The following is a 56,151-nucleotide window of genomic DNA, read 5'->3' as shown; positions in this document are numbered from 1 at the left end:
GGCCAGCCTGGCAAGATGCTGGCGCTGGAAATGGGTGGCAACAATCCGCTCGTCGTGTGGGACGTACAAGACATCGACGCGGCCGTGCACCACACGGTGATGTCGGCCTTCATCTCGGCCGGCCAGCGCTGCACCTGCGCACGCCGCCTCGTGATCGAAAACGGCGCTGCCGGCGACGCGTTCCTGGCGCGCCTGGTGGCCGTGGCTGCACAGTTGCAGGTTGGCCCGTCGAACGCCGAACCGCAGCCGTTCATGGGCCCCGTCGTCTCGAGCGCCGTCGCTGCGCGCCTGGTGCAGGCGCAGGAAGACATGGTTGCCAAGGGTGGCAAGCTGCTGCTGGCAATGCGCCAGCTCGACCCGAACACCGGCTTCGTCACGGCCGGCATCGTCGACACGACCGACGCGCAAGGCATCCCGGACGAAGAATGGTTCGGCCCCTTGCTCCAAGTGATCCGCGTGGCGAGTTTCGACGAGGCGCTGCGCGTGGCCAACGCCACCGACTACGGCCTGGCCGCAAGCCTGCTGTCGCCATCCGAAGACCTGTGGCAGCGCTTTGCCGTGCGCGCCCGCGCCGGCATCGTCAACTGGAACCGGCCAACCACCGGCGCGGCCAGCTCGGCGCCGTTTGGCGGCGTGGGCAAGTCGGGCAACCACCGTCCGAGCGCGTATTACGCCGCCGATTATTGCGCCTATCCGGTCGCCTCGATCGAGAACCCCGTGCTGGACATGCCGGCCAAACTGTCGCCCGGCTTGCGCTTCCCGGCCGAAGGAGCCTGACCATGCGCGACGCACGCGAATTCAATTTCGACGGGCTGGTTGGCCCGTCGCACAACTATGCTGGTCTGTCGTTCGGTAACGTGGCCTCGTTCAGCAATGTGCGCAGCAGCTCCAATCCGCGCCAGGCCGCCTTGCAGGGCCTGGCCAAGATGCGCGAGCTGGCTGCGCGCGGCTTTGCGCAGGCAGTGATGCCGCCGCAGGGCCGCCCGAATTTCAGGTTGCTGCGCAGCCTGGGTTTTTCGGGCACCGATGCCGATGTGCTGGCCCGCGCTTATCGTGAGGCGCCCGTGATCCTGGCCTGCGCCTGGTCGGCCGCGCCGATGTGGACCGCCAACGCGGCCACTGTCAGCCCGTCGGCCGATTCGCTCGATGGCCGCGTGCACTTCACGGCCGCGAACCTGAACAACAAGCTGCACCGCTCCGAAGAACACGTGCAGGCCACGCGCACGCTGCGCGCGATCTTCGGCAACAGCGAACATTTCATGGTGCACGACCCGCTGCCATCGGTGCCGGCCTTTGCCGACGAAGGCGCGGCCAACCACACGCGCTTTGCCGCGAGCCACGGCGCGGCCGGCGTCGAGTTCTTCGTGTATGGCCGCGTCGAGTTCGATCCGTCCGCACCGGCACCCAAAAAATACCCGGCGCGCCAGACACTCGAAGCGTCGCAAGCCATCGCGCGCCTGCACGGCCTGGACCCGGCGCGCACCGTGTTCGCATCGCAGAACCCGGACGTGATCGACCAGGGCGTCTTCCACAACGACGTCATCGCGGTCGGCAATGGCAATGTGCTGTTCTATCACGAGCAGGCATTCGCCGATGAAGCGGGCACGCTAGACGCGCTGCGGCGCGCGCTGGCCGTGGCCGGCACCGAGCTGCACCCGGTGCGCGTGGCGAGCAGCCAGGTGGCGGTGGGCGACGCTGTCGCCAGCTACCTGTTCAACAGCCAGCTGCTGTCCAAGGCCGATGGCCGCATGGCGCTGGTGGTGCCGCACGAATGCCGCGAGAACGCCGCAGTTGCCGATTATCTGGCAGGCTTGCTGGCGGGCCGTGGGCCGATCGACGAATTGATCGAATTCGATCTGCGCCAGAGCATGCGCAATGGCGGCGGGCCGGCGTGCCTGCGCCTGCGCGTGGCGCTGACCGATGCCGAGGCGGCCGCAATGCACCAGGGCGTGATCATGACCGAGGCGCTGTACGCGCAACTGGTCGCGTGGGTCGAACGCCATTATCGCGACCGCATCGAAACGCAGGATCTGATGGACCCGCAGCTGGCGCTCGAATGCGCCGCCGCGCTGGAAGAACTCACACGCATCCTCGGCTTGCCGGGGCTGTACGACTTGTAACAGCAGGATTCGGACGGGTAATCCCTGTCCATATAAAGCAGGGCAGCGCCACGCCACGAGCCGGTTGCGCGCCAGGCACACAACTTTGGAGAAGCAAGATGAAAGATATGCCCAACGATTTGCGCGGCCAGACGCTGGCGCTGATCAACGAGAATGGTTCGGCCAATCAATCGGCCGGCAGCGCGCAGGTCAATGCCTTGATCGCCGCCTGGCTCGAGTCGCTCGACGACGAAGACCTGGCCGGCACCGCGCCGCAAAGCCTGGCGCCCGTGCTGGTCGACGGTTTCTCGCAACTGGCCCAGCGCACCGGCCCTGGCGCGCAGATCGCCACGATGGGTTACTCGGACGGCCGCGGCGGCAAGGCCACCGCACTCTTGATTCTCAACGATGACCGCCCGTACCTGGTCGACTCGTTCGTCATGGCACTGCGCAAGGAGCGCATCGTCGCCGCCGGTGTCATGAACGCCGTGCTGCCGGTACGCCGCGACGCCACGGGTGCATTGGCCGCCATCGGCGAAGCGGGCAGCCCGCTCGAATCCATCGTCCTGTGCCTGCTGAACGACGAACTGCAGGTCGAAGAACTCGACAAGCTGACCGCGCGCATCCGCATGGTCGCCAGCGACGCCGCCACCGTGCAGCGCGACGCCGTCGCCATGGGCGACCGCATGACCGCCGTGGCCGCAGCCGCCGCCGCCGCCGGCACGCCGGACGGCCAGGAAGCCGCCGCGTTCCTCGAATGGGCCAAGAACGAAGGCTTCGAGCCGTTCGGCTACGCCTACTACGTTGTCAAGGCGGGCGAGCGCGAACTCGAACGCGATCTGGGCAGCCGCATCGGCGTGCTGAAAGACACCGCGCATCCGGTGTATGGCGATTGCCTGGCCAGTATCCCGGGTGACCTCGATACGCTCTCGCGCCGCGCTGACACACTGTCGATCGTCAAGGCCGACGTGGGCGGCACGCTGCACCGCGACCAGCCGCTGGACTTCATCGGCGTGCGCGACACCGACGCGCAGGGCCGCATCCTGGGCGAGCATTGCTTCATTGGCCTGTTCACCCGCGCCGCCACCTCGACCCCGCTGGCGCGCCTGCCGTTCGCCCGTGGCCGCGTGGCCAAGGTGCTCGGCATCGCCGGCGTGCGCCAGGAAGGTTTCCGCGCCGAGAAATTCATCGAGATCCTCGAATCGCTGCCGCGCAACGAAGCGCTGGAAGCCGAGCCGGAATGGCTGGCCGAAGTCTGCAGCGCCGTGGTGTCGCTGTACAAGCAGCCGCGCGCCAAGGTGTTTGCCCGCCGCGACGTGTATCGCCGTCACCTGAACGTGCTGGTGTACCTGCCGCGCGAGCGCTTCAGCGCTGCCGTGGCCGCGAGCCTGGCAGCCGCCCTGAAGGAAAGCTCGGGCGCGCGCGACGTCGACGTCCAGACCCTGGTGGCCGATGGCCCGCTGGCACGCGTGTACCTGATCGCGCACGCGGCCCGCTATCCGCTCGACCTGGAAACCGATCTGCAGGCGCCGCTGCTGGGCGTGCTCGATGGCTGGCATGACCGCTTTGCCCAGCTGACCAACAGCGTCGATGAAAGCCGCCTGCGCAGCCTGATGCGCAAGGTGGTGCCGACGCTGCCGGTGAGTTTTGTCTCCGCCACTGCGCCCGAAACGGCGTTCCGCGACGTGCACGCGCTGCTGACGCGCTGCCGTCCGGATCGCGTCACCGCCCGCATCGAGCAGGATGACGCTGCCGGTACCTCGATCCGCCTGTATTCGAGCGAGACCGTGCCGTCGCTGTCGCGCATCCTGCCGGCGCTGCAGAACGCCGGCATCGCGGTCGACCGCGAGCAGACCTTCCGCCACACGGGCCTGGATGGCGTGCGCCGTTACGTGACCGCGCTGTCGGTCGACGCCGAAAGCGCCGCCAAACTCACCAAGCCGGGCATCGGCAAAGTGGCCGAAGAACTGTTCTCGGCCCTGTTCAACGACGAAGCCGAAGATGGCCGCATGAACGGCCTGACCATCGAAGGCGGCCTGTCGCTGCGCGAAGTGCAGCTGGTGCGCGCGTACATCAGCTACTGGCGTCAGCTCGGCTCGAAGTTTTCGGTGCGCTACATGGCTGAAACGCTGCGCGCCCAGCCTGGCCTGGTCAAGGAATTCGTCAACGGCTTCATGCAGCGCTTCGATCCGGCCCTGACCGACGAACAACGCAACGAAGGCAGCAGCGCGCTGTACCTGCTGAAAACCAGCCTGCCAGGCGTGAACCACGCCGACACCGAAGAAATCATGGCAGCGCTGATCGACCTGGCGCTGGCCACCGTGCGTACCAACTACTTCCAGAACAGCGGCGAAAAAATCATCTTCAAGGTCGACACGAGCGACCTGGCGCTGGCGCCGGAGCCGCGGCCATTCCGCGAAATCTACGTGTTCTCGCGCCGCTTCGAAGGCGTGCACCTGCGCGGCGGCCCGGTCGCCCGCGGCGGCCTGCGCTGGTCGGACCGCATGGAAGACTACCGCACCGAGGTGCTGGGCCTGGTGAAGGCGCAGATGGTCAAGAACGCCGTCATCGTGCCGGCCGGCTCGAAAGGCGGCTTTGTCTGCAAGCAGATGCCGAAGGATGCGGCGCGCGACGTGGTCGCCGCCGAGGGCGAAGCCGTCTACCGCCTGTTCATTGCCAGCCTGCTGGAAGTGACCGACAACCGCGTGCGCGGCGAGATCGTGCCGCCAGAAGCCACCGTGCGTCACGACCAGGACGATCCGTACCTGGTGGTGGCCGCCGACAAAGGCACCGCGACGTTCTCGGACATCGCCAACAGCATCGCCGTGCAGCGCGGCTTCTGGCTGGGCGACGCGTTTGCGTCGGGCGGCTCGAACGGCTACGACCACAAGAAGATGGGCATCACCGCCAAGGGCGCGTTCGAAGCGGTCAAGCGCCACTTCTATGAACTGGGCCACGACCTGGCCAACAACCCGATCACGATGACCGGCGTGGGCGACATGTCGGGCGACGTGTTCGGCAACGGCGTGCTGCTGTCGCGCCAGCTGAAACTGGTGGCGGCGTTCGACCACCGCCACATCTTCCTGGACCCGACCCCGGATGTTGAGGTCTCGTTCAAGGAACGCGAGCGCATGTTCGCGCTGCCACGCTCGTCGTGGGAAGACTATGACAAGAGCCTGATCTCGGCCGGTGGCGGCGTGTACCCGCGCAATGCCCGCTCGATCGAACTCTCGCCGCAGATCCGCGAGGCGCTGCAGATCGAAGAGACATCGCTGCCTCCACAGGAACTGATGCACCGCATCGTCAAGGCGCCGGTCGACCTGTTCTACAACGGCGGCATCGGTACCTATATCAAGGCCTCGACCGAGACGCATGCACAGGTGAAGGACCGCGCCAACGACCAGATCCGCGTCAACGGCAATGAGCTGCGCTGCAAGGTGGTGAGCGAAGGCGGCAACCTGGGCGCGACCCAGGCCGGCCGCATCGAGTTTGCGCTCGCCGGTGGCCGCATCTTCACCGATGCGATCGACAACTCGGCCGGCGTGGATTGCTCGGACCATGAAGTCAACGTCAAGATCTGGCTCGACACCGAAGTCAATGCCGGCCAGTTGTCGGAAACCGACCGTAACCGCACGCTGAACGAAATGACCGGCGAGATCGAGCGCCTGGTCCTGCGCGACAACACGCTGCAGACGCATTTGCTGACGCGCGAAGTGCAGGCGCAAGCCACGGGCGCGGTGGTCGATGGCTACATCGCCCTGATCGCCAATCTGGAAGCCGAAGGCGCCGTCTCGCGCGAGCTCGAACAGCTCCCGAGCGACGCCGAACTGCTGCGCCGCAAGGCGCTGGGCCTGGGCCTGACCGCGCCGGAACTGGCCGTGGTCATCGCCAACGTCAAGAACCGCTTCAAGCGCACGCTGGCTGCGCTGCCGCTGACCGACGAAGTCTGGGCCGATTCGCTGCTGCGGCCTTACTTCCCGGCGCAACTGGTCGCCACCCGCGATCCGCTGGACCATCCGCTGGCCAACGCCATCCTGGCCACCGTGCTGGCCAACGAAGCCGTGAATCGCTGCGGTCCGCTGATGCTGCGCGACCTGGCGCTGGAACACCGCATCGACGACACCGAAGTCGTCAAGGCGTGGGCCAAGGCCTGGGCTGCGCTGCACCTGGCGCCGGTGTTCGATGCGCTCGACGCGGATGCTCTGGTGGTGCCGCGCGACGTGTCGGTCTCGGTCGACAACCGCACACGCGCGCTGCAACGCGCCACGATCGAAGGCGTGCTGTCGCTGCCGCCAGGCTCGCAAGGCCTGGACGAGCTCTCGACGCTGTTCGCCGAAGCCGACGAAAGCGCGGCCGCCAAGTTCCGCTCCGAGGCCGATGGCCATACGGGCCTGCCGCCGCAGTTTGCAGCGGCCTGGAAGGCGGTCGAGATCATCGAGTCGCAAGCCTCGTTCCTGTTCGCGGCGGTCTCGGTGCCACGGCCAGAGGGCATGTCGCTGCTGCAGTTCCTGCAGGTCGGCACCTTGCTGCGCCAGCAGGTCGGCATCGACACGCTGGAACTGGGCCTGAAGCTGCCAGCGCAAAGCAAGTCGCAGGAACAGCTGCGCAACTACGCGCTGCAATCGCTGCGCCGCGCGCAACAGCGCCTGCTGCTGCAGGTGATCGAGCATGCGAGCCACAACGGCAACGACATGCAGGCAGCGGTGGACGAAGTGACCGCCGCGCGCGGCTTGACGGGCTTTGCGCCGCCGACGGAGCTGGAGCAGGCGATGCTGGACGTGTGGGCGCTGTCGGAAGGCCTCTCGCCAGAACGTCTGGCCGCGTGATATGGGCACTGAGATGAGCACCGCACCTGCAGCAGGCTTGCCTGAAGCGGTGCGCGCGCTGGCCGAAGCGGACTTCGGCGCGGTCGCGCAGCGTTTTCGTGATGCCGGCTTTGTTGTCGCGTTGCCAGCGTCGGGGATCCTGACGGTGCGCGCCGCAACGCCGGACGCCGATCGCCCCAGTGTCCTGGTGTCGGTTGGCGTGCATGGCGACGAGACGGGGCCGATCGAGATGGTGGCGTATCTGGTCGATGCGCTGTCGCGTTCCGCCAGTGTGCTGGCGGTGGACCTGATGCTGTGTGTCGGGCATATTGACGCCATCCGTGCCGGCAAGCGTTTCATCGACGCGGACCTGAACCGGATGTTCCGCGCCGAACGCGGCTCGCTTGCCGGGACGTTCGAGGCAGGGCGCGCCGATGTGCTGATCGAGGCGACCCGCGCGTTTTTCGAGGGCAGTGGCCCTGCGCGCTGGCACCTCGACCTGCACACGGCAATCAGGCCGTCGCACTATCCGATGTTCGCGATCGTGCCGGAACTGATTGCCGACGCAGCGCGCGAGGGATTGATGGGGTGGCTGGGCGAGGCAGGGATCGAAGCGATCATCATGAACCCCGAATCGGCCGGCACCTACAGTTACTTCACCGCCGAGCATCTCGGCGCGGCCAGCAGCACGGTTGAACTGGGTCGTGTTGGCACGCTGGGGCAGAATGACCTGTCGCAGTTTGCCGCCGCCTCAAGCGCGCTGGAGCGCCTGCTGCGCGGCCAACCGGCGCAGCCAGCAACGGCGCCACCGCGCGTGTTCGCAACAGCGCGGTCGATCATCAAGCTATCCGACGCGTTCAGCATGCGGGTAGGGCGCGAGACCTGGAACTTCACGCCGATGCACAAAGGTGACGTCATCGCGCAGGATGGTGCAACGACCTACACGGTGCAGCACAACGAAGAACTGGTCGTGTTCCCGAACCCGGATGTCCGGGTAGGTTTGCGCGCCGGGATCATGGTAGTGCGCATCGGGTAAGACCAAGCGGGCCGCGGCCCGCTTTTTTCGGTCGACGACACGTATTTTCATAACACAGCCGGGGTCAGGTCTGACATTCGGACACGGCCTCAGCCTTACAGCCGGGGTCAGGTCTGACATTCGGACACGGCCTCAGCCTTAGCCACTTCCAACAGTGTCTTTCCCGTATTAGCATGGCCTGGTGCCAGCTGGTTCGCACTACGCGATTGTCGAGATCGTGTCCGAATGTCAGACCTGACCCCCGCTTTTTTGGGTCGTTAGCCACTTCCAACAGTGTCTTTCCCGTATCAGCATGGCCTGGTGCCAGCTGGTTCGCACTATGCGATTGTCGAGATCGTGTCCGAATGTCAGACCTGACCCCCGCTTTTTTGGGTCGACGACACGAATTTTCATGGCGGGCTAGACTGGTGCTCTTGATATGCAGGAGCCACCATGACCATGCTGTTTTCACCGTACTCGCTCGGCCCCCTCGAGCTGTCCAACCGTATCACCATCGCCCCGATGTGCCAGTATTCGGCTGTCGATGGCCTGGCCACCGATTGGCACATGATCCATCTTGGCAGCCTGGCGCTGTCCGGCGCCGCGCTGATCACGTTAGAGGCCACGGCCGTCGTGCCGGAAGGCCGTATCTCGCCAGATGACCTGGGCCTGTGGTCCGATGCGCATGCCGACGCGCTGGCGCCGATTCTGGCGGCAATGCGTCGTCATTCGCCGATCAAGATCGGCATCCAGCTGAGTCATGCGGGCCGCAAGGCGTCGACGAATGTGCCGTGGGAAGGTGGCACGCAGATCGCCCCCGACGCCGCCAATGGCTGGCAGACCGAAGGCCCGTCCGCCGTGCCGCATACCGGGGGCGACGCCGCGCCGCTGGCGCTCGATGCCGCCGGCCTGGAACGGGTGCGTGACGGCTTCGTTGCCGCTGCACGCCGCGCGCACGCGCTGGGTTTTGATGCGATCGAGCTGCACGGCGCCCACGGCTACCTGCTGCACCAGTTCCTCTCGCCGCTGGCCAACCACCGCACCGACGCATACGGCGGCTCGCTCGAGAACCGCATGCGCTATCCGCTGGAAGTCTTTGCGGCCGTGCGCGCTGCCGTGCCGTCGATGACGCTCGGGATGCGCATCTCGGCCACCGACTGGGTCGACGGCGGCTGGGACCTCGAACAGAGCGTGCGCTTTGCGCAGGAACTGGAGCGCATCGGGTGCGACTTTATCCACGTCTCGAGCGGTGGCGTGTCGCCTGCCCAGAAGATTCCGGTGGAGCCGGGCTACCAGATCGGCTTCGCTGAACGGATCAAGCATGACACGGGCCTGCCAACGATCGGCGTGGGCCTGATTACCGAGGCGCGCCATGCTGAAGCCATTTTGCAGGCCGGCCAGGCGGACGTCATCGCCCTGGCGCGCGCGATGCTGTATGACCCGCGCTGGCCATGGCACGCGGCGGCTGAACTGGGGGCGCAGGTGAGCGCGCCGCCGCAGTACTGGCGCTCGCAGCCGCACGAATTCAAGACGCTGTTCGACACCACGCGGCCTGGCAAGGGCTGACACGGTTCGCGCCGGGGGCATGCAGTCCACGGCGCCGTTTTTGCAGTTCGTCGCATGCAGCACGTTGCAGGGCAGGGCGGTTGGTAGAGTGCCATCACCCGAACAACAACCTGTCAGGACTGCCATGCGTACCCTCATCGCCCTTGCCGCTCTTGCTGCCCTTGCCGGCTGCGCCATCATCGTCGCGCCGCAGGATGGCAGCGACATGCGCTTTCATACGTCGTGGAGCAGCGGAACGACAGAGGGGAACGGTGTCGCGGCGCGTGATGCCCGCGCCATCGCGGCGCTGCCGGCGCTGGACGTGAGCGGCGCGCTGCCGGTCGATGTGCGCGTGGGGCCGGTGGCGTCGCTGGTGGTGGAAGCCGACAGCAACCTGCTGCCGCTGATTCGCACCGAAACGCAGGGCGACACGCTGCGCATCTGGTCCGAGCAGAACCTGCGCAGCAAGACGCCGCTGCGCATCATCTACACGACGCCGCGCCTGACGGAAGTGCGCGCGTCGGGCGCAACCCGCGTCGACGTGAGCGGCCTGAATGGCGCCCCGCTCGATGTGCGCAAGAGCGGTTCGGCCAGCGTGACGCTGGCCGGCACCGCCGGCAACCTGCATGCGCGGGCGAGCGGCTCCGGTCTGCTGGATGCGGCCCGGCTCACCAGCAACAGCATCGATGTCACGCTGTCCGGGTCGAGCCGGATGCGCCTCGGACCGGTCAGCGGCGAGGTCGCGCGCATGGAGCTGAGTGGGTCGAGTTCGCTCGAGGCCAGTGGCGCGGTGCGCTCGCTCAACGCCCGCGTGAGCGGCTCGGCCAACGCCGACCTGGCAGGCCTGACGACGCAGGACGCCGACCTGGGCGCGAGCGGCGGCAGCAGCATCCGGGCCACGGTCAGGCAGTCACTGTTTGCCCGTACCTCGGGCTCGGGCGGCATCCGCGTGTATGGCCAGCCGGCCCAGCGCAGCATGACGGGCGAGCGCATCCACCTGCTCGATTGAGGTCTTGTCGGGCGTGCAAACAAAATGTCTTCAGCGACAGCAGAGTCCCCTATAATCGCAGCTTCGTTTTGAGACTGCGTTTGGGGACTGCTTACCGGCGGCATCGAACGCGATTGCAACCGCGTACTGAAGGACTCGCCGTGAATCAGACTCTGGGCCAAAAGCTGCTACGTACCAAACCGGCGGGACGCCATCACGACGAGGGCACATCCGTTGGCGTTGCCGGCGCCTTGCCCGGCCTGCACCGATCGCTCGGGCTGTTTCCGCTGACGATGATCGGCGTGGGCGCCACCATCGGTACCGGCATCTTTTTCACGATGGTCGAAGCGGTGCCGAAAGCCGGTCCGGCCGTGGTCCTCTCGTTTCTGCTTGCGGCGATCACCGCCGGCCTGACCGCGCTGTGCTACGCCGAACTGGCCGGGCGCGTGCCGGCATCGGGCTCCTCGTACTCGTTCGCGTATGCGACGCTGGGCGAATTCGCGGCGTTCATCGTCGCCGGCTGCCTGCTGCTCGAATACGGGCTGGCGGCCAGTGCGACATCGATCGGCTGGTCCGATTACCTGAACAACTTCCTGCTCAACGCGTTCCACTGGCAGATACCCATCGAGTTGCGCTCGCCGATGTTCGTGTCGGACCACCATAATGTCTCGTTCAATCCGGGCCACATCAACCTGCCGCCGATCCTGCTCGTGATCATGTGCGGCATCATGCTGGTGCGCGGGACGAAGGAATCGGCCACGACCAACGCCATCATGGTGATGATCAAGCTGGCGATCCTGGTGTTCTTTGCCGCGATCGCGTTCACCGGCTTCGACGCCAACAACTTCCAGCCATTCTTCAATATGGACGAAAGCAAGGGTTATGCGGGCATGGCCGGCGTGACCGCCGCTGCCGGCACCGTGTTCTTCTCGTTTATTGGCCTGGACACCATCGCCACCGCCGGCGAAGAGGTCAAGGACCCGCGCCGCAACGTGCCGATCGGGATCCTGTCTGCGCTGGTCATCGTCACCGTGTTCTACATGCTGGTGGCGGTTGCCGCGATGGGCGCGCAGCCGGCGCACCTGTTCGAAGGCCAGGAAGCCGGCCTGTCCGTGATCCTGCAAAACGTGACGGGCCAGGCCTGGCCGGCGCTGATCCTGTCGGCTGGCGCCGTGGTGTCGGTGTTCTCGGTGACGCTGGTGACGATCTACGGCCAGACCCGCATCCTGTACGCGATCAGCCGCGATGGCCTGATCCCGAAGGTGTTCCAGAAAGTCAGCCCGCGCACGCAGGCGCCGGTGGGCAATACCATCATCGTGTGCACCGTCGTGGGCCTGGTGGCCGGTACGGTCGACTCGACCTTCTTGTGGGACATGGTCAGCATGGGAACGTTGACGGCGTTCATGGTGGTGTCGATCGCGGTGCCGGTGATCCGCCACAAGCAGGGCCCTGACGCGCCACCGGGCTTCCGCGTGCCGTTTGGTCCGTATGTAGTGCCGGGCCTGTCGGTCCTGGCCTGCCTGTACATCATGAAGGATTTGTCGAGCACGACGTTCCGCGTGTTCTTCATCTGGATGGGTGTGGCGGTCGTGACCTACTTCGTCTACAGCATGCGCAACAGCCGCCTCAACAAACAGCAGGCGTAAGCGGCTGGGGGCACGATGGACAAGTTCGAACGACGGCGCGACCGCTTCGCGCTGTTCGACAGCATGGACAGCCCGGCGCTGAACCTGTGCTTCACGCTGACACTGCCGGACTTTCGTCCCTGGTGCCGCGCGCAGGGCCTGGCGCCATTCCACGTGCTGCTGTGCGCCACGCTGCGCGCGGTGCTGAAGATCGAGAATTTCTGCTACCGCATCGTGGACGGCGAGGTCATTCGCATCGAACGCCTGCGCCCGTCGTTCACGGTCACGAACGTCAACGACGACCTGAATTTCGCGATGTTCGCATGGTCCGACGACCTGCACACGTTCGTCGCCCGCAGCCGCGCCGCCGGCGCCGAAGCGGCAGGCATGACTGCGTTGAACACGCAGTACGCCGCCTTGTCACCGCGCCAGGCGAAAGAGCAAGTCTTCGTCACCTGCATCCCCTGGCTCGACTTCACCTCGATCCAGCATCCGACCGCAACGCTGGCGCAGCCCGACATCCCGTCACTGGCCTGGGGGCGCTTCCGCGATGCGCCGAACGGAGAATTGACACTGCCATTCTCGGTCCAAGCGCACCACGGCTTCGTCGACGGCCTGCACATCCACCGCCTCGCCACCCAAATTACCACCGAACTCACCACCATCCTCCAATTAGGGTCAGAGTAGAATTATTGGCCAATTGCCCGCGAGATAACTAGGGTCAGAGTCGCATTTACGGCTCATCCGCAAAAGTTGTCAAACAATTCGACTCTGACCCTCATTGTTTTTGAGGTGTTTTTCTGCTTGAGTTTGGTAGAAGTTACGGCACATTCAAATACTCTCGGCATTAATTTCCTGCAGCTATCCAAACTGGCCAAATTTACATAAAAATTAATTAGGGTCAGAGTCGAATTATTGGCCAATTGCCCCAGAGATAACTAGGGTCGGAGTCGCATTAACGGCTCATCCGCAAAAGTTGCCAAACAATTCGACTCTGACCCTAATTGTTGGGGGTTTCTTTGAGATATTAAAAAGGCCGCGCTCCTTGCGGTAGCGCGGCCTTCGGCAGGATTAACGACGCGGGATTTACAGCGCGTTCATTTCTTTCAGCAGGTTATCTGCCTTGTCGACGTACTGCATATTCCACAGCATGTAGCGGGTGTCGACCTGGATCGAGCGGGTCATGGCTTTGTTGAAGTCCCAATCCGAAATGATCGAGTCGAGCGTGCCGTCGAATGCAAGGCCGATCAGCTCGCCCTTGGCGTTCAGTGCGGCCGAACCCGAGTTGCCACCGGTGATGTCCAGCGTCGCCAGGAAGTTCACTGGCAGCGTTTTCAGTTTCGGATCAACATACTTGCCGAAGTTCTTTGCCTGGATGGCGGCCAGCTGGTTGTCCGGTGCGTCGAACTCGCCTTCGCCCGTATGCTTGGCGGTGACGCCGGCAATGGTGGTGAAGGCGGTCCAGCCGGTGGTGCCGTCGGCGCCTTGCGGGCGGCCGGCGATTTTGCCGAAGGTGACGCGCAGCGTGCTGTTGGCATCCGGGTAGACGGCCTGGCCGCGGCTGTTCATGTAGGCAATCTTGGCCTTCATGTAGTTGCCGTAGGCTTGCTGGATCTTGCCGGCCGACTCTTCCTGCTTTTCTTCATCCTTCATGTCGGCGTCATACATCGCGACCGCTGCCTTGATGAAGCTGTCGTTCGATGCTTTGAACTCGGCTGGCGTCTTTTTCAGCCACGCGGTGCGCGCTGCCTTGTCGGCCAGCTTCGAGCCTGCATAGATGCGGTCCAGCGCGGCCTTCAGTTCAGCTTCGCTCATGCCGGCGCGGATGCCCAGTGCGGCGTCGAAGGCGGCGTCGTGTTCGGCGGCCGGTTGCGCGTTGTACTTGGTCAGGAAGTTCAGCACCAGCGCCTTGTCGACTTTTTCGTCGTAGGTGCGGTCCTGGCCTTCGACGACGGACGTCAGGCGTGGCAGGTCGCGTTCCTGGTAGCCGGTCTTGCGCTCGGCGTCCGGCTTGGTACGCTCGTTGGCCAGGCGGTACAGCGTGCGTGCCGACGACAGGAACTTCGGTTGCGCATAGGTCTGGAAGAAGCTCTTCTTGGTGCCCGCATCGCGTTCGGCGATCAGCTTTTCGGCCATGTCGATGTCTGCTGCGTACTGCGCCTTGCGCGCGGCGTCGCCATTGACCCAGGCCTTGAGCGCATTGTGCTCGGCCGTTTTACGCTGCAGGAAGTCGCTGCCCTGGTACGAGACCAGCATGCCCTTGCGATTCTTGTAGTAGTTGTTTACGCCCGCGATCTGGCCCGCGTATTTCAGGCGGGCAGCCGGATCGGTCTTGGTTTCGCGGTCGATAATGGCCAGCGTCTCGCTCGAGGCCTGGATGAAGGCCGGGTAGTTCCAGTCGAACGTGAACGCCACTTCGGACGGCAGGCGGTGACGGTTGGTGCGGCCCGGGTAGCCCAGCACCATCACGAAGTCGCCTTCTTTCGGGTTGTCCTTGGCAATCTTGATGATGTGCTTCGGCTGGTACGGCACGTTGTCCTTCGAGAACTCGGCCGACTTGCCATCCTTGCTGACATACGCGCGGTAGAAACCGTAGTCGCCCGTATGGCGTGGCCACATCCAGTTGTCGGTGTCGCCGCCGAATTTGCCGACGCCCGATGCCGGCGCATGCACCAGGCGCACGTCGCGGATCTCGAGCTGCTTCAGGCGATAGAATTCCAGGCCGCCGTAGAAGCTGGCCACAGTGCAGCGGTAGCCGGCATCTTTTTCGCAGGCCGCCACCAGGGTTTTCTGGTTCTTTTCGATGGCGTCGATGCGGGCCTTGCCGGTCAGTTTGGCGACTTCAGGGGTGATGACCTGAGCACTGACATTGGCCACTTCGTCCGTGACATACACGCGGCTGCCGGGCGATGCCGGCAGCTCGTCGGCCATGGTCTTGGCCAGGAAACCGTTGGCCAGCAGGTCGCGCTCGGGCGTCGAGTTGACGGCGATGCTGTTGTAGACGCAGTGGTGGTTGGTCACGACCAGACCTTGCGGCGAGACGAACGACGCCGAGCAGCCGCCCAGGCTCACGATCGCGCCCATCGGGAATTCAGTCAGCTTGGTCAGATTTGCCGGATCCAGCTTGAGGCCGGCGGCTTTCAGTTGCTTGGCTACTTGTGGCAGCTGTTGCGGCATCCACATGCCTTCGTCCGCTTGGGCGGCGAAGCTGGTCAGGATGGCGAGCGAGAGAAGGGTCTTTTTCATGCGCTTTGGTCTGGTTGGGAAGGGATATTCATGGACTCCGGAGAGTGTCCGTGAGTATGGTTAATCCGCTATCGGATCGTCAACCTGTATTTCAGCCACACCAATGAAAAAGCCCGCGCCTGTCCCGGCGCGGGCTCCTTTGCAACGGTGCCTGCAACGGCGCTTACAACTGCGCCTCGAACAACGACGCGAACCAGGTGCTCACGTGTTCCCACCATGGCCGCTTGGCGAGTGCATGCGGTGTTACCGGCTTGGCCAGCTTCCAGTCGGCGTCAAAGACGTCCGTCATCTGCGTCGCAAACCCGGCATCGAGCACGTTCAGGTTGGCCTCGTCATTGATACTGAACGAGCGGTTGTCGAAGTTGGTCGAGCCCACCGATACCAGCAGCTTGTCGACGATCAGCGTTTTGACGTGGTACATCGTCGGCTGGTATTCCGAGATATGCACCCCGGCCGCCAGCAACTCCGGCCAGCGATCGCGCGAGGCGGCCCGCACGAGATCCGAATCGATGATGTGGCCCGGCGTGATCAGGCGTACCTTCACGCCGCGCTTGGCAGCGGCGATCAGTGTGCGCACCGTCAGTTCATCCGGCACGAAATACGAGGCCGACAAATCGATCGTCTCGCGCGCCGACGTGATCGCCATCAGGTACATCAGGTGCATGCTCTCGCTGCCGCCCGTGGGAGAGCTGGAGAACATCTGCGCCGGCATCGTGCCCTTCGCCTGCAGCGGCGGGAAGTATGCCGGGCCATCGAGCACGACGCCCGTGGCCTTGGTCCAGTTGTCATTGAACACGGCCTGCATCTGCCCGACGACCGGGCCTTCGACGCGGAAGTGGCTGTCGCGCCAGTGGTCTTCGTCCTGCGCGTTGCCGCGCCATTGGTCGGCAATGCCCACGCCGCCCGTGAAACCGACCAAACCGTCGACGATCAGCAGCTTGCGGTGGGTGCGGTTGTTCATGCGCGCCAGCTTCCACCAGACGGGCTTGTGATAGCGCTGTACCTGCACGCCGGCCGCCTTCATCTTGTCGACCTGGGCATTGTCCATCTTCATGCTGCCCATGAAGTCGAGCATCACGTGCACTTTCACGCCAGCGCGCGCGCGCTCGGCCAGGGCTTCGGAAAACTCGGTGCCGATCGATTCGGACCAGTAGATATAGGTTTCCAGCGTGATGGTCTTTTTCGCCCCGCGAATGGCCTCGAGCATCGCCGGGAAAATCTGGTCGCCATTGAGCAGCGCGTCGACCTGGTTGCCTTCGATGATCGGCGGACCCAGCAAGACGCCAAGCGAGCGGCGGAACTGCGGATCGGCCGTGTCGTACTGCCGGGTCAGTTGCCGTTCGATCTGTTTTTCGCCCGGCATGAAATTCAATGCGAGCACCCCCAGCACGAGGGTGGCGGCCACTGTCAGCAACAGCGTCCAGAACTTTTTTGAGCTCATCAGTAAAATCGCAGAGGAAAAAAAACCAACGCACAAGGCGTTGGTTTTTTATGGGTGGCGAACCACCATATTAGCGAACGCGACCGCGACGCAGCAGATTCACGATTGCCAGCAGGATGACTGCACCCAGGAACGACACCAGGAGCGAAGCAACACTGAAGTCGTCGGAATTGATGGTGCCGGTACCGAACAGTGGCGAGAGCAACCAGCCGCCCAGGAAGGCGCCGATGATACCGACCACAACGTTCAGGATGATGCCTTGCTCGGCATCGGTTTTCATGACCATGCTGGCCAGCCAACCCAGAATACCGCCAACGACGATCCAGATAATGAATAACATGGTGCTTCCTCCTCAAGTAAAAAGACAGATCCCCAGGGCCAACGAATGCCGTGACCATGTGAAAAATTTTAAAGACGCTACAAAGGCGGGTCGGTGCGGCAGCGTACCTTCGATGACGAATTTGCATCATCATGAAAATTCTTTGCGGCAAGATGCTGTCAGTCATCCGAGCGTGCGTCATCGAACAGAGCCGGAACTTGCCGGGGCCTATGGTGAAGGTCCTTGGCAGCAACAGCTCATCCGTAGCCGGCTGCCGAAACCAACCAGCAAAGGATTCATCATGAGCAGCTTCGATACCACCCGCACCACGGAAAACCAGCGCATGGTCACTGGCCTGTTCCCTGACCGCGCCAGCGCCGAGCGTGCGTATGGCACCGTGTCCGAGCGCGGCTATAACCGCGATGACGTCAACCTGATGATGTCCGATTCCACCCGTCAAACCCACTTCGCCGACACGGACACCGAACTGGGCACCAAGGCGGCTGAAGGTGCGGGCATTGGCGCCGGTATCGGCGGCACCATCGGCGCCGTGCTGGCCGGTATCGCAGCAGTGGGCACCACGCTGGTGCTGCCAGGCCTGGGCCTGGTCGTGGCCGGTCCTCTGGCAGCGGCGCTGGCCGGCGCCGGTGCGGGTGGTATCACCGGTGGCCTGATCGGCGCGCTGATCGGCGCCGGCATCCCGGAAGAACGCGCACAGCACTATGAAGAAGGCATCAAGGGCGGCGGCATCCTGCTGGGCGTGAATGCACGTTCGGATGAAGATGCAGCGCACATCCACAAATCGTGGACCGAACAGGGCGGCTCGCACGTGCTGGGCGCTGGCCTGGGCGTGGCAGGCGGCGCAGCACTGGGCGCGACCGTCGGCACCGTCGCCGGTCCGATCGGCATGGCAGCAGGCGCGGTTGTCGGCGGCATCGCTGGCGGCATCGCCGGCCAGGGCGCAGCTGAAGTCGTCAATCCAAAAGCCAACGACGACCTGTCCGAGCACCATCTGGCCAAGGGCGTGGGCGCAGGTTCGGGCGCAGCAGCGGGCGCACTGGTGGGTGCTGTCGGTGGTCCGATCGGCATGGCAGCAGGCGCTGTCGTCGGCGGCCTGGCAGGCGGTGCAGCCGGCCGTGGCGCGGGCGAAGTGGTCAATCCAAAAGCGACCGATGAACTGAGCGACCATAACCTGGCGCAAGGCGTCGGTGCTGGTGGCGGCGCGACGGTAGGCGCCGTAATCGGTGCAGCAGCCGGCCCACTGGGCGTGGCGGCAGGCGCAGCGATCGGCGGCATGGTCGGCGGCGCAGCAGGCAAGGGCGTGGGCCATGTGGTCAATCCAAAGGCCGAGAATGACTACTGGCGCAACGAGTACCAGACCCAGCCTTACTACACGCCAGGCTACACGTATGACGACTACGAGCCAGCCTACGCACTGGGCTACAACAACTACGACAAGTACGACGGTGGCTACGATGCCAACGAAGGTCGTCTGTCGACCGAGTGGGATCGCTCGAAAGGCAATTCGCGCCTGAGCTGGGACCAGGCCAAGTCGGCCACCCGCGCCGGCTGGCACCGTGTCGAGCGCGCGATCCCGGGCGACTTCGACCGTGATGGCCGTTAATTTGCACTGAGCAGCACTGAGCTGCACTGATTCGTCAGAGCGCAGATAAAAAAAATCCCCGCCGGTGCGAACCGGCGGGGATTTTTCATGGTCGAACCAGATTACTTTTTCACTGCTTCAACCTGGATTGCCAGCTTCACTTCCGGCGAGAAGTTCGGCAGGCCGAAGCTGATGCCGAAGTCGTCGCGCTTGAAGGTGCCGGTCACGTCCGCGCCGCATGCTTCTTTCTTGAGCATCGGGTGCATGATGCACTTGAACTTGTTGATCTGCAGGGTCAGTGGCTTGGTCACGCCGTGCAGGGTCAGTTCGCCGTCGACCGAGGTCGGCACGTCGCCCGTGAACTTGATCGCCTTCGACTTGAAGGTGGCGGTCGGGTATTTGGCAGCGTCGAAGATGTCAGGCTTTTTCGCGTGCTCGTTCATCTTTTCGTGGCCGAAATCGATGCTGTTGATGTCGACGGTGATGTCCAGCGAGCCGGTCTTGGCTTCGCGGTCGATGGTGACGCTGCCGCTCGACTTGTTGAACTTGCCGCGCCATACCGACAGGCCCATGTGGTCGGCTTCGAAGCTTGGGTAGGTGTGGTTCGGCTCGATGTCGTACGTGACTGGCGCGGCGAAGGCCGACGTGGCGGCAAAGGCGGCGGCGGCTGCGATCAGGTGCTTGATGTTCATGGGTGCGATTCCTGTAAAAAAGTTGATAGAGCGGTTTGTCTTGCAACGTAGGGTGGGCGGCTATGCCGCCCACGCGTTCAAACTGACCAGGCTTCGTTGAACGCGTGGACGGGAAACCCGTCCACCCTACCGTGGTGGTGAAACAGTCTATTTTGCTGCAGTAGCGGGTGCTGCGGTAACGCGAAACTTGATGACAACTTCATCGGCGACCATGCTCGTGTCTTTCCACTCGCCTTCGCCGATATTGAACGCCAGACGCTTGATTGGCAACTGGCCTTCGAACACGGTTTTCGCACCGGCCGCCTTGACCGTCAGCGGGAACGTGACATTGGCGCTCTTGCCTTTCAGGGTCAGCTTGCCCGACACCGTCAGCTTGCCGGCGCCAGCCGGTGCGATGCTGGTCGAGACGAAGGTGGCCTTCGGAAACTGCGCCGAATTGAACCATTCTTTCTTGGCCACTTCCTTGTTGTACATGGCGTCGCCGATATCGAAGCTGGCCGTCGTGATCTCGACGCTGGCGCTGGCCGCCGCCGGCTTGGCGGCGTCGTAATCGATCTGCGCCGCGAACGTGCGAAACGGTGCTTCCACCGGCACGTTCATCTGCTTGAAGACAGCCGAGACGCCGCTGGCTGTCAGGTCGGTCTTGAGTGGCGCGGCCTGCACGGCAGCGACACTGCCGGCAACCAGGCTGGCCAGCAGCAGGGCCTTGATGGAATTCATGATTTTTCCTTCGGGGTAGGGATGGGGAGCATGCGCTGCATGATGCCGTCGCGGTCGATGAGCAGGTGCTTGAGCGCGGCAAGCACGTGCAGCGCCACCAGGCCGGCCAGCAGCATATTGAGCCAGTAGTGCAGGCCGCGCAGCGTCTCGCGCAGCACCGGGTCGGGGCCGATCAGCACCGGCAGCGGGAACTTGCTGAAATAGACGACCGGGTAGCCGGCCGCCAGGCTGAAGAAATAGCCGGACAGCGGCACGGCGAACATCAGCACATACAGCGCCAGATGCAGGCCGTGGGCGGCGCCATGCTGCCAGCGCGGCAACCCGGCAGGATACGCAGGTGGCTTGTTGAACAGGCGCCATAACAGGCGCAGCGCGGCCAGCGCCAGGATCGTCACGCCGGCCCACTTGTGCCAGCTCGTGTAGCGCAGCTTGGCCATGCTGATGCCCTGGATGTCGGTCATCACGAGGCCAAGGGTAAAGGTACCGATGATCGCGATGGCCATCAGCCAGTGCAGCACGATCGCTGGAATCGAATAGCGGCGCATTTTTCTTATAAGTAATTAGTACGGGCTAGAACTAACTCACTATAGCAAAAAAGGCCGTCGTGGTGTTGACACGCTTTTTCACGTCCAACAAACCACACGGGATTGCAAAAGATACACCACCACACTCTGCCGAATGTAATATCTGGTAATGAGCGCATTCATACCCTGCATGCCGTTTGCTGCCAGCCCTCGTGTTGCTGCTGTCTGGGTTGCTCTTGTCTGCGCCGCGCCGGTTCTGGCGCTTGCCCATGGCCAGGCCAACCCTGTCGATCTGGCCGATCTGGCCGACCTGTCGATCGAGGAACTGGCCAATATCCAGGTGACGTCGGTCTCAAAGCGGCCCGAGCGTTTGCAGGACGCATCGGCGGCAGTCTTCGTCATCACCACTGACGACATCCGCAGCTCCGGCGCCGATTCGCTGCCCGAGGTATTGCGTCTGGCGCCCAACCTGCATGTAGCGCGCATCAATGGTTATGCCTACTCGATCAGCGCGCGCGGCATGAACAGTGGGCCAAGCGTCCTGTCCAACAAGATCCTGGTGCTGATCGATGGCCGCTCGGTGTATACGCCGCTGTTTTCGGGCGTGTTCTGGGATGCGCAGGACGTGCTGCTCGAAGACATCGCGCGCATCGAGGTAGTCAGCGGACCGGGTGGCGTGATGTGGGGCCTGAACGCCGTTAGTGGCGTCATCAACATCAGCACGCGCTCGGCCCGCGATACGCAGGGCAGCATGCTGGCGCTGCACGGCGCCAGCGATGGCGCGGCCGGCGCCGCGTTTCGCCAGGGTGGCACGAGCGATAGCGGCGTAGCCTGGCGCGCCTATGGCAAGGTCACGCGGCGCAGCGATAGCGAACGCATTGGTGACGGGCGCATCGACGACGGCCACCGGCGCGCGCTGGTGGGCGTGCGCGCCGACTGGGAGCAAGGGGCCGATGCCTTCTCGGTCATCGGCAACGTCAATCGCGGGCGCCTCGACCAGCCGGCGCCGGGTGAATTGGCCACGCCGTTCGGCCCGTCCACATTTGGCCGCGTGCGCTCGGACGGCGCCAACCTGCTGGCGCGCTGGCAGCGCACGCTCGACGCGGGCGCCAGCGTGTCGCTGCAAGCCTTTCTCGACCATACGGTGCGCGAATCGCCGCCGCTGTTTGCCGAGCGCCTCACGACCGCTGACGTGCAGTTCCAGCACACGCTGGCCACGAAGGGCCGCCACGATCTCGTGTGGGGCGCCAACTACCGCAGCACGCGTGACCGGGTCACCAACAGCCCCTGGGTCGCGTTTCTGCCGGCGCGCGCACTGCTGCGCTGGGGCAGCCTGTTCGTGCAGGATGACATCCTGCTGAACGACGACTGGCGCCTGACGCTTGGCGGGCGCGTCGAATACAACCATTACACCGGCATCGAATGGCTGCCGAGCGCGCGCCTGTCGTGGCGCCTCTCGCCGCAGCACGCACTATGGGCATCGGCCGCGCGCACGGTGCGCTCGCCCGCGCGGCTGGACGTCGATGCCTGGGTGCCCGGCCAGCCGCCGTTCATCCTGCGCGGCGGGCCGCAGGTGCGCAGCGAAGTGGCGCGCGTGCTCGAGCTGGGCTACCGTGGCCAGCCGGCAGCGGGGCTGTCGTACACGGTCGTGCTGTACCACCACGATTACGACCACCTGCGCGGACAGCAGATCGACCCGACCTTCAGTTATGCCGAGTTTGCCAGTCTGCTCAAAGGCAGCGCCAGCGGCATCGAAACCTGGGGCAGTTGGCAGGCACTGCCGCGCTGGCGCCTGTCGGCCGGCTGGACGGCGCTGCACCAGCGCCTGGCCCTCAAACCCGGTGGCAACGACGTGATGGGCCTGAGCGCGGCGCGGCGCGACCCGTCCCATACGCTGCAACTGCGGTCGCACTACAACATCGACGATGCGCGCGAAATCGACGTCACGCTGCGCCGGACCGGCGAGATGCCGGCGTCGCGCATTGCGTCGTCAACGGCGCTCGATGCACGCTTCGGCTGGCGCTTGCGGCCGGGCCTGGTCCTGTCGGTGTATGGCGAGAACCTGAATGGCGGGCACGCCGAATTCGGCTCAACCACGTATTGGGCAGAGTTCGAGCGGCGTGTGGGGGTGAAGGTCCGGTGGGATTACTGACGCGCCGGGGCCGGCGCATCATGAATGCAGATGCACATGCACATGCATGCACGATGCCGCCGTGTGGCGGCATCGTGCGCGACATCAGATCTCTGCCGCCAGCTTGGCGGCCAGTCCGATGTAGTTCGCCGGCGTCATCGCCAGCATCAGGTCTTTTGCTTCCTGCGGCACGGCCAGCGTCCCGATGAATTCACGCAGCGCGTCGCGGGTGATGCCCTTGCCGCGCGTGAGTTCCTTGAGCTGCTCGTACGGGTTCTCGATGCCGTAGCGGCGCATCACGGTCTGCACCGGCTCGGCCAGCACTTCCCAGTTCGCGTCCAGGTCCTGCTCGAGGCGCGCCGCGTTCACTTCCAGCTTGTTCAGGCCGCGCAGGCAGCTGTCGTAAGCCAGCAGCGTGTAGCCGAAGCCCACGCCGATATTGCGCAGCACCGTCGAGTCGGTCAGGTCGCGCTGCATGCGCGAGACCGGCAGCTTGTCGGCCATGTGGCGTAGCAGCGCGTTGGCCAGCCCCAGATTGCCTTCCGAGTTTTCGAAGTCGATCGGATTGACCTTGTGCGGCATGGTCGACGAACCGATTTCGCCGGCCTTCAGCTTCTGCTTGAAGTAGCCCAGCGAGACGTAGGTCCAGATGTCGCGGTTCAGGTCGAGCAGGATCGTGTTGGCGCGCGCGAACGCGTCGAACATCTCGGCCATGTAGTCGTGCGGTTCGATCTGGATCGTGTACGGGTTGAAGGTCAAACCCAGGCGCGTCTCGATGACGTCCTTCGAGAACGCCGGCCAGTCGAAGCCCGGGTAGGCCGACAGGTGCGCGTTGTAATTGCCGACCGCGCCGTTCATCTTGCCCAGGATCTCGACGTCGGCGATGCGCTTGATGGCGCGCTGCAGGCGGGCGACGACGTTGGCCATCTCCTTGCCCAGCGTGGTCGGGCTGGCCGTCTGGCCGTGGGTGCGCGACAGCATCGGCAGCGCCGCATTGGTGTGCGCGATCTCGGTCAGCTTGGCAATGATCGCCTGCAGTGCCGGCAGCATCACGCCGTCGCGCGCCGCCTTGAGCATCATGCCGTGCGACGTGTTGTTGATGTCTTCCGAGGTGCAGGCAAAGTGGATGAATTCACTGGCCGCGACCAGCTCCGGTACATCCTTGACCTGCTCCTTGAGCCAGTACTCGACCGCCTTGACGTCATGGTTGGTGACCGCTTCGATTTCCTTGATGCGGGCCGCGTCCTTCTCGCCAAAGTTGGCTGCCATGCCGTCGAGGTGAGCGATCGCTTCGTTCGAGAATGGCTTGATCTCGGCGAAGCCGGCCTGCGACAGCGCCTGCAGCCACGCGATTTCCACTTTCACGCGGTGGTGCATGAAACCCGTTTCCGACAGGATGGGACGCAGCTTGTCGGTTTTGGTGGCGTAACGGCCATCGAGCGGGGACAGGGCCGACAGGGTCGGCGACAGAGCAGTAGAGGTCATGGCGGGCGTGTCGGTCAAAAACGCGGATTTTACCACTGGCCGGCCATCCACCTCTTGCTGATGCTGCGATGTTGCAGCGCACCGCAGCGGCGGTGGTGCAGGTTTTGCGGCTGGGCCCGATGCTATACTGAAGGTCGATTTCCACTTGCGTACATCCATGAAACTCATCGGTTCCATTGCCAGCCCATACGTGCGCAAGGTGCGTGTCGTGCTGGCCGAGAAAAAGCTCGACTGCGCCTTCATCCTCGAAGACGTCTGGTCGGCCAACACCACCATCGCACAGACCAACCCGCTGGGCAAGGTGCCATGCCTGCTGATGGATGACGGCAGCGCCCTGTACGATTCGCGCGTGATCGCCGAATACCTCGACACGCTCACGCCGGTGTGCAAGCTGCTGCCGCCAAACGGGCGCGAACGGGCCGAGGTCAAGGTCTGGGAAGCGCTGGCCGATGGCGTGCTCGATGCGGCCGTGCTGGTGCGCCTTGAAAGAACGCTGCGGCCCGAAGCGCAGCAAAGTCCCGAGTGGATCGCCCGCCAGTTGGGCAAGGTGAATACCGGCCTGCGCGTGATGTCCGAGCGCCTGGGCGAGGGCGCCTTCTGCCGCAGCAACCAGTACACGCTGGCCGACGTCGCCGTGGGCTGCGCGCTGGGCTGGCTCGCCTTCCGCTTCCCCGAGATCGACTGGCGCGGCGACTACCCGAACCTGGCGCGCCTGTTCGACAAACTGGCCGAGCGCCAGTCGTTCAAGGACACCGTGCCTGTCGTCGCCGCATGATGGACAACAACCTGTCCACGACAGTCATCTTCGGCGAAGCGCTCGTCGACGATTTCAACAACGAGCAGATCGTCGGCGGTGCGCCGTTCAATGTGGCGCGCCACCTGTCTGCCTTCATGGCGCCGTGCCTGGCGATCACGCGCATCGGCGACGATCGCAGCGGCCAGCTGGTGCGCGCCGAATTCGAGCGCTTCGCGATGAGCGACGCCGGGCTGCAGGTCGATCCGATCGAAGAGACGGGCCGCGTGCTGGTCGAGCGTGGCCCGCGCGGCCACCGCTTCACGATCCTGCCGCACCAGGCCTACGACTTCATCGACGCCGCCACTGCCGGCGCCGCGCTGGCGGGCGTACAGCCGGCCATGGTCTATTTCGGCATGCTGGCCCAGCGCAATGCGCAGTCGCGCGCCGCGTTGACGGCGGTGCTGGCGGCCAGCAGCGCACCACGCTTTCTCGACCTGAACCTGCGCGACGGCCAGTACGACGAACGCGGCGTGGCCCGCTCGCTGGACGCGGCCAACATCGTCAAGGTCAATGAAGAAGAATTGCAGGCGCTGTTCGGCTGGTATTGCCAGATCCAACCCGATGCCCCGGCACTGTCCGCCGACGAAGTGCGCGCGTCATGCCAGGCCTTGCTGACGATGTTTTCGCTCGACGCGCTGATCGTGACGCTGGGCCACCGCGGTTCGGTGTACTTCGGCAGCGATGGCAGCGCGCTCAAGAACCACGACACGCCGGCGCCGCCATTCGTCATCGACACCGTGGGGGCGGGCGACGCCTTCTCGGCCATTTTCCTGCTCGGTAGGGCGCGCGGCTGGCCGCTGGACGTCACGCTCGCGCGCGCGAACGAATTCGCCGGTGCGATCTGCGCGATACCGGGTGCGGTGCCGAGGGATATGGGGTTCTACGACAAGTGGATGACGCGCTGGCGCTGATGGTCTGCGCCAGCGGCGGCCAGCAACTGAGACGCCGGACTCCCGGGCGGGAATCCGGCTGGTGGCTTATTCGCCGATCTGGGTCTGCAGGTAGTTCTGGATACCGATCTTGACGATCAGGTCCAGCTGCGTCTCGAGCCACTCGATGTGCTCTTCGGTATCTTCGAGGATCATCAACAGCAGGTCGCGCGACACGTAATCGGCCGCCGCTTCGCAGGCGCCGATGCCTTCCTTGACCGTCACGTGCGCGGCACGTTCGAGTTTCAGGTCGCATTCGAGCGTTTCCTGCGTCGACTCACCGATCATCAGCTTGTGCAGCGCCTGCAGGTTTGGCAGCGCGTCGAGCATCAGGATGCGTTCGATCAGCTTATCGGCGTGCTTCATTTCGCCAATCGACTCGTCGTATTCCTTCTTCGCCAGCTTGTCCAGGCCCCAGTGGCGATACATGCGCGCGTGCAGGAAGTACTGGTTGATCGCGGTCAGCTCGTTGGTCAGCTGTGCGTTCAGCAGACGGATGACGTTTGGATCGCCTTTCATGGGGTGCCCTCGGTAATGATTTGAATGACCTCCATGATAGCAAACAGCACGCCATTAAAACGCTAGAAATTGCGCGAAAACAGGTAAAAAAGCGCATTAAATGACACTAAATGCGCTATTTCTGCGCGTAATAGCAACCGTTCTCAGTTCACTGTGCGAACGGTTCTCACTCCCCGGTCAGGCGGTCGCTACCGACGAAAAAAAGCCCCGCACATTGCGAGGCTGGCAGCACTGGAATTCAGGAAGGATCAGGCAGCCTGTGGCAGGCGGCGCACTTCGGTGACGGTGGTCTTGCTGTCGATGTGCTCGTGCAGCACTTCGCGTGCATAGCTGACGCAGGTGCCGCACATGGTGCCCACGCCCAGTTCCTTGCGCAGTTCGGCGATCGACGAGATGCCCAGTTCGGCAGCCTGGCGGATTTCACGGTCGGAGATGTTATTGCAGACACAGACGATCATTGGAGCAACCCTTTTGAAACAACCATTGCAGTTTAGTCTATAAAATGCGAATCATTCTCATTTGCGTTGCTATTTTCTGTAAACTCGACCGTGAACGCAAGCGAAATTTTCGGTTCAACTGTACTTTTTTTGGACTTGACCGTCTGTCAATGACAAGCTGCAAATAGAAATAATTCCTATTTAGGTTTATGATACCGGGATCGTTCCAGTCGCTGTCTCATACGCGCCACAATTTTTCGGAAGCCGCCATGACCCACGCCGCATTGCCAACCCTCGACTCGCTCAAGACGGGCCAGAGCGCCACCGTTGTCCATCTTGCGCGCGGTGCGCAGGAGGGCGGCATCGATGTCCAGCGCCGCCTGATGGAACTGGGCTTCGTGCCGGGCGAGCGCATTCGTGTGCTCAAGCGCGTGATGGGCGGTCCGCTGGCGGTCAAGGTCGGTGAATCCACCTTTGCGCTGCGCCGCTTCGAAGCCGCCCTCGTCTCGATCCAGGCGGACTAGTCGCATGGGAGTCATGGAATCGCAAGTCGCGTCACGCACGCCGCTGGTCGCACTGCTGGGTAACCCCAACTGCGGCAAGACCGCACTCTTCAACCGCCTGACTGGCGCGCGCCAGAAGGTCGCCAACTATGCCGGCGTCACGATCGAACGCAAGGAGGGCAGCTTCACGTCGCCCGCCGGACGCGCGTTTCGCGTGCTCGACCTGCCGGGCGCCTACAGCCTGAATGCGCAGACGCCCGACGAAGGCATCACGCGCGACGTTGTCGCAGGCCTGCGCGCCGGTGAAGTCCCGCCGGACGCCATCCTGTGCGTCGTCAACGCCACCAACCTGCGCCTGAACCTGCGCCTGGTGCTCGAGCTGCGCCGTCTCGGCCTGCCGATGGTGCTGGCGCTGAACATGGTCGATGTGGCCAAAAAGCGCGGCATCGAAATCGATACCGCCAAACTCTCGCAAGAACTGGGCATGCCGGTCGTCGAGACCGTCGCGATCCAGTCCGGCGGCGAAAAAGCCTTGCTGGCCCAGCTCGACGCGATGCCGTTCGGCGTACCGGTAACGCCCAAGCCGCTGTCGGCGATCGACGAAGTCTCGGTCGAAGATACCCAGCGCGAAGTGCGCCGCATCCTGGCCGCTGCCGTCTCGACGGCGAAGGACACCGGCAACCTGAGCGAAAAGATCGACGGCGTCGTGCTGCACCCGGTTGCCGGTCCGATCATCCTGGCACTCTTGATGTTCGTGATTTTCCAGGCCGTGTTCAGCTGGGGCGACGCACCGATCGAACTGATCGAGGCGGGCATGGGCGCCTTCGGTGAAATGGTCGGCTCGTGGATCGGCGAAGGCATGCTGCATAGCCTCATCGTCGACGGTATCATCGCCGGCGTGGGCAGCGTGCTCGTGTTCCTGCCGCAGATCCTGATCCTGTTCTTCTTCATCCTGCTGCTGGAAGACGTCGGCTACCTGCCGCGCGCCGCGTTCCTGCTCGACCGCATCATGGGCAGCGTGGGCCTGTCGGGCCGCTCGTTCCTGCCGCTGTTGTCGTCGTTTGCCTGTGCCATCCCGGGCGTGATGGCCGCGCGCACGATCCAGAATCCGCGCGACCGCCTGGTGACGATCATGATCGCGCCATTGATGACGTGTTCGGCGCGCCTGCCGGTGTATGCACTCCTGATCGCCGCGTTCATTCCCGACCGCGTCGTGGGCGGCTTCATGAACCTGCAAGGCATCGTGCTGTTCGTGCTGTACCTGGCCGGCATCCTGTCGGCAATGGCGGTGGCCTGGTTCATGAAGCGCCGCAACGGCTACAAGCAGCACGCGCTGATGCTCGAACTGCCAGCCTATCACTGGCCGCATCCGCGCGGCCTGGCCTCGGGCCTGCTCGAACGCGCCAAGATCTTCCTGATGCGCGTCGGTACGCTGATCCTGGCCATGATGATCCTGCTCTGGCTGTTCTCCAGCTTCCCGGGCGCACCGGAAGGCGCGACCAATCCGCCGATCTACTACAGCGTGGCGGGCATGATCGGCCGCGCACTCGAAGTCGTGCTGGCCCCGATCGGCTTCAACTGGCAGATCGCCATCGCGCTGGTGCCGGGCATGGCCGCGCGTGAAGTGGCCGTCGGCGCGCTGGGCACCGTGTACGCGCTGTCGGGCGGCGATGAAGTGGGCAACACGCTGGCACCGCTGATCGCGCAATCGTGGTCGCTGGCCACCGGCCTGTCGCTGCTGGCCTGGTATGTCTACGCGCCGCACTGCCTACCGACGCTGGCCACCGTGGCGCGCGAAACGGGCAGCCGCAAATATGCCTGGATCATGGCCGGCTACATGTTCGCGCTGGCCTACGTGGCGGCGTTCATCGTCTACCGCGTCACGCTGGCCTTCACCGGAGCATAACCATGCAAGAATTGACCGTCATCGTCATCGTTGCCATCGCCGCGCTGTACCTGGGCGCGAAGTACCTGCCGGCCCCGCTGCGCGCACGCGTGGTGCTGGCGCTGACGAAGGGCGGCCGCCAGTCGGCGCTGGCGCGCTGGCTGGACACCAGCAGCGGTGGCGCCTGCGGTGGCGGCAGCTGCGGCAGCTGCGCCCCGAAAGCCGCGGCGCCGGCGCCGCAGGGTGCAGGCAAGCATCGCGTCATCAAGCTGCACCAGCGCTAGCCCTAGCGGGCTGCAGGTGCGTGGCCAACGGTGCTAAGCTGGCCGCCATCTCCACTTTCCTGTCCACGCCATGATCGTCGTCCACCACCTGAACAATTCGCGCTCGCAGCGCATCCTCTGGCTGCTCGAAGAACTCGGACTCGAGTACGAGATCAAGCGCTACGAGCGCGATCCCAAGACGATGCTGGCCCCGCCCGAACTCAAGGCCGTGCACCCGCTGGGCAAGTCGCCCGTGATCACCGATGGCGACCTCGTGGTGGCCGAATCGGGCGCCATCGTCGAGTACCTCACCGCGCGCGCCTCCGATACGGATGCCCCGCGCCTGGTGCCCGCCGCCCGCACGCCGGCGCGCCTGCGCTACACGCACTTTTTGCACTTCGCCGAAGGCTCGATGATGTCGCCACTGCTGCTCAAGCTCGTGTTCGACAAGATCGAAAGCACGCCGATGCCGTTCTTTGCCAAGCCGATCGCGCGTGGCATCGCGCAAAAGGTCAAGGGCAGCTTCGTGCTGCCGCAGATCGCGCAGCAACTGTCTTATCTTGAAGCCGAACTGGGCAAGCACCCGTGGTTCGCCGGCGAAGAATTCAGCGCCGCCGACATCCAGATGAGCTTCCCGCTGGAAGCGGCTGCCTCGCGCGGCGGGCTCGACGCCAAGTACCCGAACTTGACCGATTTCCTGGCCCGCATCCATGCGCGGCCGGCGTACCGCCGCGCGCTCGAGCGCGGTGGCGAGTACGCGTACGCGAAGTAGGGCCAGTCCCACCACGGTCGCGCATCTTCCCGCGACCGTGCAACCGGTTTATGATGGGCGCCTTCCACGTCTCTTCATGACCACATCACATGTCTAACCCGGGAAAGCTGCTCGCGATCGACGGCCTGAACATCGTGCGCCGCGTCTACGAAGCCAGCCCCGAGCCCGATTCCGACCTGAAGGCCAGCATCGCGCTGCGCCATGCGTTCTCGTCGTTTCGCAACGTGCTCGAGGCACATGCGCCGACCCACGTGCTGGCTGCTTTTGATTACGGTGGCCCGACCTGGCGCCATGCGCTGTATCCGCGCTACCGCGAGGGCAGGGCGGCGATGCCGTCCGAACTGCGCGCGGCGCTGCCCGAATTTCACGACCGCCTGCGCGCGGCTGGCCTGCACGTGCTGATGGTGCCCGAGGTCGAAGCCGACGATGTGATCGCCACCGGCGTGATGCGCTGGCTGTCCGAAGGCCGCGGCACGGCGGTCGTGGCCACCACCGACAAGGACCTGCATCCTTTGATCGCACACGGCGCGCTGGTGTGGGATCATTTCAAGAACGAGTGGCACGACGACGCCTGGGTCCGTGCACGCTTTGGCGTGGCGCCCGAGCAATTGCACGACCTGCTGGCGCTGATGGGCGACCCGACCGATGGCGTGCCGGGCGTGTCGAAAGTGGGCATGAAGACGGCGGCGCGCCTGCTGGGGGCGTATGGCAATCTCGAGGCCGTGATGGCCGGCGCCGGCATCCTCAAGACGCCGCTCGGCGAGAGATTACGCGCCGAGCGTGAGATACTGGAGATGTCACGCTGTCTGGTGTCGCTGAAACTGGACGTGCGCCTGGGCGTGACATGGAAGACACTGGCGTACGAAGGCTGATTTTTTCAGCGCACTGACAAGGAATGTGAAGCTATGCTCAAAGCGGTCATCGTGGATGCAAACGCCGTCTCGCGCTCGACGCTCGGCACCGTGCTGGCCGACGGCAGCTACAACGTGGTCGGTGCCACGCACACCAGCGCGCTGGGGCTTGCGCTGGCGGTCAAGCACCACCCGCACGTGATCTGCATCGCGCGCGAACAGGTCGAGGATGGCAGCGACGTGGTCGAGCAGTTGCGCGCGACGCTGCCCAAGACGCTCGTGTTTCTGGTGTCGGGCACGCTCGACGCCGCCGCAGTCCAGAGCGCGCTGGGGCGGGGCGTGCACGGCTTCATCGTCAAGCCGTTCAAGGCCGACACCGTGCTCAAGACGATCCGCAATACCGTCATCGCCTTCGTCAAGCAGCAGCAGGCGCCGGGCAAGCCGGGCTGAAACAGGCTATGCGCGGCGCTGCACTTCGTCCGACGCGAGCACGGCCAGTTCACGCAGTGCGCGCATCTCGCGCTCGCGCAGGCGGCGCGGCTCGGTATCGAGCACGCACAGCGAACCCAGCGCGAGCCCGTCGGCGGTGCGTACCGGGTAGCCGGCATAAAAACGGATGAACGGTGCGCCGGTGACCATCGGGTTGTCGGCAAAGCGCGGGTCGGCACTGGCATCCTCGACCACGAAAGGCTCATCCTGCATCAGCGCGTGGCTGCAGAAGGCCAGTGAACGCGTGGTCTCGCGGTTTTCCACCCCGACGCGCGACTTGCACCACTGACGCTCTGCTGACAACAAGGTGATCAGCGCCATCGGGCAGGCCGTGGCGTGGCCGGCAAGCCACGTCAGGCGATCGAAGGCAGTGTCATCTTCCGAATTCATGAGGCCGCTTTGCGCGAGTGCTGCCAGCCGCTGCGCCTCATTGGCCGGGACCGGGTAGTCCGGCGCCGCCGCCGGCAAGAATTCGGTCGCCAGTTCAGCACTACCCGGCTGCCCGACTGCCTTGACCTCATCCTTTGACGCCACGCGCTCGCGCACCAGGCGCATGACGGCGCTGTAGCGTACACGGCGATGGCCGCCTGGCGTCTTCCAGGCCGGCAAATCACCGCTCTCCATCCATACCTGGGCCGTACTGACAGCAACACCAAGCAACTGCGCTGCTTCGCGGGTAGTCAGTATCGGATCGTTAAATTCATGTGTTTTCATGACATCGTTCGTGTAATTCGCCGCTTTTATTTTACACGAAGCAACTAAAAATGACGAATACAACGATTCGCTTGAAAATAATGATTGACCTGAAGTTTTTTATTAGCAACAATAGATTCTTGTCCGTCAGATTCGTCATATTTACGCGCAACGGCGCGTTGTCTCTCCATGAATTCTCCGCTCTTTCAACCGCACTGTGCGTCGCCCCAGTACGAGACTGCCCGTCTTGATGCGTTGCGTCGCCTGGAACTGCTCGATACGCCGCCAAGCGAAGCATTCGATCGCATCACGCGCATGGCTGCGCAGCTGTTCGGGTTGCCGATTGCAGCGGTGTCGCTGACCGACGCCAACCGTCAATGGTTCAAGTCAAAGGTCGGCATTACCCATGACACGATCCCGCGGATGAAAGCGCCATGCGCCATGGTGGCCGATGAGCGCGAAGTGCTGATCGTGCCGGATCTGCTGGAGGATCCATATTTCCGCGACAGCCCGCTGGCGGACGGCGGGATCCGCTTCTATGCCGGCGCGCCGCTTACGACCAGCGAAGGCTTTTGCCTGGGCGCGATGTGCGTGCTCGGTACCGAGCCGCGCCAGGTCAGCATGGCCGAGCGCCAGGCGCTGACGGACCTGGCGACCATGGTGATGGCGCAGATCGAACTGCAGCATGCGTTCGGCCGCGTCGATCCGGTCAGCGGTCTGCCGAACCGCAACCAGTTCATCATCGATTTCAATGACCTTGAATTGTACGAGCCGACTGGCGAGGTGCGCATCGCTGCCCTGATCAGTCTGGCCAGTCCGCAGGAGCTGAGCGACGCCCAGCGCGTCATGGGTTCGAGCTATCTCGACGACATGGTGCGTGAAACGGTGCCGCAGCTGCGCCTGGGCGGCGCTGGCAAGATCTATCATGTGGGCAGCACGCAGTTTGCGTTCTTCGCACCGCGCGGCCTGTCGATCGAACCGTTCTGCGAGCAGATGCAGTCATGGCTCGACGCCCGCGCCAGTTATGGCCAGGCGCGCCTGATCACGACGACGACGGTGGGCGTCGCGCCGTTCACGGTCGGCCAGACCGAGGGCCTGGACCTGCTGCGCAATATGCACAGCGCGGCGCACGATGCGCTGGCGGCCGAACGCTGCGTGCGCGTATTCTCGTCCCGTCACGACGCGATCCTGCAGCGCCGCTTCTGGCTGGTGACCGAATTCGGCGCCGCGCTCGCGAGCGACGATGAGCTGCATCTCGTGTTCCAGCCCAAGGTCAGCCTGCTCGACGGCGCCTGCGTCGGCGTCGAAGCGCTGCTGCGCTGGAACCATCCGACAGCCGGCGCGATCTCGCCCGGTGAATTCATGCCGGTGATCGAGACGACGTCACTGGCGCGCGCCACCACCGAGTGGGTGCTGCGCGCGGCGCTGCGCCAGATGGTCGCGTGGCGCCTGGACGGCCTGGCGTTGCAGGTGGCGGTGAATGTCTCGGCCGTGAACCTGGAAGAGCCGGATTTCTGCGATCGCGTGCTGATGGAGTTGCAGCACCATGGCCTGGCGCCGTCGTGCCTGGTGATCGAGCTGACCGAGAGCGCGCTGATGCGCAATCCGAAGGTCGCGCAGGCCACGCTCGAGCGCCTCGGGCGCGCCGGCGTGCAACTGGCGATCGACGACTTCGGCACCGGCTACAGCAGCCTGTCGTACCTGCAAAGCCTGCCGGCGAACGTGGTCAAGATCGACCAGAGCTTCATGCGCAACCTGGTCCAGGACGAACGTTGCCGCGCGCTGGTGGGCACGATGATCAAGCTGTCGCACGACCTCGGTCACAAGGTCGTGGCCGAAGGCGTCGAAACGGTGGAAGTGGAAGATTTCCTGCGCCTGGCCGGCTGCGACGAGATCCAGGGCTATCTGCACGCGCGGCCGCTGGCGCCCGCCGTGCTGGTGGAATGGCTGGCGGCGCGCCAGCCTTGATGTGTCGTCAGGCGGCGCTTGAGCGCACGTCGATGATGCCGCCGCCCAGGCACACGTCGCCGTCGTACAGCACGGCCGACTGGCCCGGCGTGACTGCCCATTGGGCTTCATCGAAGTCGAGCGAAAAGCGCGCGTCGCCATCGGCCAGCACGCGGCAGGCCATGTCGGCCTGGCGGTAGCGGGTCTTGGCCGACAGCGTGCCGGCCGCCGGGGCGTGGCCGGCGATCCAGCTGGCCTGGCCGGCTTCCAGACGATCCGACAGCAGCCAGGGATGGTCGTGGCCCTGCACGATGTAGAGCGTGTTGGCCTCGATGTCCTTGCGCGCGACGAACCATGGCTCGCTGATGCCGTCAGCGGTCTTGCGTGACTTCAGGCCCCCGATGCCGATCCCCTTGCGCTGGCCCAGCGTGTAGAACGACAGGCCGACGTGCTCGCCCACCTGCGTGCCGTCGTCGAGCCGGATCGGGCCCGGCTTGTAGGCCAGGTAGCGGTTCAGAAAGTCGCGGAACGGCCGCTCGCCGATGAAGCAGATGCCCGTCGAATCCTTCTTGGCCGCGTTGGGCAGCTGGAGTTTTTCGGCGATCTTGCGCACCTCGGTTTTCGGGATCTCGCCCAGCGGGAACAGCGATTTGGACAACTGCGCCTGGCTCAGGCGATGCAGAAAATAGCTCTGGTCCTTGGTGGCGTCGAAGGCCTTGAGCAGCTCGAAGCTGCCGCTGGCCGTGTTCTCGCGCACGCGTGCATAGTGGCCGGTGGCGATCAGGTCGGCGCCCAGCTTCATCGCATGGTCGAGAAAGGCCTTGAACTTGATTTCGGCGTTGCACAGCACGTCCGGGTTCGGGGTGCGGCCGGCCTGGTATTCGCGCAGGAACTCGGCGAACACGCGGTCCTTGTATTCGGCGGCGAAGTTGACTGCCTCGATGTCCACGCCAACCACGTCGGCCACGCTGGCCGCGTCGATCCAGTCCTGGCGCGTCGAGCAGTATTCGGAATCGTCGTCGTCTTCCCAGTTCTTCATGAACAGGCCGACCACGTCGTAGCCTTGTTCCTTGAGCATCCAGGCCGCGACCGAGGAGTCGACTCCGCCCGACATCCCGATCACGACTTTTTTCTTGCGCATGTTACGTCCGTAGTGAATTCTTCAGATCCCGCCTTCGAACACCGAAGGGTGGGTGTGCAGCAGGGAGAGCGGTGTGCTCTGGCCGGCCAGGTAGTCGTCCACGCAGCGCAGCACGATCGGGCTGCGGTGGCGGTCGACCGTGGCGGCGATTTCGTCGCGCGTCATCCACATGGTGCGCAGGATGCCTTCGTCGAGAGGCTGGTCGAACTGGCGCCCGACGCTGCCGGCAAAGGTAAAGCGCAGGTAGGTGACGTCGGCATTGCGCGACTTCGAGTGGTAGCGCGACATGTACATGCCCACCAGCGAGCGCGGGATGAACTCGTGCGCCGTTTCTTCGAGCGCTTCGCGCACCACCGCCTGTTCCAGCGATTCGTGCGGGTCGAGATGGCCGGCGGGCTGGTTCAGCTTGATACCTTCGCTCGTCTCTTCTTCGATCAGCAGGAACCGGCCCTCGTGCTCGATGATCGCTGCCACGGTAACCGATGGTTTGAAGATATCGCTCATGCCTGTCCTTGAAAATGAGCCGGTATTCTACCTTGACAAGGCCCGTGTTTGCTCAGCCGGTCGCTTCCTGCAACGTTGGCATGTGGTTAATCGGGCTTGATCTGACGCAAAAACAACCATCATGGCCCGGTGCGCCCTGCACCGCGTCTACGGAGGATCAAATCGGCCACGCAAATTTAATATTTGAACAATCACTGTAAAGACGTGATAGATTTGCTGGCGCGGCAGTTCAACGAATGGAGGGATCCATGAGAATTGGTATTCCGGCCGAAACCCGGCCGGGCGAGACCCGTGTTGCAGCCACCCCCGAGACCGTGAAAAAGCTGGCCGCGCGCCACGAGGTCGTGGTGCAGGCCGGCGCCGGCCTGCATGCGGCGGCGCCAGACGCGGCGTTCGAGGCCGCCGGCGCCGTCATCGTCGATGCCCCTGGCGCGTTCGGCGCCGACCTGGTGCTCAAGGTGCGCAGTCCCGCCGCCGGCGAACTGGCCATGATGCGCCGCGACGCGGTGCTGGTCGGCATGCTCGATCCCTTCGATGGTGAGAATCTCGCTGCGCTGGCCACGGCCGGCATCACCGCCTTTGCCCTGGAAGCCGCGCCACGCATCACGCGCGCGCAATCGCTCGACGTGCTGTCGTCGCAGGCGAACATCGCCGGCTACAAGGCCATCCTGCTGGCCGCGAATACCTACGGGCGCTTCATGCCGATGCTGATGACGGCCGCCGGCACCGTCAAGGCCGCGCGCGTGCTGATCATGGGTGTCGGGGTGGCCGGGCTGCAGGCAATCGCCACCGCCAAGCGGCTGGGCGCCGTGATCGAAGCGTCCGACGTGCGCCCGCCAGTGAAAGAACAGGTGGAGTCGCTGGGCGCAAAATTCATCGACGTACCGTATGAAACCGACGAAGAGCGCGAGATCGCGGCCGGCAGCGGCGGCTATGCGCGCGCAATGCCCGCTGACTGGATGCGGCGCCAGGCGCAGCTCGTGCACGAGCGCGCGAAGCTGGCCGACATCATCATCACCACAGCCCTGATTCCGGGGCGGCGCGCGCCGGTGCTGATCGGTGAAGACACGGTGCGCGCCATGAAGCCGGGGTCCGTGATCGTCGACATGGCCGTGGCGCAGGGCGGCAACTGCGTGCTGAGCGAGATCGGCACGACGGTCGTCCGGCACGGCGTGCACATCATCGGCGAACCCGATCTGGCCACGCTGGTGCCGGCCGATGCGTCGGCCCTGTATGCGCGCAACGTGCTCGATTTTCTCAAGCTGGTGATCGACGCCGACGGCCAGTTTCATATCGACCGCGACGACGAGATCGTGCGCGCGACCCTGATGTGCAGCGCCGGAGAGCTGCTGCGCACATAAGACGTTGGCATCGTTGACAAGAACGGACAGGAGACACCATGGACATCAGCCACACCGTCATCAACCTGATCATCTTCGTGCTGGCGATCTACGTCGGCTACCACGTGGTCTGGACCGTCACCCCGGCGCTGCACACGCCCCTGATGGCCGTCACCAACGCGATCTCGGCGATCGTCATCGTCGGCGCCATGCTGGCCGCCGGCCTGACTGAAGGCTTGACGGGGCGCGTGGCCGGCACGCTGGCCGTGGCCCTGGCGGCCGTGAACGTGTTCGGTGGCTTCCTGGTCACGCAGCGCATGCTGGAGATGTTCCGCAAGAAGGCGCCCAAGGCAGCGCCCAAGCAGGAGGACGCGGCATGAACGCCATCAGCATGAATCTGGTCACGCTGTTCTATCTGGTCGCCTCGGTGTGCTTCATCCAGGCGCTCAAGGGATTGTCGTCGCCATCGAGCGCGCGCCTGGGCAATGCGTTCGGCATGGCCGGCATGGCGATCGCGGTGCTCACCACCATCGCGCTGATGCTCAAGCTGCAGGAGCGGCTGCAGCAGGGCGGGGGACTGGGATTCGGCCTGGTGCTGCTGGGCGTGGTCGTGGGCGGCGCGATCGGCGCGACCGCCGCGAAAAAAGTCGAGATGACCAAGATGCCGGAGCTGGTCGCGGCGATGCACTCGCTGATCGGGCTGGCCGCCGTCTGCATCGCGATCGCAGCGGTTTCCGAGCCGTGGGCCTTCAACATCACGACACGGGGCGAACCGCTGCCGTTCGGGAACCGGCTCGAACTGTTCATCGGCACGTTCGTCGGCGCGGTGACGTTTTCGGGCTCGGTGATCGCGTTCGGCAAGCTGTCGGGCAAGTACAAGTTCCGCCTGTTCCAGGGCGCGCCGGTGCGCTTCGCGGGCCAGCACATCCTGAACCTGCTGGTCGCGATCGCGATTGTCGCGCTGGGGCTGGTCTTCTGCTTCGCCGATGGCCTTGAACCCGCATGGGGCGCATTCATCGTGATGGCGGCGCTGGCGTTCGTGCTGGGCGTATTGATCATCATCCCGATCGGCGGGGCCGACATGCCGGTGGTGGTCTCGATGCTCAACTCGTACTCGGGCTGGGCGGCGGCGGGGATCGGCTTTTCGCTCAACAACGCGATGCTGATCATCGCCGGCTCGCTGGTGGGCTCGAGCGGCGCGATCCTGTCGTACATCATGTGCAAGGCGATGAACCGCTCGTTCTTCAATGTGCTGCTGGGCGGCTTTGGCGGCGAAGCGGTGGCCGACGCTGGCGGTGCGAAAGAGCAGCGGCCCGTCAAATCCGGCTCGGCCGAAGACGCCGCGTTCATCCTGCAGAATGCCGAGTCGGTGATCATCGTCCCCGGCTACGGCCTGGCCGTGGCGCGCGCCCAGCACACGGTCAAGGAACTGGTCGACAAGCTGACCGCGCACGGCGTGACGGTGCGCTACGCGATCCACCCGGTGGCCGGGCGCATGCCGGGCCACATGAACGTGCTGCTGGCGGAAGCCGAAGTACCGTACGACCAGGTGGCCGAGATGGAAGACATCAACGGCGAATTCGGCCAGACCGACGTGGTGCTGGTCCTGGGCGCCAATGACGTCGTGAACCCGGCGGCAAAAGACCCGAAATCGGCGATTGCCGGCATGCCGATCCTGGAAGCCTACCGGGCCAAAAGCATCATCGTCAACAAACGCTCGATGGCCTCCGGCTACGCGGGCCTGGACAACGACCTGTTCTACCAGCCCAACACGATGATGGTCTTCGGCGACGCCAAAAAAGTCATCGAAGCGATGGTCAAAGCCGTCGACTAAGCAATAGCCCAACAATTAGGGTCAGAGTCGAATTATTGGCTAATAGCCTTCAGGAACTCTGACTATTCGACCTCGTGGCTCGCTTGAATACGATTCTAGACGACTGGTCTAATTTTGCTGTATAGTGGGTCCATGGCAAAAGCATTGACCTCTGAATCGTCCGGCGTTCGCGACAACATCCTCGACGTCGGGCAGCGCATCATGGCTGGCAAAGGGTTTTCGGCGGTGGGGCTGAACGAGATCCTGGTCTCGGCGGGCGTGCCGAAGGGATCGTTCTACCATTACTTCGGCTCGAAAGATGCGTTCGGAGAAGCGCTGCTGGCACGGTATTTCGACGCGTATCTGGCAGAGATGGACGTCACGCTGCGCGAGCCAACTGCACCGATGGCCGGCAAATTGCTGACCTACTTCGGGCAATGGCGCACGAACCAGTCATTTGACGATTGCCAGGGCAAGTGCCTGGCCGTCAAGCTGGGCGCGGAAGTGGTCGATTTGTCCGAGCCGATGCGCCTGACGCTCAAGCAAGGCACCGCCGGCATCGTCGCCCGTCTGGCCGAGGCCATCGAAGGCGGCACCGCCGACGGCTCGCTGAAGGTGGAGGGCGAGGCAGGGCAGGTGGCGCAGAGCCTGTATCAGCTCTGGCTGGGCGCCAGCCTCATGGCCAAGATCGCGCGGGATGCGGTGGCGTTCGATGCGGCGCTGGCGACCACACGGCGCCTGTTGCAATTGCCCGAATAACATGAATACCAAACGCTTCACATGAAGCGTTTTTTTGACACGTAATCTAGACGACTGGTCTATTAAACTCAACAGCAAGGAGCTACACCATGAACATCCTGATCGTACTGACTTCGCACGACACCCTGGGCAACACCGGCCGCAAGACCGGCTTCTGGCTCGAAGAGCTGGCTGCCCCGTACTACGCACTGAAGGAAGCCGGCGCCAACATCGTGCTGGCTTCGCCTGCCGGTGGCCAGCCGCCGCTCGACCCGAAGAGTGATGACGCATCGGCCCAGACCGATGACACCCGCCGCTTCAAGGCCGATGCCGCTGCGAACGCGCAACTGGCCGCGACCGTGCGTCTTGACACCGTCTCGCAGGCTGATTTCGATGCCGTGTTCTACCCGGGTGGCCACGGCCCGCTGTGGGACCTGGCCGAAGACCGCAACTCGATCGCGCTGATCGAGTCGTTCATCGCTGCGAACAAGCCGGTGGCGCTGGTCTGCCACGCACCGGGCGTGCTGCGTCACGTGAAGAATGCTGACGGCACGCCACTCGTGCAGGGCAAGCGCGTCACGGGCTTTACCAATACCGAAGAAGCGGCTGTCGAACTGACGGACATCGTGCCATTCCTGGTGGAAGACGAGCTCAAGGCAAAAGGCGGCAACTATTCGCGCACCGACGACTGGGGTTCGTATGTGGTCACCGATGGCTTGCTGATCACCGGCCAGAATCCGGGTTCGTCGGCGGCCACTGCCACCAAGCTGCTGGAAGCGCTGTCGCGCGCTGCGTGACAGACATGGCAGCCGCCAATACATCGCCGTTGGCAATGTATTGGCGGCCATTTAACAAAACGTTGTCAAACAATTCGACTCTGACCCCAATTGTTGGGTAATTGCTCCGGGTTAGCGGCGGCCGAACATCATCAGGTCGGCCAGCAGGGTGCGGGCGGGGCGGGTCAGGTCGAGGGCGGCCAGGCCCAGGCCGAGAAGTGGCTGCAGCGGACCGGGGATGGTGAAGGCGCGGGCCATCGTGTCGGTCAGGCCGATGGTCGTGCGCCGGTCCCCTGCGCGGTCTTGTGTGAAGCGGGCGATCGCCTCTGGGTCTGTTCCGCGCGCCAGCTGGCGTGCCAGCACGGCGGCGTCGCGCAGGCCCAGGTTCAGGCCCTGGCCAGCCACCGGGTGCAGCGTTTGCGCGGCATTGCCGATGGCGACCGTGCGGGCCGTGGCGCGCGCTTCGGCGTTCAGGCCGAGCGGGAAGGCGTTGCGTGACGATACCTTCGTGAAGGCGCCCAGGCGGGCGCCGAAGGCCTCGCCCAGCTGCGTCAGGAAGCGCGTGTCGTCCAGCGCCAGGATCGCCTGTGCGCGCTCCGGGCGCATGCACCAGACCAGCGCGTACTGGTGGCCATCGGCGCCGTCTTCAGGCAGCAGTGCCAGCGGACCTTCGTCGGTGAAGCGCTCGAACGCGCGGTGCGCGATCGGCATCGATGTCGTCACGCGCGCGATCACGGCGCTCTGTTCGTAATCGCGGCTGCGGGCGCGCTGGTCCTGCGCGCCAAACAGGCCGCCTTCGGCCTGCACCGCCACCCGTGCACGCACTGTGCTGCCGTCGTCCAGGTGCAGTAGTGCGGCATTGGGCTGTTCATCGAGCGACGTCACGCGCGCCGGGCGCAGCATCGTTACACCCGCCTGCTCGCCGACCTTCGCCAGCGCATCGACCACGGCGCCGTAGCGCGTCACATAGCCCAGCGCCGGGACATCGTGGTCTTCGCGCTGCATCAGGCTGCGACCCAGCTGGCCGCGGCGCGAGACGTGGATCTCGTGGATCGGCGTGGCGGCCAGCGGCCAGGCGCCTACCTCTTGCAGCAGTTGCGCGCTGCCCCACGACAGCGCGATCGAACGCGGATCCGAAATCGCCTGGCCCAGCGACTTGCCGTCGATGAGCGCGATGCGCGTCCCGGCGATGCCACGCCGGACCAGAAAGCCTGCCAGCGCCAGGCCCACCGGCCCCGCGCCGCAGATCGCCACATCGACGTCGTGTGTTTGGTTGGTCATCGTGCTGCCTTCATCCATGCTTCAATCTCCGCCACGTCTTTCGGTACGCCGTCCGTCAGGATGCGCGCGCCCGTATCGGTGACGACGACGTCGTCCTCGATCCGGATGCCGATGTTCCAGTATTCTTCGGGCACGCCGTCGGCCGGCCGTACGTAGATGCCCGGCTCCACCGTCAGCGCCATGCCCGGCTGCAGCGCGCGCGATGGCTTGTCGGGCAGCGCCAGGTCGCGGTACACGCCCACATCGTGCACGTCCATCCCCAGCCAGTGGCCGGTGCCGTGCATGTAGAACTGGGCGAATGCGCGTGTGTCGATCGCGTCGTCGACCGAGCCGACCTTGCGTTGGTCGAGCAGGCCCAGGTCGAGCATCCCTTCGGTCAGTACCCGCACCGCCGCCTCGTGGATGCCGCTGTACGGTTGCCCGGGCCGGACGGCCGCCAGCGCCGCGGCCTGCGCGCGCAGCACCAGTTCGTACAGCGTGCGCTGCGGCGCCGTGAAGCGGCCATTGGCCGGATAGGTACGCGTGATGTCGCCCGCGTAGCCATCGACTTCGCAGCCGGCGTCGATCAGTACCAGCTCGCCATCGAGAATGCGGCGGTCGTTGGCAATATAGTGCAGCACGCAGGCATTCGGGCCCGAAGCGACGATCGACGAATACGCCGGCGCCTGTGCGCCGTTGCGGCGAAACTCGTGCAGCAGCTCGGCCTCGATCTCGTACTCGATCATCCCGGGCCGCGTGGCGCGCATCGCGCGTGCATGCGCCGCAGCCGAGATGGCGCCGGCGCGCGCCATCAGGTCCACTTCGTGCGCGTCCTTCAGCAGCCGCATCTCGTCCAGCAGTACCAGCAAGTTGTGCGTCGTCGCCGGCGCCGTCACGCCGGTGCGGCCCAGCGCGCGCACGCCCTTCAGCCAGCCGGTGATCTGCGCATCGAGCGCTGCGCTGTGCCCCGGCGCGTAGTACAGGGCCGGTGCATTCGACAGCATGCCCACCATGCGGTGATCGAGTTCGTCGACCGGATACGCCTCGTCGAACCCGAACGCCGTGCGCGCCGCATCGGGCCCATAGCGAAAGCCGTCCCAGATTTCGTGGTCAGGGTCTTTCGCGCGGCAGAACAGGATCGCGCGGGCAGGGCGCGCATCGAGCGCCGCCACCAGCACGATGACGCTGTCAGGCTCGGCGAAGCCGCTCAGGTAGTAAAAATAGCTGTCGTGCCGGTACGGATACGGGCTGTCGCCATTGCGCATGACTTCGGGCGCCGTGCCCAGCACCGCCACCGCGCCTGGCGGCATCTGCGCCAGCACGCGCGCGCGCCGATCCGCATGCACGGCGCCGGCCGGCATCATGGCGCCGACTTGGCCGGCCGCAGCGGCGCGTTCAGTTCTTCGAGCTGGCCGACGGTGCCGACATTGACCCACTGGCCGTGATACACCTCGCCGCCGATGCGACCCTGCTCGATGTACTGGCGCATCAGGGGACCGAACTTGACGAATTCGCCCGCGCGGATGCCGTCGAACATCTCGGGCCGGTACACGCCGATGCCGGCGAAGTTGAACTTGGTCTCACCCTCGTTACGCAGCGTGTACATGTCGACTGCAAAGTCGCCTTCCGGGTTGTGCCACGGGTTCGGCGTGAGCCACAGCCAGGCGATGTCGCGCTGGTCGACCGGGTAGACCTGGCCCACCGCATCCTTGTCCTTGAGCGCGTCCAGCGCCTCGGTAAAGTCGAAGTAGGGCGCGTAGATGTCACCCGACACCGCCAGGAACGGTTCGTCGCCCAGCAGGTGCAGCGCATTGGCCACGCCGCCGGCCGTCTCGAGCGGGCTCGGTTCGTGCGAGTAGACGATGCGCGCGCCGTAGCGGCTGCCGTCACCCAGCTCGGCCTCGATCATGTGGCCCAGGTGCGAGTGGTTGATGACGATGTCGACAATCCCGGCGCGCACCAGGTTCAGCACGTGCCAGGTGATCAGGGGCCGGCCGCGCACCTTGAGCAGGGGCTTCGGGCAGGTATCGGTGAGTGGCCGCATGCGCTCGCCGCGGCCGGCGGCAAAAATCATCGCTTTCATGATGGTTGCCTTAGAAGGTGTAGCCGAACTGCTGCGGCTTGTCATCGATTGCGTCGAGCAGGCGCAGCAGCGGCTTGAGTTCGTTGTAGCGGTTGGCGGTCTTGCGCACGTAGTCGAGCACAGTCGGCAGGTCGCCCATGTAGTGGGCCTTGCTGTCGCGGTAGTTCAGGCGGCAGAAGATGCCGAGGATTTTCAGGTGGCGCTGCAGGGCCATGTATTCGAAGTCGCGGTAGAACGCGTCGATGTCCGGATTGACCGGCAGGCCGACGCTTTTGGCGCTTTGCCAGTAGCGCACCACCCAGTCGAGCACCATGTCTTCGTCCCACTGGATGTAGGCGTCGCGCAGCAGCGAGGCCAGGTCGTACGTGACCGGGCCATACACGGCATCCTGGAAGTCGATCACGCCCGGGTTGTGCTGGTCGAGGAACATCAGGTTGCGCGAATGGAAATCGCGGTGCATGAACACTTGCTGCTGCGCCAGCACGTTGGCGGCAATGGCTTCGAATACGCCATTGAGCTGCGCCTGCTGCTTGTCGTCGAGCGTCACGCCCAGGTGCTTGCCCAGGTACCACTCGGGGAAGATGCCCAGTTCGCGCATGACGAAAGCGCGGTCGAATTCGGGCAGCACGTCCGGCTGGCTGGCCATCTGGAACTTGAGCAGCGCGTCGACGGCGTCCGAATACATGAAGGCGGCATTGTCGATGGACAGGCGCGACAGGTAGGTGGTGTTGCCCAGATCGGACAGCAGCAGGAAGCCCTGTTCGACGTTGCGCGCGGCAATCGCCGGCACGCTGACGCCGGCTTCCAGCAGCAAGCCCTGCACGTGGATGAAGGCCGGCACGTTCTCGCGCTCGGGCGGGGCATCCATCGCGACCAGCGTTGCGCCCAGCTTGGCCTGCATGTCGGCCACGACGTCGTAGCGGAAGTAGCGCCGGAAACTGGCGTCGACGGAGGCGCGGCGGCCGGACGCGACGTCGACCAGGCCGGTCGTGGCCAGCCATTCGTTCAGTTGCGACAGCCGGGTATCGGGCACTGCGTCGGCGGAGGCGGAAAGGTTTTGAGACAAAGATGACATGAAGCGGCCTGATGAATCCGGTTGGTTGAACTAATTCCCCTATAATAAGGGATTCATCCCAAAAAAACCGCCCTTTATGGCGCACGTCGATTCTCCATGAGCTGCGATTTTCCATGAGCTGGTCCTCGGCCCAACCATTCCCACCACGACACGTGCTCGCACTGTATGCAATGGCTTCGGTCACTGCGATGCCTGCGTTCGCCCAGACGCCCGCCACCGTCAACGTCACCGCCCCTGCACCAACGGCCCAGGCCGAGGACGAACTTCCCGTCACCGTCAAGGCCGAGGATATCGCCGGCCGGCCTGACCGCCGGCTCGACCTCTCCCGTAACGTCGAGATCACGCGCGGCCAGACCGGCATGACTGCCGATACGGCCTGTTACCTGATCGTCGAAGACCAGGTCACGGCCACCGGCAACGTCGACATGTGGCGCTTTGGCGACCGCTACAAGGGCGACGAGCTGCAGCTGAACCTCGAAACGGGCAAGGGTTACCTGCTCAACCCGACGTATTTCATGGCGGCGAACAATGCCCAGGGCCAGGCGAGCCGGATCGACTTTTTGGGTGAACAGCAGGCCGTCGTGCGCGACGGTACCTACAGCACCTGCGAAGGACCGGATCCCGACTGGTACCTGAAATCGAGCACGCTGCGCCTGGACAAGGGCCGTGACGTCGGCACTGCCGGCAAGACGGTCATCTATTTCAAGGACGTGCCGATCCTGGGCACGCCGGCAATGTCGTTCTCGCTGTCGGGCCAGCGCCGTTCGGGCTGGCTGCCGCCGACCGTGGGCTTCGGCTCGCAGGGCAAGGCCGAGGTGATGGTGCCGTACTACGTCAACATCGCACCGAACCGCGACCTGACGCTGTACCCGCGCATGATGTTCGACCGCGGGTTCCAGCTGGGTGCGACCGGACGTTACCTGGGTAGCACCTACAACGGTGAAACCCACGTCGAAGTGCTGCCGGACGACCGCCAGACTGGCACCACGCGCTGGCGCGCCGACTCGCTGCACAACGGCGCGATCAAACCGAACTGGTCATACGGCTGGAACCTGCATGGCGCATCGGACGATGAATACCCGTCCGACTTTTCGCGCACCGTCGCCGCCAGCGCCGAGCGCCAGCTGCTGCGCGAACTGCGCACCGATTACTCTGGCCAGTACTGGAGCCTGTCTGCGCGCGCCCAGAATTACCAGGTGCTGCAGGACCCGGCGGCCGCCGCCAATCCAAGCCTGACGGTGCCGCGCCCGTACGACCGCCTGCCGCAGATTAACTTCCGTTCGGCGCGCTACGACGTGGCGGGCTTCGACTGGGCGGTCGACGCCGAGGCGACCCGCTTCGCCCATCCCACCGACGTGGGCGGCTCGCGCGCCGTGGTCCAGGGCCAGGTCAGCTATCCGATCGTGCGCCCGGGCTGGTTCGTCACGCCCAAGCTGATGTACAACGCGGCCCAGTACGATCTGGACGACCACGCGACGCGCCCGGGCAAGCCGACCAAGCTCACGCGCTCGATTCCGACGGTGTCGTTCGACAGCGGCATGGTGTTCGAACGCGATGCTTCGCTGTTCGGCAAGTCCACCACGCAGACGCTCGAGCCGCGCCTGTTCTATGTGTACACGCCGTACGAAAACCAGGACGATGTCCCGCTGTTCGACACGGGCCGCTCGGGCTTCAATTATGCCCAGCTGTTTTCCGAGAACCGCTACGTGGGCCTGGACCGCGTGTCCGACGCCAACCAGCTGACCGCGGCGCTGGTCTCGCGCTTCATCCAGGAAGACGGCGCCGAGCGCCTGCGCCTGGCCATCGGCCAGCGCCTGTACTTCGAAGAGCCGCGCGTGCGCATCGCGGGCGAAGCGGCGCAGCAAAGCCGGTACGACCTGCTGCTGGCCGCCGGCGGCACCATTTCCGAGTCCTGGACCTTCGATAGCGGCGTACAATACGATGCGGCCGGAAGCAGTCTGTACAGCTCGAACGTGAGCGTGCAGTGGCGTCCGGGGAAGATGAAGGCCGTGAATGCCGAGTATCGTTATCAGCGTGACAGCTTCCGCAACATCGACCTGTCGGCGCAATATCCGATCTCGCGGCGCTGGTATGGCGTCGGGCGTGTCAGCTATGCGCTGCGTTCGTATGGCGTGGGGCAGGCGGTCAATCCGTCCACTGGCAGCAAGCTGATCGAGAGTCTGATCGGTCTCGAATACCAGGCCGATTGCTGGGTGTTCCGGATGGGCGCGCAGCGTTTCGTGACCGCAGCCCAGACGACGTCGACGCCGATCTTCTTCCAGCTCGAGCTCAATGGCTTGTCGCGCCTGGGCCTGGGCAACCCGCTCGAGTCGTTCAACAAGAGCGTCCCGGGTTATACGCGACTGAACGCTGGCCTCGGCCGGCCCTAAGTCAAATTTCAGACTCGGTGTCCATACTTCGTCGTCCAACCTGACGTGAACAATCCTCAAATGAGTGCTTTCCAGATGATGCGTACTACCCGTTTGCAGTCTCTCCAGTTGGCAGCCGCGCTGCTGTGCGCAATGAGCGCCGGCCAGGTCCTGGCCCAGGCCGCGGCGCCTGCCGCCGGTACGCCGGCCGCCACGACGCCCGCCGCCGCCACGCCGGCCGCCAGCTCGGGCTTCCTGCCGCCTGCCTCGGCCAATGCCAAGGTGGTCGACTCGATCCAGGTCGTCGTCAACGATGAAGTCATCACGCGCAACGAAGTGGCTGGCCGCATGGTCCAGGTGACGGCAAACATGAAGGCACGTAACGCCCAGATGCCCGACACCGCCACGATGGAACGCCAGGTGCTCGAGGCGATGATCGTCGAACGCGCCCAGCTGCAGCTGGCCAAGGAGATGGGCGTCAAGGTCGACGACCGCACGCTGGACGCCACGATCGGCCGCATCGCCGAGAACCAGAAGCTGTCGGTGCAGGACATGCGCAACCAGATGGAAAAAGAAGGCATGCCCTTCTCGCGCTTCCGCGAAGACATCCGCAACGAAATCATGATGCAGCGCCTGCGCGAGCACGAAGTTGACAGCAAGGTGCAGGTTTCGGAAGCCGAGATCGACACCTATATGGCTGCCGCCAAGGCCGCCGCCGCCGACCGCATCGAAGTCAACATCGCCCAGATCCTGGTGCGCGTGCCCGAGAACGCGTCGCCCGAGCAGATCGCTGCCCGCGCCGCGCGCGCCGAAGAAGTGATGCGCCAGCTGCGTACCGGCGCCGACTTCGCGCGCATGGCCTCGACCTATTCCGACGCACCCGACGCGCTCAAGGGCGGCGACATCGGCTGGCGCGATGCCGACCGCCTGCCGCCGAATTTCTCGACCGAGCTGCGCAAGCTGGAAGCTGGCCAGGTCACGCCGATCCTCAAGACCAACGTCGGCTTCCACATCCTGAAACTGGCCGGCAAGCGTTCGCTGGCCAGCGAGACCGACAAGGCCGTCGTCGAGCAGACCCGCGCACGCCACATCCTGCTCAAGGTCACGCCGACCATGACCGAGGCTGAGGTCAAGCGCAAGCTGCTCGAAATCAAGGAGAAGATGGCCAACAACGCCGGTACCTTCGAAGATCTGGCGCGCCAGTACTCGCAGGATGGTTCGGCCAGCAAGGGCGGTGACCTGGGCTGGCTGTATCCGGGCGACACCGTGCCGGAATTCGAGACCGCGATGAATGCCCTCAAGCCGGGCGATACGTCCGACATCGTGCAGTCGCCGTTCGGCTTCCACCTGATCCAGGTCGTCGAGCGCAAGAGCGAAGACGTGACGCAGCAGAAAGAGCGCAACGTGGCGCGCCAGGTCCTGCGCGACCGCAAGATGCAGGAAGCGATGGAAGACTGGATGCGCCAGGTGCGCGACCGTGCCTACGTCGAGTTCCGCGAGGAGCAGTAAGCCATGAGTGCGCCGCTGGCGCACCAACGTCCCACGCTGGCGATCACGGTCGGCGAGCCGGCCGGCATCGGCCCCGAGATCGCGATCCGCGCCGCCTGGGCCATGCGCCATGACGCCAACTGCGTGCTGGTGGGCGACGCTGCCTTCCTGGCGCTCACGGCCAGCCTGATCGACCCTGATATCCGCCTGGCCGCCCTGTCAACACAGGCGCTGCGCAACGGTGGCCTTCCGCACTTTGGCACCGCGCGGCTGGCAGTCATCGACGTGCCGCTCGACGCCCATGTGGTGCCGGGCCGGCTCGATCCCGAAAATGGCCGCGCCGTGCTGGCCACGCTCGACCTGGCGATCGAAGGCTGCGAGCGGGGCTGGTTCGACGGCATCGTCACCGCGCCGCTGCAAAAAAGCACGATCAACGATGCCGGTGTCGCGTTTTCCGGCCACACCGAATATCTGGCCGAAAAGACCGGCACCCCGAAAGTGGTGATGATGCTGGCCGGCGCGCCGGGCGGGGATCAACCGTACCTGCGCGTTGCGCTCGCCACCACCCATCTGCCGCTGAAGGAGGTTCCGGGCGCGCTCACGCGCGAGAACCTGACCCAGGTTCTCGATATCCTGCACGCCGATCTGATCACCAAGTTCGGCATCGCCGCGCCCGTCATCCTGGTCACCGGCCTGAACCCGCATGCGGGCGAAAACGGTTACCTGGGCCGCGAAGAAATCGACGTCATCACGCCGGTGCTCGAGGCAGCGCGTGCGCGCGGCATCGACGCGCGCGGCCCGTATCCGGCCGACACGCTGTTTCAGCCGAAGTACCTGAAGGACGCCGATTGCGTGCTGGCGATGTACCACGACCAGGGTCTGCCAGTGCTCAAGCACGCAACCTTCGGGCGCGGCATCAATGTCACGCTCGGCCTGCCGCTGATCCGCACCTCGGTCGACCATGGCACCGCGCTCGACCTGGCCGCGCAGGGTCTTGGCCTCGCCGATTGCGGCAGCATGATCGAAGCGATCGGCGCCGCCATGCACATGGTGCTGGCGCAGCGCGCGGCCCGCGCATCAAATATTTAAGAAAGCATTCATGAAACACGTAGCACGCAAGCGCTTCGGCCAGAACTTCCTGACCGACAAGCAAGTCCTTTCCGACATCATCGACGCCATCGCACCACGCAAGGGCGAGACCATGGTCGAAATCGGACCGGGCCTGGCCGCGATGACGGCGCTGCTGCTCAAGCAGCTCGACCACATGCACGTCGTCGAGCTCGACCGTGACCTGGTCACGCGCCTGGAAAAAGCCTATCCGCGCGAGCGCCTGACCGTGCATTCCGGCGACGCCCTGAAGTTTGATTTCGGCGCAATTCCGGTGGCCGAGGGGCAGAAGCTGCGCGTGGTGGGCAATTTGCCGTACAACATTTCCAGCCCGCTGCTGTTTCACCTGGCGGACTTCGCCCACCTGATCGAAGACCAGCACTTCATGCTGCAAAAGGAAGTGGTCGAGCGCATGGTGGCCGAGCCGGGCAGCAAGACCTATGGCCGCCTGTCGGTGATGCTGCAATGGCGCTACGACATGTCGCTGATGTTCATCGTGCCGCCGACCGCGTTCGATCCGCCACCGCAGGTCGAATCGGCCATCGTTCGCATGGTGCCTGTCAAGCAGCAACTGCCATGCGACGCCAAGCGCCTCGAAGCCGTGGTGGCCAAGGCCTTCTCGCAGCGGCGCAAGGTCATTCGCAATTGCGTAGCAGGGATGTTCACCGAGGCGCAGCTGGTGGAAGCAGGCATCGACCCGAGCGTGCGGCCTGAAGCCGTGAGCCTGGCACAGTATGTGGCGCTGGCCAATCTGCCAAGCCAGGCCTAGTTGCCGCGGCCATCCGGCCAGCATGTCCCAGATCAAAGCGCCTTCAGGGCGCTTTTTTCATGGGCATGCTGCTGGACGGGCAAAAAAAAGGCCCGCTACAAGAGCGGGCCGAAATCCAATTCTTTTCTGAGGAGAGTTGGAGGAGACAGGATCAGTATGCTGCGTTACAGCATATAAGTCCAATTTTCCTTTCGCATACTCGACATAAGAATTTCGTATAACTCTTTAAGTCTATGCAGCGACGCACGTCACGTTGACGTTGTTCACCGCAGCGTCACCCATGGTGCCGGTCGGGTTCACGATAGTGCAGACCTGGCCAGCCGGCTGCTTGCTGACCGTGACGCCGTAGGTCGTGCCGAATTTCACCGCAGGCAGCGCGTAGGTAATCGGGGTCGTGGCAGGTGGCGTTGCCGGCGTCGCAGCCGTGTAGGTGCCACCCGTGCTGCCGTTGGCCAGCACCAGGCCGGCGCCGGTCAGGCCAGTGATCGTGCCACCGACGGTGAATTCGTTGATCTCGCAATCAATCGCGATATCGATCGATACAAGGCGGCCCGCCGTGTCGGCGTTATTGGCGTAAAGGCCGCCTTCCGGAGCGCTCGGCACGCAGGTCTGGTGTGCCGGCTGCGTGGTCACGGTGACGGCATAGGTGTCGCCATATTCCAGCTTGTCGGGGAAGGCAAAGCGTACCGCTGCGCCGGCAGTCGTTGGCGGTGCAACCTTTAATGGAACGCCGGCATTGCTCAGGACCAGGCCATCATAAACGAGTCTGGTCACCGAACCGGCAACGGTGAACTCGGCTTTGTCGCTGCCACCACAGGCGGCCAGGCTTGCAGCCAGCGCCAGCGCAAGCGCCGGGCGGATCAGGGAAGACTTCATGCGTTTGACTCCAGGAAAATTAAGGTGCGCACGTGACGGTCACGTTGTTCACATCGGCTGCGCCCATGGTGCCGACGCCGTTGGCGATGGTGCAGCTCTGGTTGGCAGGATTCGTCAGGATCGACACACCATATGGGGCGTCTTGTGCAACACGTGCCATGGTGAACGTGGTCGCGCCGGCGGGAACGATGACGCGGTCGGCGCCGTTGATCAGGACCAGTTCGCCCTTGAGATTGCTGACTGTGCCGCCGAGGGCTTGCGTCCTGAAGGCGCAAGAGATCTGAATGTTGGTGACATCGAAGCCGGCGCGACCTTTGTTGTAAAGGTATTGGCAAGTAGTGATGTCCACATTCGACGGCACGCTCTTGACCTGCACATCGTACTTGTCATCCGACGAAATCAGCTCAGGAAAGCGGAACGTGGTCGAACCGGTGCCGTTCGACGGAACCGGCACCTCGAACTCCGAGCCGCCGTTATTCATCAGGACCATGCCCGGCTTAGTCACGCCGGTAATCGTACCAGCCAGCAGTAGTTGGCCATCGCTACCACCGCACGCCGTCAGCAGGACCGCGCATGCCAGCGCTGCGCTTGCGCACAGGTAGGAACTCTTCATATATTCTCCAAATAATCTAGCGGGAAAGCGCAGGCTGCGCGGTTGGAATCAAAAAATCGCTCAACATTTTAGTTCATTTATTAGGCAACCGGTCCATTTGCGTCCCATTTCCATGTGTATCAGGTTGTAAGCACAATGTCATATAAGCAACGCGCAGGCAGTGCGGTTTGCTTTTGGCCGTATGCATCGCTATGCTGGCGTAGCGTTTTTTCATGCCCGTTCCCTGGAAGCCGATGACCCGCCATCCCTGGCCCAAAGCCGTACTGTTTGACCTCGACGATACCCTGTGGCCGATCGCGCCCGTGATCCGGGCTGCCGAAACCATTCTGTATACGTGGTTGCAGCAACATGCGCCGCGCGTGGCCGGGCGGTTCACGATCGACAGCCTGCGCCAGGCGCGCCTGGAATTGCTGGCCCGCGAGCCCCGGTACGGGATCGACCTGAGCGCGCTGCGCCACGCCGGCCTGGTCGCCGCGTTCGAGCAGGCGGGCGAAGACGTGGCCCGGGTGCAGGAGGCCATGGTGGTCTTCGTTGCCGCGCGCAATGCCGTGACGCTGTATGACGATGTGGCGCCGGGCCTCGCGCGGCTCCGGCAGCGCGCGCTGCTGGGCTCGGTCACGAACGGCGTGGCCGACCTGGTCACCATCGGCCTGGCGGACCAGTTCCAGGCATCCGTGGCGGCGCGCGACTTTGGCGCCGCCAAGCCGGATCCGGGGATTTTCCTGGCAGGCTGCGCTGCGCTGGGCGTGCTGCCGGCCGATACCCTGTATGTGGGCGATGATCTGCTGCTCGACGTCCAGGGCGCCCAGCAGGCGGGCCTGCGCGCCGCCTGGATGAACCGCAGCGGCAAGATCAACGAGCTGGCCGACCAGGTGCAGCCCGATGTCGAGGTAGACAGCATCGATGCGCTGCTCGACTGGCTCGATGCGGCGCATGAGCTGCCGCAGGAGCCGCCACACGAGTTGCCACACGGATCCGCACCGATGCGCGTATAACACTGGGACGGACCGCAGGCCTTGCGCTGCCGTGCCGCGCCCCAATTTGATTATTATCCCAGCACCACAGAAAAAGACGCTTCCCGGAACCATGCAACTCGATCACCGTGCCCAAACCCTGCTCAAAGCGCTTGTCGAACGCTATATCGCCGACGGCCAGCCGGTCGGCTCGCGCGCGCTGTCCAAGCTGTCGGGCCTGGAATTGTCGCCCGCGACGATCCGCAACATCATGGCCGACCTCGAGGACATGGGCTTCGTCGCCAGTCCCCACACCTCGGCGGGCCGGATTCCAACACCGCGCGGCTACCGCGTGTTTGTCGATACCCTGTTGACCGTCAAGCAACTCGATGAAACGACGGTTGGCGCCGAGCGCATGCGCCTGCCGCTGCAGCATCCGCAAAAGCTGATCGCCAACGCAGCCCAGATGCTCTCGTCGCTGTCGCAGTTTGCCGGCGTCGTGCAAAGTCCGCGCCGCGAATCGGTGTTCCAGCAGATCGAATTCTTGCGCCTGTCTGAAAAGCGCATCCTGCTCGTGATCGTCGACCCCCGTGGCGATGTGCAGAACCGCCTGCTCCTGACCGATGTCGACTACACGCCAAGCCAATTGTCGCAGTCGGCCAATTACCTGAACCAGAACTTTGCCGGCCAGTCGTTCGACGGCGTGCGCCAACGCCTCAGTGGCGAACTGCGCCAGCTGAGCGACGACATGGGGCGCCTGATGCATGCGGCGGTCGAGGCGGGCAGCGAGGCCATGGCCGAGAGCGACGACGTGGTCATTTCCGGCGAGCGCAACCTGCTGTCGGTGACCGACCTGTCGTCGAATATGAGTTCGCTGCGCCAGATGTTCGAGATGTTCGAGCAAAAGACCGGCCTGATGCAGTTGCTCGACATGTCGAGCAAGGCCGGCGGTGTGCAGATCTTCATCGGCGGCGAATCGAACCTGGTGCCGATGGACGAGATGAGCGTGGTCACTGCACCGTACGCCGTCGATGGCCGGATCGTCGGCACCCTGGGCGTCATCGGTCCCACGCGGATGGCGTACGAGCGGGTGATTCCCATCGTGGACATCACCGCCAAGCTGCTGTCGAACGCACTCAGCCAGCCTTAACAGTTTTTTACTCTTGCCAAGACGCAAAAAGGGCGCACGGGAAAATCCGGTGCGCCCTTTTGCCGTGCAGCCTTGCCGGCCGCGGATAACTTAGCTTGCCTTGCGCGCCGCCTGGCACTGCGGGCAGCTACCGTAGATCGCCAGCGCGTGGTCGACGATCGTGTAGCCGTGGGTTTCGGCGATCATTTTCTGGCGCTGCTCGATTTCGTCGTCGTAGAATTCTTCGACCCGGCCGCAGGTGACGCAGACGAGGTGATCGTGGTGCGAGCCGGCGTTGAGTTCGTAGATGGCCTTGCCGGTTTCAAAGTGGTTGCGGTTGAGCAAGCCGGCCTGCTCGAATTGCGTCAGAACGCGGTAGACGGTAGCCAGACCGACGTCCATGTTTTCAGCCAACAGGATCTTGTAGACATCTTCGGCGGTGAGGTGACGCACGGCGCTGTTCTGGAAGATTTCCAGGATTTTCAGGCGCGGGAGCGTGGCCTTCAGGCCGCTTGCCTTCAGGTCGGTCGGATTGTTACTCATGTTTGTTACTCGCATATTGGCGGAGTGCTTTATGATATAGCGTTTTGAAAGCTCCCGCTCGATTTGAGGTTACCTATGCGCGTCAAACAAGCCGTATCCCATCGATTTTCCGCCAAGGCGGTGCTGGCGGCAGGGCTCGTCTGCACGCTGACGCTGTCCGGCTGCGCGTCCTGGCGCAACCAGACCCGTCCGGCGCCACCGGTGGCAACGGACTCGGCGGCCACCGCGGCCGACGCCGACAAATCGGCCGCCATCGCCAATGCCGGCGCGCAGACCGTGCAGGCTTCGCGTCTGCAAAAGTTCCTGTGGATCTTCTCGCCTTATCGCCCGGACATCCAGCAGGGCAACTTCGTCTCGCAAGAGATGCTGAACCAGCTGAAAGCCGGCCAGACGCGCGATCAGGTGCGTTTCCTGCTCGGTTCGCCTTTGCTGCTCGATGCGTTCCATGCTGACCGCTGGGATTACCCGTTCTACCTGGCCCGCGGCAATGGCGAACTGACCACCAGCCGCGTCACCGTGTTCTTCAAGGATGACGTGGTCGAGCGCTTCGAAGGCGGCAACCTGCCAAGCGAGCGCGATTACATTGACCGTATCGCCGGCCCCGCCAAGGTGCCGAGCAAGAAAGAAAAGCCGGAAAGCCGTCCGGTCGCACCGATCACGGTGACTGCCCCGGCAACCCAGCAGTAAGGATTGCCATGACGATGTTGAATATCGCCGTAGCCGGCGCCAGCGGCCGCATGGGCCGCATGCTGATCGAAGCCATCCAGTACGCACCCGACGCGCGCCTGGCCGGCGCCCTCGACATGCCCGGTTCGCCGTTCATCGGCCAGGATGCCGGCGCCTTCGGGGGTTTCCTCACTGGCGTGATGATCGAAGACAGCATCAAGCACGGCCTGCACAACGCCGACGTGCTGATCGACTTTACCCGCCCGGAAGGCACGCTCGCGCACCTCGCGTACTGCGCCGCCAACGGCAAGCAGATGGTGATCGGCACCACCGGCTTCGATGATGCGGGCAAGGCCGAGATCGCTGCCGCCGCCGAGAAGATCGGGCTCGTGGTCGCACCGAACATGAGCGTGGGCGTGAACGTCACGCTCAAGCTGCTCGAGATGGCAGCCAAAAGTTTCGCCGAAGGCTACGACATCGAAATCGTCGAAGCGCACCACCGGCACAAGGTCGATGCACCATCGGGCACCGCGCTCAAGATGGGCGAAGTGATCGCCGACGCCATCGGGCGCGACCTCAAGGAATG

52 protein-coding genes (2 of these 52 cut by a window edge) are annotated in these 56,151 nt (G+C 64.3%); 32 read left to right on the top strand and 20 right to left on the bottom strand.

From position 1 onward, the window contains the following. The 8 genes from astD to AC56LW_RS18680 form a co-directional block, all read left to right on the top strand. Positions 1-777, top strand: partial view of a succinylglutamate-semialdehyde dehydrogenase gene (gene astD / locus AC56LW_RS18715; protein ID WP_499636705.1) — the 3' portion only. 708 nt of this gene lie to the left of the window's left edge; 777 of the gene's 1,485 nt are visible here — the last part of the coding sequence; its start codon lies beyond the left edge, outside the window; the stop codon is at positions 775-777. 2 nt (positions 778-779) lie between these two features. Beyond that, positions 780-2,120: an N-succinylarginine dihydrolase gene (astB, locus tag AC56LW_RS18710; protein ID WP_499561277.1), complete on the top strand. Its 1,341-nt coding sequence runs from the start codon at positions 780-782 to the stop codon at positions 2,118-2,120. Between the two features lie 98 nt (positions 2,121-2,218). Continuing rightward, the gene (locus AC56LW_RS18705) at positions 2,219-6,925 is read left to right on the top strand and encodes an NAD-glutamate dehydrogenase domain-containing protein (RefSeq protein ID WP_499636703.1); all 4,707 of its coding nucleotides are present in this window, start codon (positions 2,219-2,221) and stop codon (positions 6,923-6,925) included. A gap of 13 nt (positions 6,926-6,938) precedes the next feature. Next, a complete protein-coding gene (locus tag AC56LW_RS18700) occupies positions 6,939-7,940 on the top strand; it encodes a succinylglutamate desuccinylase (RefSeq protein ID WP_499636701.1) in 1,002 nt (333 codons plus the stop codon). Between the two features lie 432 nt (positions 7,941-8,372). Next, positions 8,373-9,485 carry an NADH:flavin oxidoreductase/NADH oxidase gene (locus AC56LW_RS18695; protein WP_499636699.1) on the top strand — a complete coding sequence of 371 codons (1,113 nt, stop codon included), beginning with the start codon at positions 8,373-8,375 and terminating at the stop codon, positions 9,483-9,485. Positions 9,486-9,609: 124 nt separating this feature from the next. Next, a complete protein-coding gene (locus AC56LW_RS18690; RefSeq protein ID WP_499636697.1) occupies positions 9,610-10,473 on the top strand; it encodes a head GIN domain-containing protein in 864 nt (287 codons plus the stop codon). Positions 10,474-10,613: 140 nt separating this feature from the next. Next, positions 10,614-12,098, top strand: coding sequence for an APC family permease (locus AC56LW_RS18685; protein ID WP_332533791.1), 1,485 nt, complete (start codon positions 10,614-10,616; stop codon positions 12,096-12,098). A gap of 15 nt (positions 12,099-12,113) precedes the next feature. After that, the gene (locus tag AC56LW_RS18680; protein WP_499636695.1) at positions 12,114-12,764 is read left to right on the top strand and encodes a CatA-like O-acetyltransferase; all 651 of its coding nucleotides are present in this window, start codon (positions 12,114-12,116) and stop codon (positions 12,762-12,764) included. 399 nt (positions 12,765-13,163) lie between these two features. Here the strand turns inward: AC56LW_RS18680 and AC56LW_RS18675 are convergent, their stop codons facing one another. From AC56LW_RS18675 to AC56LW_RS18665, 3 genes are all read right to left on the bottom strand, one after another. Continuing rightward, positions 13,164-15,323 (bottom strand): S46 family peptidase, encoded by a 2,160-nt coding sequence (locus AC56LW_RS18675; protein WP_499636693.1) that lies wholly within the window; start codon positions 15,321-15,323, stop codon positions 13,164-13,166. Positions 15,324-15,486: 163 nt separating this feature from the next. Beyond that, positions 15,487-16,764 carry a phospholipase D-like domain-containing protein gene (locus AC56LW_RS18670; protein ID WP_499636691.1) on the bottom strand — a complete coding sequence of 426 codons (1,278 nt, stop codon included), beginning with the start codon at positions 16,762-16,764 and terminating at the stop codon, positions 15,487-15,489. A 70-nt stretch (positions 16,765-16,834) separates the two neighbouring features. Beyond that, positions 16,835-17,104 (bottom strand): GlsB/YeaQ/YmgE family stress response membrane protein, encoded by a 270-nt coding sequence (locus AC56LW_RS18665; RefSeq protein WP_123067791.1) that lies wholly within the window; start codon positions 17,102-17,104, stop codon positions 16,835-16,837. A 280-nt stretch (positions 17,105-17,384) separates the two neighbouring features. Between AC56LW_RS18665 and AC56LW_RS18660 the strand changes: the two genes are divergently transcribed. After that, positions 17,385-18,707 carry a hypothetical protein gene (locus AC56LW_RS18660; protein WP_499636689.1) on the top strand — a complete coding sequence of 441 codons (1,323 nt, stop codon included), beginning with the start codon at positions 17,385-17,387 and terminating at the stop codon, positions 18,705-18,707. 101 nt (positions 18,708-18,808) lie between these two features. Here AC56LW_RS18660 and AC56LW_RS18655 read toward each other — a convergent pair whose 3' ends face one another. The 3 genes from AC56LW_RS18655 to AC56LW_RS18645 all read right to left on the bottom strand — a co-directional run bounded on the left by AC56LW_RS18655 (position 18,809) and on the right by AC56LW_RS18645 (position 20,643). Then, on the bottom strand, positions 18,809-19,378 hold the full coding sequence (locus AC56LW_RS18655) for a YceI family protein (protein WP_258835932.1): 570 nt from the start codon (positions 19,376-19,378) through the stop codon (positions 18,809-18,811). 147 nt (positions 19,379-19,525) lie between these two features. Then, positions 19,526-20,098 carry a YceI family protein gene (locus AC56LW_RS18650; RefSeq protein WP_499636687.1) on the bottom strand — a complete coding sequence of 191 codons (573 nt, stop codon included), beginning with the start codon at positions 20,096-20,098 and terminating at the stop codon, positions 19,526-19,528. After that, positions 20,095-20,643, bottom strand: coding sequence for a cytochrome b (locus tag AC56LW_RS18645; protein ID WP_183556011.1), 549 nt, complete (start codon positions 20,641-20,643; stop codon positions 20,095-20,097). Before AC56LW_RS18645 ends, AC56LW_RS18650 begins: the two co-directional genes overlap by 4 nt. Positions 20,644-20,791: 148 nt before the next feature. On the opposite strand from AC56LW_RS18645, the gene AC56LW_RS18640 reads away from it, so the two are divergent. After that, positions 20,792-22,774, top strand: a complete 1,983-nt coding sequence (locus AC56LW_RS18640) for a TOL_0244 family TonB-dependent receptor (protein WP_499636685.1) — start codon at positions 20,792-20,794, stop codon at positions 22,772-22,774. An 84-nt stretch (positions 22,775-22,858) separates the two neighbouring features. Here AC56LW_RS18640 and purB read toward each other — a convergent pair whose 3' ends face one another. Continuing rightward, on the bottom strand, positions 22,859-24,238 hold the full coding sequence (gene purB, locus AC56LW_RS18635; RefSeq protein ID WP_499636683.1) for an adenylosuccinate lyase: 1,380 nt from the start codon (positions 24,236-24,238) through the stop codon (positions 22,859-22,861). Positions 24,239-24,395: 157 nt separating this feature from the next. Here purB and AC56LW_RS18630 point away from each other — a divergent pair, with 157 nt between their 5' ends. Further along, the gene (locus AC56LW_RS18630; protein ID WP_499636681.1) at positions 24,396-25,013 is read left to right on the top strand and encodes a glutathione S-transferase N-terminal domain-containing protein; all 618 of its coding nucleotides are present in this window, start codon (positions 24,396-24,398) and stop codon (positions 25,011-25,013) included. Beyond that, on the top strand, positions 25,010-25,945 hold the full coding sequence (locus tag AC56LW_RS18625) for a PfkB family carbohydrate kinase (RefSeq protein ID WP_499636679.1): 936 nt from the start codon (positions 25,010-25,012) through the stop codon (positions 25,943-25,945). The genes AC56LW_RS18630 and AC56LW_RS18625 overlap by 4 nt, the downstream gene beginning before the upstream one ends. A 66-nt stretch (positions 25,946-26,011) precedes the next feature. Here the strand turns inward: AC56LW_RS18625 and bfr are convergent, their stop codons facing one another. Together bfr and AC56LW_RS18615 are read right to left on the bottom strand one after the other, a co-directional pair. Beyond that, positions 26,012-26,482, bottom strand: coding sequence for a bacterioferritin (gene bfr / locus AC56LW_RS18620; RefSeq protein ID WP_183556014.1), 471 nt, complete (start codon positions 26,480-26,482; stop codon positions 26,012-26,014). 248 nt (positions 26,483-26,730) lie between these two features. After that, on the bottom strand, positions 26,731-26,940 hold the full coding sequence (locus AC56LW_RS18615) for a (2Fe-2S)-binding protein (RefSeq protein WP_183556015.1): 210 nt from the start codon (positions 26,938-26,940) through the stop codon (positions 26,731-26,733). Between the two features lie 248 nt (positions 26,941-27,188). On the opposite strand from AC56LW_RS18615, the gene AC56LW_RS18610 reads away from it, so the two are divergent. The 6 genes from AC56LW_RS18610 to AC56LW_RS18585 all read left to right on the top strand — a co-directional run bounded on the left by AC56LW_RS18610 (position 27,189) and on the right by AC56LW_RS18585 (position 31,643). Beyond that, the gene (locus AC56LW_RS18610) at positions 27,189-27,443 is read left to right on the top strand and encodes a FeoA family protein (protein ID WP_332533253.1); all 255 of its coding nucleotides are present in this window, start codon (positions 27,189-27,191) and stop codon (positions 27,441-27,443) included. Between the two features lie 4 nt (positions 27,444-27,447). Next, complete coding sequence (feoB, locus tag AC56LW_RS18605; RefSeq protein WP_499503996.1) at positions 27,448-29,328, top strand: ferrous iron transporter B; 1,881 nt, start codon at positions 27,448-27,450, stop codon at positions 29,326-29,328. A 2-nt stretch (positions 29,329-29,330) separates the two neighbouring features. Beyond that, on the top strand, positions 29,331-29,591 hold the full coding sequence (locus AC56LW_RS18600) for a DUF6587 family protein (protein WP_499503995.1): 261 nt from the start codon (positions 29,331-29,333) through the stop codon (positions 29,589-29,591). 70 nt (positions 29,592-29,661) lie between these two features. Then, positions 29,662-30,342: a glutathione S-transferase gene (locus AC56LW_RS18595; protein ID WP_499636676.1), complete on the top strand. Its 681-nt coding sequence runs from the start codon at positions 29,662-29,664 to the stop codon at positions 30,340-30,342. An 89-nt stretch (positions 30,343-30,431) separates the two neighbouring features. Further along, positions 30,432-31,214: a 5'-3' exonuclease gene (locus AC56LW_RS18590; protein WP_258835924.1), complete on the top strand. Its 783-nt coding sequence runs from the start codon at positions 30,432-30,434 to the stop codon at positions 31,212-31,214. Positions 31,215-31,247: 33 nt separating this feature from the next. Then, the gene (locus tag AC56LW_RS18585; protein ID WP_332533248.1) at positions 31,248-31,643 is read left to right on the top strand and encodes an ANTAR domain-containing response regulator; all 396 of its coding nucleotides are present in this window, start codon (positions 31,248-31,250) and stop codon (positions 31,641-31,643) included. A 6-nt stretch (positions 31,644-31,649) separates the two neighbouring features. Here AC56LW_RS18585 and AC56LW_RS18580 read toward each other — a convergent pair whose 3' ends face one another. Then, positions 31,650-32,396 carry a GAF domain-containing protein gene (locus AC56LW_RS18580; RefSeq protein WP_499636674.1) on the bottom strand — a complete coding sequence of 249 codons (747 nt, stop codon included), beginning with the start codon at positions 32,394-32,396 and terminating at the stop codon, positions 31,650-31,652. Positions 32,397-32,564: 168 nt separating this feature from the next. Between AC56LW_RS18580 and AC56LW_RS18575 the strand changes: the two genes are divergently transcribed. After that, positions 32,565-34,343 carry a sensor domain-containing phosphodiesterase gene (locus AC56LW_RS18575; protein WP_499636673.1) on the top strand — a complete coding sequence of 593 codons (1,779 nt, stop codon included), beginning with the start codon at positions 32,565-32,567 and terminating at the stop codon, positions 34,341-34,343. A gap of 7 nt (positions 34,344-34,350) precedes the next feature. Here the strand turns inward: AC56LW_RS18575 and mnmA are convergent, their stop codons facing one another. Next, positions 34,351-35,463: a tRNA 2-thiouridine(34) synthase MnmA gene (gene mnmA, locus AC56LW_RS18570; RefSeq protein ID WP_499636671.1), complete on the bottom strand. Its 1,113-nt coding sequence runs from the start codon at positions 35,461-35,463 to the stop codon at positions 34,351-34,353. Positions 35,464-35,484: 21 nt separating this feature from the next. Further along, positions 35,485-35,967, bottom strand: a complete 483-nt coding sequence (locus tag AC56LW_RS18565; protein WP_258835919.1) for an NUDIX hydrolase — start codon at positions 35,965-35,967, stop codon at positions 35,485-35,487. 248 nt (positions 35,968-36,215) lie between these two features. On the opposite strand from AC56LW_RS18565, the gene AC56LW_RS18560 reads away from it, so the two are divergent. From AC56LW_RS18560 to AC56LW_RS18540, 5 genes are all read left to right on the top strand, one after another. Then, positions 36,216-37,328 (top strand): Re/Si-specific NAD(P)(+) transhydrogenase subunit alpha, encoded by a 1,113-nt coding sequence (locus tag AC56LW_RS18560; protein ID WP_499636669.1) that lies wholly within the window; start codon positions 36,216-36,218, stop codon positions 37,326-37,328. A 38-nt stretch (positions 37,329-37,366) separates the two neighbouring features. After that, positions 37,367-37,687, top strand: coding sequence for an NAD(P) transhydrogenase subunit alpha part 2 (locus AC56LW_RS18555; RefSeq protein WP_332533242.1), 321 nt, complete (start codon positions 37,367-37,369; stop codon positions 37,685-37,687). After that, entirely contained in the window at positions 37,684-39,141 is a 1,458-nt protein-coding gene (locus AC56LW_RS18550; protein ID WP_499636667.1) for an NAD(P)(+) transhydrogenase (Re/Si-specific) subunit beta, read from the top strand. The genes AC56LW_RS18555 and AC56LW_RS18550 overlap by 4 nt, the downstream gene beginning before the upstream one ends. 132 nt (positions 39,142-39,273) lie before the next feature. Next, on the top strand, positions 39,274-39,879 hold the full coding sequence (locus tag AC56LW_RS18545; protein ID WP_499636665.1) for a TetR/AcrR family transcriptional regulator: 606 nt from the start codon (positions 39,274-39,276) through the stop codon (positions 39,877-39,879). Between the two features lie 89 nt (positions 39,880-39,968). Further along, complete coding sequence (locus tag AC56LW_RS18540; RefSeq protein WP_332533239.1) at positions 39,969-40,655, top strand: type 1 glutamine amidotransferase domain-containing protein; 687 nt, start codon at positions 39,969-39,971, stop codon at positions 40,653-40,655. Between the two features lie 111 nt (positions 40,656-40,766). Here AC56LW_RS18540 and AC56LW_RS18535 read toward each other — a convergent pair whose 3' ends face one another. From AC56LW_RS18535 to AC56LW_RS18520, 4 genes are read right to left on the bottom strand one after another with little or no spacing between them, the layout of a single operon-like run. Further along, the gene (locus AC56LW_RS18535) at positions 40,767-41,915 is read right to left on the bottom strand and encodes a UbiH/UbiF/VisC/COQ6 family ubiquinone biosynthesis hydroxylase (RefSeq protein WP_499636663.1); all 1,149 of its coding nucleotides are present in this window, start codon (positions 41,913-41,915) and stop codon (positions 40,767-40,769) included. Further along, a complete protein-coding gene (pepP, locus tag AC56LW_RS18530) occupies positions 41,912-43,258 on the bottom strand; it encodes a Xaa-Pro aminopeptidase (protein WP_499636661.1) in 1,347 nt (448 codons plus the stop codon). Before pepP ends, AC56LW_RS18535 begins: the two co-directional genes overlap by 4 nt. Next, positions 43,255-43,977, bottom strand: a complete 723-nt coding sequence (murU, locus tag AC56LW_RS18525) for an N-acetylmuramate alpha-1-phosphate uridylyltransferase MurU (protein ID WP_332533236.1) — start codon at positions 43,975-43,977, stop codon at positions 43,255-43,257. Before murU ends, pepP begins: the two co-directional genes overlap by 4 nt. Positions 43,978-43,987: 10 nt before the next feature. Further along, positions 43,988-45,052, bottom strand: a complete 1,065-nt coding sequence (locus tag AC56LW_RS18520; protein ID WP_499636659.1) for an aminoglycoside phosphotransferase family protein — start codon at positions 45,050-45,052, stop codon at positions 43,988-43,990. A gap of 170 nt (positions 45,053-45,222) precedes the next feature. On the opposite strand from AC56LW_RS18520, the gene AC56LW_RS18515 reads away from it, so the two are divergent. The 4 genes from AC56LW_RS18515 (at position 45,223) to rsmA (ending at position 50,785) form a co-directional block, all read left to right on the top strand. Continuing rightward, positions 45,223-47,442 carry an LPS-assembly protein LptD gene (locus AC56LW_RS18515; RefSeq protein WP_499636657.1) on the top strand — a complete coding sequence of 740 codons (2,220 nt, stop codon included), beginning with the start codon at positions 45,223-45,225 and terminating at the stop codon, positions 47,440-47,442. 75 nt (positions 47,443-47,517) lie between these two features. Continuing rightward, positions 47,518-48,930, top strand: a complete 1,413-nt coding sequence (locus AC56LW_RS18510; protein ID WP_332533233.1) for a peptidylprolyl isomerase — start codon at positions 47,518-47,520, stop codon at positions 48,928-48,930. A gap of 3 nt (positions 48,931-48,933) precedes the next feature. Further along, positions 48,934-49,998: a 4-hydroxythreonine-4-phosphate dehydrogenase PdxA gene (gene pdxA / locus AC56LW_RS18505; protein WP_499636655.1), complete on the top strand. Its 1,065-nt coding sequence runs from the start codon at positions 48,934-48,936 to the stop codon at positions 49,996-49,998. A gap of 10 nt (positions 49,999-50,008) precedes the next feature. Then, positions 50,009-50,785: a 16S rRNA (adenine(1518)-N(6)/adenine(1519)-N(6))-dimethyltransferase RsmA gene (rsmA, locus tag AC56LW_RS18500; RefSeq protein WP_499636653.1), complete on the top strand. Its 777-nt coding sequence runs from the start codon at positions 50,009-50,011 to the stop codon at positions 50,783-50,785. Positions 50,786-51,016: 231 nt separating this feature from the next. On the opposite strand, the gene AC56LW_RS18495 is transcribed toward rsmA, so the two are convergent. From AC56LW_RS18495 to AC56LW_RS18485, 3 genes are all read right to left on the bottom strand, one after another. Beyond that, the gene (locus AC56LW_RS18495; protein ID WP_332533230.1) at positions 51,017-51,661 is read right to left on the bottom strand and encodes a hypothetical protein; all 645 of its coding nucleotides are present in this window, start codon (positions 51,659-51,661) and stop codon (positions 51,017-51,019) included. Positions 51,662-51,680: 19 nt separating this feature from the next. Next, entirely contained in the window at positions 51,681-52,274 is a 594-nt protein-coding gene (locus tag AC56LW_RS18490; RefSeq protein ID WP_499636651.1) for a hypothetical protein, read from the bottom strand. Between the two features lie 73 nt (positions 52,275-52,347). Further along, positions 52,348-52,488: a hypothetical protein gene (locus AC56LW_RS18485; RefSeq protein WP_499636650.1), complete on the bottom strand. Its 141-nt coding sequence runs from the start codon at positions 52,486-52,488 to the stop codon at positions 52,348-52,350. Between the two features lie 19 nt (positions 52,489-52,507). On the opposite strand from AC56LW_RS18485, the gene AC56LW_RS18480 reads away from it, so the two are divergent. Together AC56LW_RS18480 and hrcA are read left to right on the top strand one after the other, a co-directional pair. Beyond that, positions 52,508-53,269: an HAD family hydrolase gene (locus AC56LW_RS18480; RefSeq protein WP_499636648.1), complete on the top strand. Its 762-nt coding sequence runs from the start codon at positions 52,508-52,510 to the stop codon at positions 53,267-53,269. Positions 53,270-53,360: 91 nt separating this feature from the next. Beyond that, positions 53,361-54,377 (top strand): heat-inducible transcriptional repressor HrcA, encoded by a 1,017-nt coding sequence (gene hrcA / locus AC56LW_RS18475; protein WP_332533226.1) that lies wholly within the window; start codon positions 53,361-53,363, stop codon positions 54,375-54,377. Positions 54,378-54,467: 90 nt separating this feature from the next. On the opposite strand, the gene fur is transcribed toward hrcA, so the two are convergent. Further along, positions 54,468-54,899, bottom strand: coding sequence for a ferric iron uptake transcriptional regulator (gene fur / locus AC56LW_RS18470; protein ID WP_183556044.1), 432 nt, complete (start codon positions 54,897-54,899; stop codon positions 54,468-54,470). 75 nt (positions 54,900-54,974) lie between these two features. Here fur and AC56LW_RS18465 point away from each other — a divergent pair, with 75 nt between their 5' ends. Then, on the top strand, positions 54,975-55,586 hold the full coding sequence (locus AC56LW_RS18465; protein WP_229424818.1) for an outer membrane protein assembly factor BamE: 612 nt from the start codon (positions 54,975-54,977) through the stop codon (positions 55,584-55,586). A gap of 8 nt (positions 55,587-55,594) precedes the next feature. Next, a protein-coding gene (gene dapB / locus AC56LW_RS18460) for a 4-hydroxy-tetrahydrodipicolinate reductase (RefSeq protein WP_332533225.1) crosses the window boundary here: on the top strand, positions 55,595-56,151 show its 5' portion. 253 nt of this gene lie beyond the right edge of the window; only the first 557 of its 810 coding nucleotides appear in the window; its start codon is at positions 55,595-55,597; the stop codon falls past the right edge of the window.

Source organism: Telluria sp. LT2P80 (genome assembly GCF_059685955.1).
This window is presented reverse-complemented; position numbering and strand designations above follow the sequence as displayed.

Bases quoted from the DNA above. Each gene is read 5' to 3' on its own strand.
- rsmA (WP_499636653.1), top strand. From the start codon at position 50,009: ATGAAACACGTAGCACGCAAGCGCTTCGGCCAGAACTTCCTGACCGAC.
- AC56LW_RS18610 (WP_332533253.1), top strand. From the start codon at position 27,189: ATGACCCACGCCGCATTGCCAACCCTCGACTCGCTCAAGACGGGCCAG.
- AC56LW_RS18480 (WP_499636648.1), top strand. From the start codon at position 52,508: ATGACCCGCCATCCCTGGCCCAAAGCCGTACTGTTTGACCTCGACGAT.
- AC56LW_RS18490 (WP_499636651.1), bottom strand. From the start codon at position 52,274: ATGAAGAGTTCCTACCTGTGCGCAAGCGCAGCGCTGGCATGCGCGGTC.
- astB (WP_499561277.1), top strand. From the start codon at position 780: ATGCGCGACGCACGCGAATTCAATTTCGACGGGCTGGTTGGCCCGTCG.
- AC56LW_RS18690 (WP_499636697.1), top strand. From the start codon at position 9,610: ATGCGTACCCTCATCGCCCTTGCCGCTCTTGCTGCCCTTGCCGGCTGC.
- purB (WP_499636683.1), bottom strand. From the start codon at position 24,238: ATGACCTCTACTGCTCTGTCGCCGACCCTGTCGGCCCTGTCCCCGCTC.
- AC56LW_RS18590 (WP_258835924.1), top strand. From the start codon at position 30,432: ATGTCTAACCCGGGAAAGCTGCTCGCGATCGACGGCCTGAACATCGTG.
- AC56LW_RS18550 (WP_499636667.1), top strand. From the start codon at position 37,684: ATGAACGCCATCAGCATGAATCTGGTCACGCTGTTCTATCTGGTCGCC.
- AC56LW_RS18695 (WP_499636699.1), top strand. From the start codon at position 8,373: ATGACCATGCTGTTTTCACCGTACTCGCTCGGCCCCCTCGAGCTGTCC.
- feoB (WP_499503996.1), top strand. From the start codon at position 27,448: ATGGGAGTCATGGAATCGCAAGTCGCGTCACGCACGCCGCTGGTCGCA.
- AC56LW_RS18625 (WP_499636679.1), top strand. From the start codon at position 25,010: ATGATGGACAACAACCTGTCCACGACAGTCATCTTCGGCGAAGCGCTC.
- AC56LW_RS18575 (WP_499636673.1), top strand. From the start codon at position 32,565: ATGAATTCTCCGCTCTTTCAACCGCACTGTGCGTCGCCCCAGTACGAG.
- pdxA (WP_499636655.1), top strand. From the start codon at position 48,934: ATGAGTGCGCCGCTGGCGCACCAACGTCCCACGCTGGCGATCACGGTC.
- AC56LW_RS18595 (WP_499636676.1), top strand. From the start codon at position 29,662: ATGATCGTCGTCCACCACCTGAACAATTCGCGCTCGCAGCGCATCCTC.
- murU (WP_332533236.1), bottom strand. From the start codon at position 43,977: ATGAAAGCGATGATTTTTGCCGCCGGCCGCGGCGAGCGCATGCGGCCA.
- AC56LW_RS18600 (WP_499503995.1), top strand. From the start codon at position 29,331: ATGCAAGAATTGACCGTCATCGTCATCGTTGCCATCGCCGCGCTGTAC.
- pepP (WP_499636661.1), bottom strand. From the start codon at position 43,258: ATGATGCCGGCCGGCGCCGTGCATGCGGATCGGCGCGCGCGCGTGCTG.
- AC56LW_RS18495 (WP_332533230.1), bottom strand. From the start codon at position 51,661: ATGAAGTCTTCCCTGATCCGCCCGGCGCTTGCGCTGGCGCTGGCTGCA.
- AC56LW_RS18640 (WP_499636685.1), top strand. From the start codon at position 20,792: ATGAGCGCATTCATACCCTGCATGCCGTTTGCTGCCAGCCCTCGTGTT.
- AC56LW_RS18630 (WP_499636681.1), top strand. From the start codon at position 24,396: ATGAAACTCATCGGTTCCATTGCCAGCCCATACGTGCGCAAGGTGCGT.
- AC56LW_RS18705 (WP_499636703.1), top strand. From the start codon at position 2,219: ATGAAAGATATGCCCAACGATTTGCGCGGCCAGACGCTGGCGCTGATC.
- hrcA (WP_332533226.1), top strand. From the start codon at position 53,361: ATGCAACTCGATCACCGTGCCCAAACCCTGCTCAAAGCGCTTGTCGAA.
- AC56LW_RS18520 (WP_499636659.1), bottom strand. From the start codon at position 45,052: ATGTCATCTTTGTCTCAAAACCTTTCCGCCTCCGCCGACGCAGTGCCC.
- AC56LW_RS18540 (WP_332533239.1), top strand. From the start codon at position 39,969: ATGAACATCCTGATCGTACTGACTTCGCACGACACCCTGGGCAACACC.
- AC56LW_RS18585 (WP_332533248.1), top strand. From the start codon at position 31,248: ATGCTCAAAGCGGTCATCGTGGATGCAAACGCCGTCTCGCGCTCGACG.
- AC56LW_RS18555 (WP_332533242.1), top strand. From the start codon at position 37,367: ATGGACATCAGCCACACCGTCATCAACCTGATCATCTTCGTGCTGGCG.
- AC56LW_RS18545 (WP_499636665.1), top strand. From the start codon at position 39,274: ATGGCAAAAGCATTGACCTCTGAATCGTCCGGCGTTCGCGACAACATC.
- AC56LW_RS18645 (WP_183556011.1), bottom strand. From the start codon at position 20,643: ATGCGCCGCTATTCGATTCCAGCGATCGTGCTGCACTGGCTGATGGCC.
- AC56LW_RS18660 (WP_499636689.1), top strand. From the start codon at position 17,385: ATGAGCAGCTTCGATACCACCCGCACCACGGAAAACCAGCGCATGGTC.
- AC56LW_RS18650 (WP_499636687.1), bottom strand. From the start codon at position 20,098: ATGAATTCCATCAAGGCCCTGCTGCTGGCCAGCCTGGTTGCCGGCAGT.
- AC56LW_RS18485 (WP_499636650.1), bottom strand. From the start codon at position 52,488: ATGAAAAAACGCTACGCCAGCATAGCGATGCATACGGCCAAAAGCAAA.
- AC56LW_RS18675 (WP_499636693.1), bottom strand. From the start codon at position 15,323: ATGAAAAAGACCCTTCTCTCGCTCGCCATCCTGACCAGCTTCGCCGCC.
- AC56LW_RS18510 (WP_332533233.1), top strand. From the start codon at position 47,518: ATGATGCGTACTACCCGTTTGCAGTCTCTCCAGTTGGCAGCCGCGCTG.
- AC56LW_RS18580 (WP_499636674.1), bottom strand. From the start codon at position 32,396: ATGAAAACACATGAATTTAACGATCCGATACTGACTACCCGCGAAGCA.
- mnmA (WP_499636671.1), bottom strand. From the start codon at position 35,463: ATGCGCAAGAAAAAAGTCGTGATCGGGATGTCGGGCGGAGTCGACTCC.
- bfr (WP_183556014.1), bottom strand. From the start codon at position 26,482: ATGAAAGGCGATCCAAACGTCATCCGTCTGCTGAACGCACAGCTGACC.
- fur (WP_183556044.1), bottom strand. From the start codon at position 54,899: ATGAGTAACAATCCGACCGACCTGAAGGCAAGCGGCCTGAAGGCCACG.
- AC56LW_RS18615 (WP_183556015.1), bottom strand. From the start codon at position 26,940: ATGATCGTCTGTGTCTGCAATAACATCTCCGACCGTGAAATCCGCCAG.
- AC56LW_RS18670 (WP_499636691.1), bottom strand. From the start codon at position 16,764: ATGAGCTCAAAAAAGTTCTGGACGCTGTTGCTGACAGTGGCCGCCACC.
- AC56LW_RS18565 (WP_258835919.1), bottom strand. From the start codon at position 35,967: ATGAGCGATATCTTCAAACCATCGGTTACCGTGGCAGCGATCATCGAG.
- AC56LW_RS18665 (WP_123067791.1), bottom strand. From the start codon at position 17,104: ATGTTATTCATTATCTGGATCGTCGTTGGCGGTATTCTGGGTTGGCTG.
- AC56LW_RS18515 (WP_499636657.1), top strand. From the start codon at position 45,223: ATGGCTTCGGTCACTGCGATGCCTGCGTTCGCCCAGACGCCCGCCACC.
- AC56LW_RS18680 (WP_499636695.1), top strand. From the start codon at position 12,114: ATGGACAAGTTCGAACGACGGCGCGACCGCTTCGCGCTGTTCGACAGC.
- AC56LW_RS18465 (WP_229424818.1), top strand. From the start codon at position 54,975: ATGCGCGTCAAACAAGCCGTATCCCATCGATTTTCCGCCAAGGCGGTG.
- AC56LW_RS18560 (WP_499636669.1), top strand. From the start codon at position 36,216: ATGAGAATTGGTATTCCGGCCGAAACCCGGCCGGGCGAGACCCGTGTT.
- AC56LW_RS18535 (WP_499636663.1), bottom strand. From the start codon at position 41,915: ATGACCAACCAAACACACGACGTCGATGTGGCGATCTGCGGCGCGGGG.
- AC56LW_RS18655 (WP_258835932.1), bottom strand. From the start codon at position 19,378: ATGAACATCAAGCACCTGATCGCAGCCGCCGCCGCCTTTGCCGCCACG.
- AC56LW_RS18700 (WP_499636701.1), top strand. From the start codon at position 6,939: ATGAGCACCGCACCTGCAGCAGGCTTGCCTGAAGCGGTGCGCGCGCTG.